Genomic DNA, 57,671 nt, shown 5'->3' on the forward strand with positions numbered 1-57,671 from the left:
CTCACCGCCGAGGTGACACCCGAGCTGGTCAGCTGGCATCCGCCACCGCCACCGCCACCGCCACCGCCACCCCCGGCGCCGGCCCGCGTCCCCGCACGCGTCCCCGCCGAGGCCGACCCCGACCCGCCAGCACACCTGGCGCAACCGTTCCGACCGAGCACAGGTCGACAACGCTCACCCCGCCCGCACGTCTAGGCCGGCCACCCAGCCCCAACGTGATCGAGCGGTCCTTCGACGACCACGAGCAAGGGCGCGGCATCGCCACCAGGTACGACCAGCTCGCCTCGGCCTACCGAGGAGCCGTCGTCCGGCGCGAACACAAATGGGCTGACCACTGAGGGACACGCCCGAGATGGGCGGCACCGCCAGTCCCGGACAATGCGGATTTCGACTGTGCGGGACGATTCCCGTAAGATCGACCAGTTGCCTCGGCGAGGGACGATGCACGGCTGTTCGGCAGCGCGTGACAGGGTCCGTGATCGACGCGGCGGCCTGACCGACTCGGCATGTCTACGGTCAGGTCCGCCTCTGCGTGCGGACCCCCGAATCTCCCGCCCGACACCGCGCGCCGTCCCGCGTCGAGGCCGACCAGCAGATCGCCTCTACCGAGAACCAGGAGACCCCGTGTCTGACATCAACAAGCTCGTTGCCGAGAAGCGCACCGAATTCGGCAAGGGCGCAGCCCGCAAGCTCCGTCGCGCCGGCAACATCCCGGCCGTCATGTACGGCCACGGCTCCGAGCCGGTCCATATCTCGCTTCCCGGTCACGACACGATGATGGCGCTCAAGCACGTCAACGCGCTGCTGACGATCGTCGTCGACGGCGACGAGCAGCTCGCGCTCGCCAAGGACGTGCAGCGCGACCCGATCAAGCCGGTCATCGAGCACGTCGACCTCGTCGTGGTCCGCCGCGGCGAGAAGGTCACCGTCGACGTCCCCGTCCACATCGAGGGCGAGGCCGCCGCCGAGACGGTCGTCACGCTCGACCACAACTCGGTGCAGCTGCTCGTCGAGGCAACGAACATCCCGGAGAACGTCGTCGTCTCCGTCGAGGGCGTCCAGGCCGGCACGCAGATCCTCGCCTCCGAGATCGCGCTGCCCTCCGGCGCCGAGCTTGTCACCGATGGCGATGCGCTCGTCGTCAACGTCACCCAGGCCATCTCCGCCGAGGCGCTCGAGGCGGAGCTCGCCGAGGCCGAGGCTGAGGCCGGCATCGAGCACGAGGCTCCCGAGGCCGAGGCCGCGGAGGGCCAGGCCCCCGAGGGCGAGGCTGCCGAGGGCGCTGCTGCCGAGGGCGAGGCCAAGGCCGAGGAGGCCTGAGCCTCACGCACATTCGCGTAGCCCGCTGCCCACGGCACTCGGGAGACGCGACAGCCGCACTACCCATCGAGGAAGGTCATGGACACCTGGCTCGTCATCGGACTGGGCAACCCCGGTCCGGAGTATGCCGGTAACCGACACAACGTCGGCGCCATGGCCGTCGAGGAGCTCGCTGCCCGCGACGCCACCGGCGTCGCGGGCAGCCGCGCCTCGTTCAAGGCGCACAAGGCCCGCGCCCGGGTGGCCGAGGTACGCCTCCGCGTGCCCGGCCCCAAGGTCGTGCTCGCGATCCCGTCGACCTACATGAACCTCTCGGGAGGTCCGGTCGCCGGCCTGATGAAGTACTTCGACGTGCCCGTCGACCGCCTCGTCGTCGTCCACGACGAGCTCGACATCGAGGCCGGTGCCGTCCGGCTCAAGAAGGGCGGCGGCGAGGGCGGCCACAACGGCCTCCGCTCCGTGTCGCAGTCGATCGGCACCAAGGACTACCTGCGCGTCCGGGTCGGCATCGGCCGCCCGCCGGGCCGGCAGGACCCGGCCGACTTCGTCCTCAAGGACTTCGGCAAGACCGAGCGCGAAAACCTCCCGTTCCTGCTCGACGACGCCGCGGACGCCGTCGAGGCGCTCATCGAGGTCGGCCTGCTCGACGCCCAGCAGCGGTTCCACGCACCGCGCTGACGCCGCGGCGCGCCGGGCACACCGGGGAGCGCCAGGCACACCGGGGAGCGCCGGGCACGCCGGGGAGCTCCGGGCCCATCGGCGCCGAACTTCGCGCTCGGTGCTGAGCTCGGCGTCCTCACCTCTTGTAACCGACGCCGAACTTCGCGCTCGGTGCTGAGCTCGGCGTCCTCACCTCTTGTAACCGACGCCGAACGCCGCGCTCGGTGCTGAGCTCGGCGTCCTCAGCCCCTGGTTCGCCCCCGAACGCCGCGTTCGGTGCGTCCTGGCGGGTGTCCGGCAGCGTCACCGGGCCGACCTAGACTGGGGACCCTGATGTCGCACCCACTCCTGCGCGCCTTCCGAGCGCTTCCCGATGTCCGCCACGTTCTCGATCAGGTCGGTCGCGCACGCCTCGTCGACGTCTCCGCCAGCGACGGCACACGTCCGTTCCTCGTCGCCGCCCTGGCCCAGCGGGCCGACGGGAGCTCGTCCACAGATACGTCCACTGACACGTCCACTGACACTTCCACGGACTCGTCCGCCAACGCCTCGCCGATCGTCGTCGTCACGGCCACGACCCGTGAGGCAGAAGACCTCGCGACCGCCCTGGCCGTGTTCCTGCCGCCACAGCGGATCGCCGTCTTCCCGTCGTGGGAGACCCTGCCGCACGAGCGGCTGTCCCCGCGGAGCGACACGGTCGGCCGTCGTCTGGCCGTGCTGCGAAGGGTCGCGCACCCCGACCCGGACGACCCGGCATACGGCCCGCTCTCGGTGGTCGTGGCGCCGGTGCGCGCGGTGCTTCAGCCCCTGACCAAGGGACTCGGCGAGCTCGTGCCGGTGGCGCTGCGCAGCGGCGACGAGCGGCCGCTCGAGGACGTCGTCGACGCCCTCGCGGCAGCGGCATACACCCGCACCGACCTCGTCGAGCGACGCGGCGAGTTCGCCGTGCGCGGCGGCATCCTCGACGTCTTCCCGCCCACCGAGGAGCACCCGGTCCGCGTCGAGTTCTGGGGTGACACCGTCGAGGAGGTGCGCTGGTTCAAGGTCGCCGACCAGCGGTCCCTCGAGGTGGCCGAGCACGGACTGTGGGCCCCGCCGTGCCGCGAGCTGCTGCTCACCGCCGACGTGCGCGCCCGCGCCCGGGCGCTGGCCGACCAGCTGCCCGGCGTCTCCGAGATGCTCTCGAAGATCGCCGAAGGCATTGCCGTCGAAGGGATGGAGTCCCTCGCGCCCGCGCTCGTCGACGGCATGGAGTCGGTGCTCGACGTCCTGCCGCCGACGTCGCTCATCGTGCTTGCCGACCCCGAGCGCATCCGGCGCCGCGCCCACGACCTCGTGGCCACGAGCCAGGAGTTCCTCGAGGCGAGCTGGGCCAACGCCGCCGCCGGCAACCAGGTCCCGGTCGACCTCCAGTCGCTGCTCGGCAGCGCCTCGTACTGGACCCTCGCGCAGGTCCGGGCGCATGCGGTCGCCCAGGACCGCCCGTGGTGGACTCTGACCCCGTTCGCGGCCGACGAGGACCTCGTCATCGAGGAGGACGACGTCGACGAGCGCATCGCCGTGCGCAGCGTCGACAGCGAGGCCTACCGTGGCGACACCGACCGGGCCGTGGACCACCTGCGCGAGCGGACACGCGAGGGCTGGCGGGTCGCCGTCGTCACCGAAGGCCCGGGTCTGGCCAAGCGCGTCGAGGAGGTGCTGCGCGAGCGCGAGGTCGCGGTGCGCCCCCTTGACCTCGCCGACGCCGACGGGCTCGCGGAGGGCTTCGTCAGCGTCACCACCGCACCTTTCGGCCGCGGCTTCGTCCACGAGGCGGGACGCCTCGAGGTGCTCACCGAGACCGACCTCACCGGCCAGGCCGGCTCCACCTCCACCAAGGACATGCGGCGTATGCCGTCGCGCCGCCGCAACCAGGTCGACCCGCTCCAGCTGCGCCCCGGCGACCACGTCGTCCACGAGCAGCACGGCGTGGGGCGCTTCGTCGAGATGATGCAGCGCACCGTCGGTGGGGCGACCCGCGAGTATCTCGTCATCGAGTACGCCCCGAGCAAGCGCGGGCAGCCCGGTGACCGGCTGTACGTGCCGACCGACCAGCTCGACCAGGTCACCAAGTACGTCGGCGGCGAGCAGCCCACCCTCAACAAGATGGGCGGCTCCGACTGGAGCAAGACGAAGTCACGGGCGAAGCGGTACGTCAAGCAGATCGCCGCCGACCTCATCCGGCTCTACAGCGCCAGGCAGGCCACCAAGGGCTATGCGTTCGGCCCCGACACCCCGTGGCAGCGCGAGCTCGAGGAGGCGTTCGCCTACGTCGAGACGCCCGACCAGCTGTCGAGCATCGACGAGGTCAAGGCGGACATGGAGAAGCAGATCCCGATGGACCGCCTCATCTGCGGCGACGTCGGCTACGGCAAGACCGAGATCGCCGTGCGTGCGGCGTTCAAGGCGATCCAGGACGGCAAACAGGCCGCCGTGCTCGTGCCGACCACCCTGCTGGTCAGCCAGCACCAGCAGACCTTCTCCGAGCGGTACGCGCAGTTCCCGGTGACCGTGAAGGCGCTGTCGCGCTTCCAGACCGACAAGGAGGCACGCGAGGTCATCGAGGGGCTCGCGTCCGGCAGCGTCGACCTCGTCATCGGCACGCATCGCCTGCTGGCCAACGAGATCCGTTTCAAGGACCTCGGGCTGGTCATCGTCGACGAGGAGCAGCGGTTCGGGGTCGAGCACAAGGAGCTGCTCAAGACGATGCGCACGGCGGTCGACGTGCTTTCGATGTCGGCCACCCCGATCCCGCGCACGCTCGAGATGGCCGTGACCGGCATACGCGAGATGTCCACTCTCGCAACGCCGCCCGAGGAGCGCCACCCCGTGCTGACCTTCGTCGGTGCCTACGACGAGAAGCAGATCACGGCCGCGATCCGTCGCGAGCTGCTCCGCGAGGGGCAGGTCTTCTTCGTGCACAACAAGGTCAGCAGCATCGAGAAGGCCGCATCCCGGCTGCGCGAGCTCGTTCCCGAGGCGCGGATCGCGACCGCCCACGGACAGATGGGGGAGCACCGGCTCGAGCAGGTCGTGGAGGACTTCTGGCAGAAGCGGTTCGACGTCCTCGTCTGCACGACCATCGTCGAGACCGGCCTCGACATCTCCAACGCGAACACCCTGATCGTGGAGCGGTCGGACGTGCTGGGGCTCTCGCAGCTGCACCAGCTCCGTGGCCGGGTCGGGCGCGGGCGGGAGCGGGCCTACGCCTACTTCCTCTACCCACCCGAGAAGCCGCTCACCGAGACCGCACACGACCGACTCCGCACCATCGCGAGCCACACCGACCTCGGGGCCGGCATGCAGGTGGCGATGAAGGACCTCGAGATCCGTGGCGCCGGCAACCTGCTCGGCGGCGAGCAGTCGGGTCACATCGAGGGCGTCGGCTTCGACCTCTACGTCCGGCTCATCGGCGAGGCCGTGGCCGACTTCAAGGGCGAGACCACCGACGTCCCGGCCGAGATCAAGATCGAGCTGCCCGTCGACGCGCACCTGCCGCACGACTACGTGCCGGGGGAGCGGCTGCGTCTCGAGGCGTACAAGAAGCTCGCGACCGTCGAGACCTTCGAGGCCGTCGACGAGATCGAGGCCGAGCTGCGAGACCGCTACGGCGCACCGCCCGCCCCGGTCGAGAACCTCCTCGAGGTCGCCCGGCTGCGCGTGGTCGCGCGGCAGGCGAAGATCGGCGACATCGGCGTGCAGGGCAAGGTCGTGCGTTTCGGTCCCCTCCCGGAGCTCCGGGAGAGCCAGCAGCTGCGGCTCAACCGCCTCTACCCCGGGACCATCCTCAAGCCGGCGCTCGGCACCATGCTCGTGCCGGTCCCGATGACGGCCCGTGTCGGGGGCAAACCACTGCGCGACGTCGAGATCCTGACCTGGGCGCGACAGCTCATGACGGCGGTCCTTCTCGACGACATCGCGGCCGGTCAAGCCGTCACGCGCGCTGGTGTCGGGGCCGGGGCCGGGGCCCCGTAAGATGACTGACGCATCCGCCAGAGGAGGAATTCAGTGAAGGCCCTGTCAGCTCGCGTGTCTGCACGGTCCGGCTCGTCGGCCAGGCGACTCGTCACCGTCACCATCGCCGCCGTGACCGCCATCGCACTCCTTGGCGGATGCGGGTTCGCGACCCGGCAGCAGGCCGCAGCCGTCGTCAACGGCCAGATGATCAGCCAGACGGACGTGCAGAAGACCTACGAGCAGCTTCAGGCCGCCAAGCTCGACTTCTCGGAGACCATCGTGGTCACCGCCCTCATCGCGGCGCCGCTGCTGAAGGATGTCGTCGCCAAGTCCGGCAGCTGGAAGCCCGACGAGACCTACGCATCGGTCATCGCGACGATCCCCGACGCGACCGACACGACCAAGCAGTTCGTCGAGGCGGTTGCCCTGATCCAGTCCCAGAAGATGACCGAGGCCGACGTCGCCGCCTACCGCGAGAGCCTCGCCAAGGCTGACATCTCGGTCAACCCGCGCTTCGGCGAGGTCAAGAAGTCCAACGAGGGCCCGGTCTACTTCACCCTGGGGCAGCAGACTCCGAACTGGATCGTCGCCTCGACCCAGCCGGCCCCGGCGGCGACGACACAGCCGGCCCCCGCCCAGTAGGCCCGCCCCCACCCCGCCGACCTCCTCGTGTCCGCTCGCCTCGTCCTGCTCGTCTCCACCCCGCGCATCGCGCCGGGCCTGCTGACGCGTGAGGCTTGGTCGACCCTCGAGCAGGCGTATGCCGTCTGGGGCGTTCCCGACGAGCCGCAGTCCGCCGCCGTGGCCGAGACGGGCATCGTCGTGCAGGCGCACGACCCAGCCGACCCGGCAGCGCTGGCGCGCGACCTCGTCAGCGAGACGGCATACGGCGACGTCGTCTGGGTCGGCTCGGCCGACGGCGACCCAGGGCTGAGCGAGGCTGTGGCAGTTGAGGTCTCACGGCTCCAGGAGCCACCCGACGTCGAGCTGCTCATCGGCTCGTTCGACGTGCCCGGCGCGCGGCTGCTGGACGTCGTGGCCGTCATGGACCGGCTGCGGTCGCCCGGTGGGTGCCCGTGGGATGCCGACCAGACCCCGGAAAGCCTCGTGCCCTACCTCCTCGAGGAGGCACACGAGGCGATCGAGGCGATCGAGAGCGGCGACCGGGCGCACATGCAGGAGGAGCTCGGCGACCTGCTGCTGCAGATCGCCTTCCAGTCGCGGGTGGCGCAGGAGCATCCGACCCAGCCGTTCGGGATCGACGACGTCGCAGGGGAGCTCGTCGACAAGCTCGTCCGGCGGCACCCGCATGTCTTCGCCGATGTCGAGGCCGACACTCCCGACGCGGTGGCTGCGAACTGGGAGACGATCAAGGCCGGCGAGAAGCAGCACCGCACCCACCCGGTCGAGGGAGTGCCCACGTCGCTGCCGGCGCTGGCGCGGGCGGAGAAGTACGTCGGCCGGCTGGAGAAGGCCGGCCGCGGTGATCTCGTCGACGCGGCGGTGGCCGAGGGCGACCTCGGGGCGCGCCTGCTCGACCTCGTCCGGAGAGCCCGGGCGCAGGGTATCGACGCGGAGGCGGCCTTGCGCGAGACGCTGCGCCGGCTGGCCGCGGTCAGCGAGGGCGGCCGGCCCAGCCGCAGCTGACAGCCCCACCCGCCGCCGCTCACTCGACGGGGCTGGGTCGAGTGGGCGCGTCGCCCCACCAGCCACACGCGTTGCGTGACGGTTGTGTGACGGATGAGACGGAGCGCCCACTCGACGAGGAAGGGAGCCGCCGACGGGAACCCGCCGCCGGCCCACTCTGGTCGAGTGGGCGCGCAGTCCCACCAGCCACACGCGTTGCGTGATGGTCGTGTGACGGATGAGACGGAGCGCCCACTCGACGAGGAAGGGAGCCGCCGACGGGAGCCCGCCGCCGGCCCACTCTGGTCGAGTGGGCGCGCAGTCCCACCAGCCCACGTGTTGTGTGACGGGTGGTACGGAGCGCTCACTCGTCGGGGCTGGGTCGAGTGAGCGGGTGGCCACATGAGTCCCGCTCGTCTCCTCGTGCTCACTGAACTCATCCGCCTCGCGAGTGTTCCCGTCTTTTCAATCGTTATCGAGAACGTTATCGAGAACGATTGACACACCTGCGTGACGGCTGCCAGCGTGTGCCTCGCACTCGCAACAACTCGCTCAAGGACGAGGAGCTCCAAAGGATGAAGAGGACACCGATCTACCGGGCGCTGGCCCTCGGTGTGGTGGTCGCAACGGGTCTCGGTGCATGCGGTTCCGCAGGCAGCGGCAGCGGCGACAGCTCGACCGGCACGGCCGGCAGCAAGGTCACCGTGACCTGGTGGCACAACTCGAACACCGACCCCGGCAAGGCGTACTACGACCAGGTCGCGAAGGACTTCGAGGCCAAGCACCCCAACGTGCACATCGACGTCAACGCAATGCAGCACGAGGACATGCTGACCAAGCTCGACGCGGCGTTCCAGAGCGGCGACGCTCCGGACGTCTACATGGAGCGTGGTGGCGGCGAGCTCGCCGACCACGTCCAGGCGGGCCTGACCAAGGACCTGTCCGACGCCTCCGCCGACGCGATCAGCAAGCTCGGCGGCTCCGTGGCGGGCTGGCAGGTCGACGGCAAGACGTACGCGCTGCCCTTCTCGATGGGCGTCGTCGGCTTCTGGTACAACAAGTCGCTGTTCAACAAGGCCGGCATCACCGCCGCCCCGGCGACGTGGGACGAGCTCAACGCCGACGTCGACAAGCTGAAGGCCGCCGGCATCGAGCCGATCTCGGTGGGCGCCGGCGACAAGTGGCCCGCGGCCCACTACTGGTACTACTTCGCGCTGCGCGACTGCTCCAAGGACGTGCTCACCGGCGCGGTGAAGACCCTGAAGTTCTCGGACCAGTGCTTCGTCAAGGCCGGCGAGGACCTCCAGAAGGTCATCGCGACCAAGCCGTTCAACAAGGGCTTCCTGTCGACGCCGGCGCAGACCGGTCCGACGAGCGCCTCCGGCCTGCTGGCCACCGGCAAGGTCGCCATGGAGATGCAGGGCCACTGGGAGCCCGGTGTCATGCAGGGCCTCACCGCGGACCACAAGGGCCTTGGCGACGACCTCGGCTGGTTCCCGTTCCCGTCGGTGGCCGGCGGCGCCGGTGACCCGGCCGCGACCCTCGGCGGCGGCGACGCCTGGGCTGTCTCGCAGGACGCACCCAAGGAGGCCGTCGACTTCGTGAACTACCTGCTCAGCGATGACGTGCAGAAGGGCTTCGCGGAGCGCGACATGGGCCTGCCGACCAACTCGGCCGCGACCGGCTCGGTCAAGGACCCGGCCCTCGGCGCACTGCTCCAGGTGCGCGACAAGTCGCCGTACGTCCAGCTGTACTTCGACACCGCCTTCGGGCAGGCCGTCGGCGGCGCGATGAACGACGAGATCGCCCTGATGTTCGCCGGCAAGGCGAGCCCGCAGGACATCGTCAACGCCACCCAGACCGCGGCAGACGCATCGAAGTGATCGACATGGCCGACGACGCGACCGCCCTCGACCGGACCACCGCGGTCGCGTCGTCACCCTCCCCGGCCCCCGGCCTCGCCCTCCCGCGGTCCGGGGGAGGGGAGGGCCTCGGGCCCTCTGGTTCCCACGCCTCTGAGCGCCAGGCGGCCGGACGCCGGCGGCGCAACCGCCTGCGCACCGGCCTCGAGATCCTGTTCTTCGTCGGCCCCGGGCTCGCGCTGTTCCTCACCTTCGTGGTGTGGCCGATCCTCAAGGCCGTGCAGTTCTCGGTCTACAAGTGGAAGGGCTTCGGGCCGCTCGTCGACTTCGTCGGCTTCAAGAACTACGCGTCGGTGCTGCAGAACGAGGTGTTCACCGACGCGCTGCGGCACAACCTGGTCATCGTCGTGCTGTCGGTCGCGATCCAGCTGCCGCTCGGCCTCGGGATCGCGCTGCTGCTCAACCGGAACATCCGGGGCCGAGGGCTCCTGCGGACGATCATCTTCGTGCCGTACGTGCTGGCCGAGGTCGTCGCGGGCGTCGTGTGGTTCCAGCTGCTCCAGCCGCAGTACGGCGTCGTCGACACGATCATGCGCGCCATCGGCCTGGAGGGGCCCGAGGAGGGCTGGCTGGGCACGCCCGACTTCGCACTCTGGACCGTCATGGCCGTCCTGACGTGGAAGTACCTCGGCCTCGCCGTGATCCTCTTCCTCGCGGGACTGCAGAGCGTGCCCGAGGAGCTGTTCGAAGCGGCTGAGATCGACGGGGCGAGCTGGTGGCAGGTCCAGACCCGGATCACGATCCCGCTGCTCGGCTCCACGATCCGGACCTGGATCTTCCTGTCCATGATCGGCTCGCTCCAGCTCTTCGACATGGTGTGGATCCTCACCGGCGGCGGTCCCGCGAACTCCACCACGACGATGGCCACGTTCCTCATCACCGAGGGCACCAAGCGGCAGAACTACGGCATCGCCGCGGCCGCGTCCGTGGTCCTGTTCGTCGTGGCGCTCGTGATGGCCGTCCTCTACCAGTTCTTCGTCCTGCGCCGTGACAGTGGGACCGACCGACCCGCGAAGGGGCAGCGATGAGCACCGCGAGCGGCACCGTGAACCGACCTCTGGACACCGCGGCCCCGGCCGGCCGCCGGTCCGCAGATCCCGCGCGCGGGCCGCGCGGGACCAGGAAGGCCCGGCGTGGCGCCGGCCCGCTGGTGTATGCCGTGGCGCTCGTCGTCGTGGCCCTGACCCTGGGCCCCGTCCTGTATGCCGTCCTGGGTGGCTTCCGGACGAACGCGCAGCTGGCCGACTCACCCGCCGGCCTGCCCAGCCCGTGGGTGCTCGACAACTACAGGTCCGTCCTGGCCAGCTCCAGCTTCTGGACGTACGCCCTGAACTCCGCAGTCATCGCCACCATGACGACGACGATCGTCGTCGTCCTCGGGCTCATGGCGGCATACCCGCTGGCGCGCTACCGCTTCCGCTGGCGTGAGCCGCTCTACATGGTGTTCGTCGTCGGGCTGCTCTTCCCGGCCACCGTGGCGATCATCCCGTTGTTCATCCTCGTGACCCGCGACCTGCACCTGGGCAACACGTGGTGGGGGGTCGCGCTGCCACAAGCGGCGTTCGCCCTGCCGATGACCGTGGTGATCCTGCGCCCGTTCCTCATGGCGCTGCCGGACGAGCTGGAGGAGGCCGCCCAGATCGACGGGGCAACGCGGATCCAGTTCTTCTGGAAGGTCGTGGTGCCGCTGTCGGGCCCGGGCATGGTGACTGTGGGGGTGCTGGCGTTCGTCGGGTCGTGGAACGCGTACCTGCTTCCCCTGCTCCTGCTCCAGGGGGACATGAAGACCCTGCCGCTCGGCGTCGCGGACTTCTCGTCGCAGTACTCCTCCGACACGGCAGGCGTGTTCGCCTTCACGACCCTTGCGATGATCCCCGCGCTGGTCTTCTTCCTCGCCGCACAGAGGAGAATCGTCAGCGGCCTCCAGGGCGCCGTGAAGGGCTGAGCCCCAGGCGGCTTCCCGCCACGCTCGGCGTGCCGACGCTTCCCCTCCACTCGCACCGCGCCCAGCACCTACCCGCTCCTCACCCTGCTAAGGAAGGTTCCGTGACGCAGCTCCAGACAACTCCCGACGTGCCTGCACCGGCCTCCGCACCGGCTCCGGGGCCGGCATCCGCGCCGGCATCCGCGCCGGCCTCCGTGCCCGCCTCCGTGCCGGCAGCGGGATCGGTCGCCGACCGGGTTTCCGAGCTGGTCGCGCGAATGACCTTGGAGGAGAAGCTCGCCCAGATCGTCGGATTCTGGGAGAAGGGCGAGGGTGAGGCGGTCGCCCCGCTGCAGGGCGAGTTCGCCGAGGCGTACGGCCTGGCCGAGGCAACCCGTCACGGCCTCGGCCACCTCACCCGCGTCTACGGCACCCGGCCGGTCGACGTGGCCGAGCGGGCTCGCTGGCTCTGGGACCAGCAGCGGCGGCTCGTTCGCGAGACGCGGCTCGGCATCCCGGCCCTGGTGCACGAGGAGTCGCTGACCGGGCTGTCCGCCTGGCGCGCGGCGACGTTCCCGACACCGCTGGCCTGGGGTGCGTCCTTCGACCCGGACCTGGTCGAGGAGATGGCCGCGCTCATCGGCGGCACGATGCGCCAGCTCGGCATCCACCAGGGTCTGGCCCCCGTGCTCGACGTCGTCCGCGACCCCCGCTGGGGGCGGGTCGAGGAGTGCATCGCCGAGGATCCCTACCTCGTGGGGACCGTCGGGACGGCATACGTCCGGGGGCTCCAGTCCACGGGAGTCCACGCGACGGTCAAGCACTTCGTCGGCTACTCGGCCTCACAGGCCGGGCGCAACTTCGCGCCCGTCCACGCCGGTCCCCGGGAGGTCGAGGACGTGCTCCTCGTCCCGTTCGAGATGGCCGTGCTCGACGGCAACGTCCGGTCGGTCATGCACTCGTACGCCGAGATCGACGGGGTCCCCGTGGCCGCCGACGAGCGACTGCTGACCGGGGTGCTTCGGGACCGCTGGGGCTTCGACGGCACCGTCGTCGCGGACTACTACGGCGTCGCCTTCCTACATCTGCTTCATGGCGTCGCGGCTGACCTCGGCGCTGCGGCCGGGCAGGCGCTCGCCGCCGGCGTCGACATCGAGCTGCCCACGGGCGATGCCTACCTCAGGCCGCTGGCCGATGCGGTTCGCGCCGGCGCGGTCGACGAGTCGCTCGTCGACCGGGCCGTATGCCGTGCGCTGGCCCAGAAGGCCGAGCTCGGTCTGCTGGACGCGACCTTCGACGACGAGCCGCCGACCGAGGTCGAGCTCGACGGGCCGGAGCACCGCCGCCTCGCGGCCCGGCTCGCGAGCGAGTCGGTCGTCCTGCTCGCCAACGACGGGACGCTTCCGCTCTCGGCCCCGGCCCGGATCGCCGTCATCGGCCCGAACGCGGACCGTGCCGAGGCGCACTTCGGCTGCTACTCCTTCCTCAACCATGTCCTCGCGCATCACCCGGAGGCGGAGGTCGGGATCGACGTCCCGACCGTGCGATCGGCACTGGCCGCCGAGTGGCCCGACAGCGTGCACACCCACGCCGTGGGGTGCGCCGTCGACGACCTCGACACGTCCGGGTTCGCAGCTGCGGTCGATGCCGCAGCCGGTGCGGACGTCGCCGTGGTCGTCGTCGGCGACCACGCCGGCCTCTTCGGCCGCGGCACCGTGGGCGAGGGATGCGACCGTGACGACCTCGAGCTGCCGGGAGTGCAGCGCGCCCTCGTGGAAGCGGTGGTCGACACGGGCACGCCAGTCGTCCTCGTGCTGCTCACCGGGCGTCCATATGCCGTCGACTGGGCGCTGTCGACGTGCGCCGCGGTCGTCCAGGCCTTCTTCCCCGGTGAGGAGGGCGGCGGCGCCATCGCGGGCGTGCTCTCGGGGCGGGTCAACCCGTCCGGGCGTCTGCCCGTCAGCCTGCCGCGCTCTGCCGGCCAGCAGCCGTACTCCTACCTTCACCCGAGGCTGGGCGGCGACTCCGACGTCACCAACCTGGTGAGCGCCCCGGCCCTGCCCTTCGGACATGGCCTCTCGTACACGACGTTCGCCCACACGGACCTCGTCGTGCAGCCCGGGGCCACCACGGCCGGACCCGTCCAGGCCAGGGTGCGGGTCACGAACACCGGCGAGCGCGCCGGAGACGACGTGGTCCAGCTCTACGGCCGTGATCTCGTGGCCAGCGTGACCCGCCCTGTTGCGCAGCTGCTGGGCTATCGCCGGGTCTCCCTCGAGCCCGGCGAGAGCGTCGACATCGACTTCGCGGTGCCACGCGCCCGACTGGCCTTCACCAACCGCGAGGGCGTGCGCGTGGTCGAGCCCGGAGACCTCCACCTCTGGGTCGGCCGCTCGTGCGAGGACGTCGAGACCGAGGCGACGGTGCCCCTCCTCGGCGACGTCCACGTCGTAGACGTCAGTGGCAGCCGCTGGACGACCACGCGGCTGCGCGCCTGACGGCATACGGCATGGTGTGTGGTGCCGGCCGGTCATCCCACTGACCGGCTGGCACCACACCGGACCAGAACCGGCTCACAACGGGCGGCAGGACTCGCGCTCGACCATCGACGTGGGCAGCCGCACGTGCATCGGCGTGTCCTGCCCGTCGAGCAGGCCGACGAGCATCTCGAGCGCGGTCGCGCCGATCTCGCGCAGCGGCTGGCTGATCGTCGTCAGCGGCGGGCGCGTCAGGGCGGACTCGGGCACGTTGTCGAAGCCGATGACCGACACGTCGTCGGGCACTCGCAGGCCGAGCTCGTGGGCGACCTCGATGGTGCGGATCGCGGACAGGTCGTTGGCCGCGAAGATCGCGGTGGGCCGCTGCGGCAGGGTGAGCAGGTCGCGGGCGGGGGCCTCGGCCGTCTCGGGGCGGTAGCCGCCGACCCGCACGAGGCCCTCGTCGACGGGGATCCCGGCAGCGGCCATCGCCTGGCGGAACCCTTCCTCGCGCAGCCGCGCGGACTCCAGGTCCGAACGTCCGCCGAGGAATGCGATGCGCCGGTGCCCCAGGCGCAGGAGGTACTCCGTGGCCATGACCGCTCCGGCGACGTTGTCGGCCTCGATCGTGGGGACGTCGGACGGGCCGGTGTGCGGGTCGACCGCCACGACCGGGATGCCGGTCTGGGCGTCGACGACGGTGGGGGTCACGATGATCGCGCCGTCGATGAGGGTGCCGCCGAGGCGGCTCAGCGATCGGCGCTCCCAGCCGACGGCGCCTCCGCGGTGGCCGCCCGAGTAGGCGAGGAGCTCGTAGCCGGTCGCGTCGATCGCGTCGGAGACGCCCTTGAGCAGCTCGGTGCTGAAGGGCTCGAACTCGGCCACGAGGACGCCGATGATGTTGGTCTGGTGGCTGCGCAGGCTACGGGCGCCGAGACTGATCTCGTAGCCGAGGTCGTCGATGACGTTCGAGACCTTCTCGAAGGTTGCGCGGGAGACGCCGTAGCGGCCGTTGACGACCTTGCTCACCGTCGCGACGGACACGCCCGCCGCGCGGGCCACGTCCTCCATCTTCACGCGTCCGACTGGGCTCACATCCGGAGCCTACCGGCCCGCAGGGTCGGCCATGCGCAGGCTCGATAACGTTATCGAGCCGCGTGTCCTCGCCGACGTCCGTCAGTACGCGCCGCGCGAGCGGACCACGGCGTCCAGCGTCTTGGCCATGATCGACAGGTCCTGGACGATCGACCAGTTGTCGACGTAGTAGAGGTCGAGGCGCACCGTGTCGTCCCACGACAGGTCGCTACGGCCGGACACCTGCCACAGCCCCGTCATGCCCGGGCGGACGTGCAGGCGCCGCTGCACGTCGGGTGCGTAGCGGCGCACCTCGGACGGTAGCGCCGGGCGCGGCCCGACCAGGCTCATCTCGCCGTTGATGACGTTGATCAGCTGCGGCAGCTCGTCGATGGAGAAGCGGCGGATGAGGTGGCCCACCTTGGTGATCCGCGGGTCCCGCTGGGCCTTGAACAGCACGCCGTCCGACTCGTTGAGATGAGTGACCCCGGAGAGGCGCGCCTCGGCGTCGACCACCATGCTGCGGAACTTGAGGCACTCGAACAGCTGGCCGTCGCGCCCCACCCGGGTCTGCTTGAACAGCACCGGGCCGCCGTCCTGGACCTTGATCGCGACGGCGAAGACGAGCATGAGAGGCGAGGCGAGCACCAGCAGGATGCTGGCCCCGACGAGGTCGAACGCGCGCTTGAAGCCGCGCGAGGCGCCGAGGCTCTGCGGCTGCTCGACGTGCACGAGGGGCAGACCGCCGACCGGGCGCATGGCGATCCGGCCCGACGAGATGTCCGAGAGGCTCGGCACGACCGCCATCTGGACGTGGTGACCCTCGAGGTCCCAGGCGATGCGCCGGAAGTCGACCGCAGACGGGAACGCGCCTTCGGTGAAGACGACGAGGTCGGCCTTCTCAGCAAGCACCGACTCGGCGGTCTGTGAGGTGTTCCCGACCACCGGCACGCCGCGCGGGGTGCTCTTGGTGGACTCGTCGGCGGGGGTGAGGGCACCGACGATGTGGTAGCCGAGCCACGACTCGCGCTCCAGCACCGCGACGACGTCGTCGACCCGCTCCTGCGACCCGGAGATGAGGACCCGCGTGAGCAGGTGCCCCCGAGCGTGGGCGTGATGCACGAGTCGCCGGGCGTACCAGCGCCAGAGCAGCAGCAACGGCAGGCCGATGCCGAAGAGCAGCACGAAGAAACCGCGCGACAGGTTGAACTTGGTCAGGTAGCTCATGATGCCGATCGCACCCGCCGTGAGCCCGGCGGCGCTGCAGACCCGGGCGTACTCGACGGTGCCGACCCCGAGGAAGGTGCTGGTGTAGGTGCCGGTGCAGAGGTTGGCGAGCATCCAGCCGGCGATGATCCAGACCCCGACCGACTGGGCCACCGCGTTGACGTCGGCCGCGGCCGAGAACAGGTTCAGGCTCGTCCGCCCGATCGCCGCCAGCACCATGGCGAGCGTGATGACGACAAGGTCGCCGCCCGCGATCGCCAGCTGAAGCAGCCGGATGCTCCGGGATCGTTCACTGAGCGGCTGCGTCACGGGACGAGCACTCACGTCAAGCAGAAATACCCCTGCATCACGCATGGGCTGCCCCATGTCCACACTCCACCCCCGGGACACCGCACGGGCGCCCCTCGACTCGACCAGCTCCCACCCCCCCGGATGGCTAAGTGCGAGTATGCCCGCTTCGCGCGTCCTCGGGTGACGAAGAAGGGAAAAAGTGCTCCGAAATACGCGCCTTCTGAGCAGGATGGTGCGGCGACTGCCCTGCCCCGCCCCCGCGAGCCGGCGTGCCCGCCCGAATGCCGGGTCGCTCCGTCGGGCGCCGCGGCATACGGGCTAGGCTCGGTGCAGCACCCGGTGCCGTCACCGCACGGCAACCAACGCGAAACACCAGCACCACACCGGACACGCATCCAACACATCGAGACCGCCCGCCCCGGCCGCCGACGTCCGGGGCTGTGCGCGGCACATGCCCTGCCAGCTTGAGGAGAGTCAGTGGCCAGCATTGAGGAGATCGGCGCTCGCGAGATCCTGGACTCGCGAGGTAACCCCACGGTCGAGGTCGAGATCCGTCTCGACGACGGCACGTTCGCGCGCGCGGCGGTGCCTTCGGGCGCCTCGACCGGCGCCTTCGAGGCGTCGGAGCGACGCGACGGCGACAAGGGCCGTTACCTGGGCAAGGGCGTGGAGCAGGCCGTCGACGCGGTCATCGAGGAGATCAACCCGCGCCTGGTCGGGTTCGACGCGAGCGAGCAGCGGCTCATCGACGCCGAGATGCTCTCCCTCGACGGCTCCGCGAACAAGGAGAACCTCGGTGCCAACGCGATCCTCGGCGTCTCCCTGGCCGTCGCGCACGCCGCGGCCGAGTCGGCCGGTCTGCCGCTGTTCCGCTACGTCGGCGGCCCCAACGCCCACGTGCTGCCCGTCCCGATGATGAACATCCTCAACGGCGGTTCGCACGCGGACTCCAACGTCGACATCCAGGAGTTCATGGTCGCCCCGATCGGCGCGCCGAGCTTCCGTGAGGCTGTGCGCTGGGGCGCCGAGGTGTACCACTCGCTCAAGAAGGTGCTGCACGACCGCGGCCTGGCCACCGGGCTCGGTGACGAGGGCGGGTTCGCTCCGAACCTCGAGTCCAACCGGGCCGCGCTCGACATCATCGTGGAGGCCATCAAGGCTGCCGGCTACGTGCCCGGCACGGACGTCGCTCTGGCGCTCGACGTCGCGGCATCGGAGTTCCACAAGGACGGGTCGTACGAGTTCGAGGGCGCGTCGAAGTCGTCGGCCGAGATGATCGACTACTACGCCGAGCTCGTCGACGCCTACCCCCTCGTGTCCATCGAGGACCCGCTCGACGAGGAGGACTGGGACGGCTGGAAGGCCATCACCGACCGCCTTGGCACGCGCGTCCAGATCGTCGGCGACGACCTGTTCGTGACCAACCCCGAGCGGCTGGGCCGCGGTATCGCCACCAGCACTGCCAACGCGCTGCTGGTCAAGGTCAACCAGATCGGCACGCTCACCGAGACGCTCGACGCGGTCACGCTCGCTCAGAGCAACGGGTACCGCTGCATGATGAGCCACCGCTCGGGTGAGACCGAGGACGTGACGATTGCCGATCTCGCCGTCGCGACGAACTGCGGCCAGATCAAGACCGGCGCACCCGCCCGTTCCGAGCGCGTCGCCAAGTACAACCAGCTGCTTCGCATCGAGGAGGAGCTCGACGACGCCGGTGTGTATGCCGGGGCCGGCGCCTTCCCGCGCTTCGACGCCGCGCGCTTCGGCGGCGAGGGCTGAGCTCGATGGCCGACCGCACGCCGTCCCGGCCGGGCCGCTCCCAGAGCCGCCCGTCGGGCGGTGGGCGGCCGGCCGCACCGCGTCCCGGCCGGGCCGGATCCGGCGGGTCGTCCAGCCGGTCGTCCAGCCGGTCGTCCGGCGGGTCGTCCGGCGGGTCGTCCGGCGGGTCGTCCGGCTCGACCCGTTCGTCCCGCTCGACTGCAGGGTCCGGAGGGTCGAGCACGTCCGGCACCCGGCCGGGCACGTCCCGCGGGGCGGCGCGACCCAGCCGTCCCGGACAGGGCAAGGAGCGCCCCGCGCTCGCGGCCCGCACCCGCACGCCTCAGCCGGAGCCGCCGTCGGCGTCGACCGCCTGGGTTCGCGGAGCGATCATGCTCGGCATCCTCGTCATGCTCGCCGTGACCCTGCTGCCGACGCTCCGGTCGCTGATCCAGCAGCGCAGCGACACTTCGGCGATGCAGGACAAGGTCGCGCAACAGCGCCAGTCGGTGCAGGACCTCCAACGGCAGGCGGCGCTCTGGAGGGACCCGGCATACATCGAGGTCCAGGCGCGCGAGCGCCTCAAGTTCGTCCGCGTGGGTGACCGCGCCTACACCGTCATCAACCCCACGACCGACGACGCGAACGCTGCCGCCGCGTCGCGTCCGGTCGTCGCGGCACCCTTGGCCAACGCGTCGTCGCCGTGGTACGGCAAGGTGTGGCAGTCGATCCAGATCGCCGACCGCCCGGCCGCCGGCGTTTCGTCGGCGCCGTGACGGCGGCGCCCGGACGTCGGCGCCTGACCAAGCCGCCCTGACCTCGCGACCTGCGGCCACCTGTGCCAGCGGTTCGCACCGACCCTTGAGGAGGGACCCCCGCGTGAGCGACCCCCGGACGCCCGTCGAGCAGGCAGACCTCGACGCCGTGGAGCGCCAGCTGGGCCGGCGTCCCCGCGGCGTCGCCGCCGTCGCCCATCGCTGCCCGTGCGGTGAGCCGGATGTGCTGCACACCGAGCCCCGGCTGCCCGATGGCACCCCGTTCCCGACGACCTACTATGCGACCTGCCCTCGGCTCACCGGCGCCATCAGCACGCTCGAGACGGCGGGTGTCATGAAGGAGATGACCGCGCGGCTCGCCGACGAGCCGGCCCTCGCCGCCGCCTATCGGCAGGCCCACGAGCACTACCTCGCCCGGCGGGCCGAGCTGGGCGAGGTGCCCGAGATCGCCGGCATCTCGGCCGGTGGCATGCCCACGCGGGTCAAGTGCCTGCATGTCCTCGTGGCGCACTCGCTGGCAGCCGGACCCGGCGTCAACCCGCTCGGCGACGAGGCCCTCGCCATGCTCGACGACTGGTGGGAGCCCACCTCGTGCGCCGCGATCCACGCCGCCGAGGACGCAGAGACCGGGCCCGAGGGTGGGTGAGGGCAGCGTGCGGGTCGGCGCGGTCGACTGCGGCACCAACTCGATCCGGCTCCTCGTCGCCGATATCGATCCCGCCACCGGCTCGCTGCGCGACGTGGTGCGCCGGATGGAGATCGTCCGGCTCGGCCTCGGCGTCGACCGCACCGGGGTCATCGCACCCAAGTCGATGGATCGCACGTTGCGGATGACGCGCGAGTATGCCGCGCAGTGCCGTGAGCTCGGGGCCGCGCGGGCTCGCTTCGTGGCGACGTCGGCCTCGCGCGACGCCCGGAACGCCGGGGAGTTCATCGACGGCGTCCGCGCCGCGTTCGGTGAGCACTTCGGCGCCGAGGTCTCGCCTGAGGTGGTCTCGGGGGACGAGGAGGCCGAGCTGTCCTTCACGGGTGCAACGGGCGGGCTGGGAGCGGTCGGGGTCCCAGGCCCGTATCTGGTGGTAGACCTCGGCGGCGGCTCGACCGAGTTCGTCCGGGGGACGCTCCACGCCGAGGCGGCGCGCTCCGTCGACATCGGGTGCGTTCGCATGACCGAGCGCCACCTGGCCGGCGACCCGCCCACAGCCGAGGAGATCTCGGCCGCGACCCGCGACATCGACGCGGCGATCGACGCCGCCGAGGCGCAGGTGCCCTTCGCCGGGGTCAAGGCCCTCGTGGGCCTCGCCGGCAGCGTCACGACGATCACGGCGCACCTGCTGCGCCTGCCGGCATACGACGCGGAGCGAATCCACCTGTCCCGCAACGCAGTCGGCGACGTGCTCGCGGCCGCTGACGACCTGCTCGCGATGACGCATGCCCAGCGGGCGGCGCTGCCCTACATGCATCCGGGGCGCGTCGACGTCATCGGCGCCGGAGCGCTCGTGTGGCGGCGGGTCGTGCAGCGCGTGGCAGACCGGGCCGGCATCACCGAGGTGGTCACCTCCGAGCACGACATCCTCGACGGCATCGCCCTCAGCCAGGTCCGCTGACCATTCAGGCCCGGGTGGCGGGCAGGGGCGCCCGCCGGAGCACGTCCTCCTCGTTCACGCGGCGCCGGTGCGAGCGCAGCCTGGCGATCATCCAGATCGCCGCTGAGACACCGAGTGCCCACGTGCCGTTGGAGACCGTCGCGTCCACGACGCTGTAGGTGACGAAGAACATGGTGACCACGACCATGGTCCGGATGTAGCGCTCCGGCAGTCGCGTTGCGGCGAGCAGCAGGCCGCCCCAGAGCAGGTACCACGGGTGGATGACCGGGCCGGACGCGCAGAGCACGAGCAGGGCCCCGGCGGTCGCGAGCACGGGGTTGCGCGGCGCGACCCGCCACGCGATCCAGCCGATGCCGACGATCCCGGCCACGAGGCCGATGGTCTGCGCGATCGGCACGGGCGCGGCCGTCCAGCTCTGCGGCATACCCCCGATGGTCATGACCCACTCGACCGCGCTGCCGACGAAGGTCGGCGGCGAGAGCAGCGAGCGCAGCGTCACGGGGACGGACAGGTTCGGGACCCAGCCGTAGCCCAGCCCGGAGACGGTGGTGATAGCCACGAAGGCGGCCAGCACCACCGATCCGTAGACGGCCGTATGCCGCAGCATCGCCCTCAGCCGGGCACGGGCCCCGGGCGCCAGGTCGCCCTGGGCCTGCAGAGCCATCCCGACGATCCCGATCAGGGCCAGCACGGCTGTCTGCTTGTATGCGGCCGCTGCCGCGAGCGTGATCGATGCGATGACGAACTGCCCGCGGCTGGCGAGCAGCAGCGCGAGCGTCACGAGCGCGACCATCCCGGCGTCGTTGTGTGCGCCACCGACGAAGTGCATGATCACCAGCGGGTTGAGCACACCGAGCCACAGGGCATGCCGCCCGCTCACGCCGTAGCGCTCGGCGAGCCGCGGCAGTGCATAGGCGAGGATGCCGACGGCGAGCAGCGCGGGGATCCGCATCGCGATGGCCGCGGCATAGGCGTTCTCGGGGAAGAGGCTGACGACGGCGTGCTGCACCTGCAGCGCCAGCGGACCGTAGGGCGCCGGCGTCTGGACCCACATCGGGTCGACTTGGTCGGCGAACGGTCCCGCCACCCAGAACGGACCGACGGCATACGGGTCCATGTTGCGCAGGATGATCTGGCCCTGCGCGGCATAGCTGTAGGCGTCGCGGCTGAACAACGGGGGCGCGAACAGGATCGGCACGCTCCACAACAGCCAGGCCAGCGACGGCGCCTTGCGGCCGCTCACCGGCCGCAGCCGAAGCCACGCGTCGACGAGCAGCGCCATGCCGACCGCGAGCAGCGCCGTCGTGACGACCCGCCCGACGGGGCCGCCGAGCCACTCGAGGTTCAGGCGGTCGATCAGCGATGACGACGGTGGCTCGAAGGCGTCAGAGGGCAGGAAGGCCGGGCTGATCGAACCGGCAGCGACGAGCGTCATGCCGAGCATGCCGCGACGCACGAGCGGGTCGGCCCAGCTGCGGCGCAGCGCGGCGGCGAACTTCACCGAGAACTCGACGAGCCGGGGCTCGCTGCCCCACGCCGGGCGCGGCGGAGCGGCCGTCGTCGCACCGGCGACACGATGCTCCAGCACGCCTTGGCTCCTTCGTACTCCCTGGGTGATCACGCGCCTGCGGGCGCGGCGCGGCCGCGAAGGAGCACGTCGACAGCAGCCCCCTGGACCTCGTTCTCGCAGGTCAGTGTAGGTGCACAAGATGGGTGCCCGCCCAACGACGCCCACCGGTTGGGCCAGGCCGTTACCGAACCGTGCCCTGCGCGCCCTGGTCCGTGTCCTGATGGTCACCGGAATGTCGCCCGATGGCACCCCTGGGCACCCCGGCGTACCCCCGGAGGGACTCGAACCCTCACCGTTGGCGATTTTAAGTCGCCTGCCTCTGCCAGTTGGGCCACGGGGGCGCGGTGATCAGTATGACCGGCAAGTATGACCGGCGTGCCCGGGAACTGGTGCCAGTGGGTCAAACGCTTACAGTTGAGACAGTCGCCACGAACGGTGGCCCGGTGCCTCAAGGAGCACACTCACATGGCAGGTGGAAACCCGGTCTTCGACCGGCTGAACAAGCAGATTGAGAAGGAGCGGTATGCCGGTTTCGGCACGCCGCAGGGCAACCCCCAGCAGGCCACGCAGGCCGCGACGTCGTCCTACGCCGCGCAGGACACCATGACGGCGCAGCAGCTGAACGAGATGTACGCCAGGCAGAGCGCCGGGCCCGTCGACACCGGCCGGGTCACGCTCGATGACGTCATCATGAAGAGCCTGGGTCTGTTCGTGGTCACGGTCGGAGTCGCCGCCGCATCGTGGATCGCCGTGGACAACAGCCCGTCCCTGTCGGTGCCGCTCTGGATGGGCGGCATGGTCTGCACGCTGATCCTCGGCTTCGTCATCGCGTTCCGCAAGACGGTCTCGGTGCCGCTGCTCGTCCTCTACGCCGCGCTCCAGGGGGCCTTCCTCGGCGCCCTCAGCCAGGCGATCAACTCGATGGCCCAGTATCAGGGCGTCGTCCTCATGGCCGTCCTCGCGACCTTCTGCACGTTCGTCGCGATGTACGTCGGCTACGCAACCGGGTTCGTCAAGGTCAACGACCGCACCCGTCGCATGTTCTTCTTCGCGATCGTCGGGTACGGCCTGTTCTCGCTGCTGCAGGTCGTCCTGCTGTGGACCGGCGTCCTGTCCGGCTGGGGCTTCGGTGGCAGCGGTGGCCTCGGCATCATCCTGTCGCTCGTCGGGGTCGGCCTCGCGGCATACTCCCTGGCGATCGACTTCGACTCGATCGACCGCGCCGTCAAGCTCGGCGCGCCGCAGAAGTACTCCTGGCTGCTCGCCCACGGCCTCGTCGTGTCGGTCGTGTGGCTGTACGTGGAGTTCCTCCGTCTCTTCGCGCGTCTGCGCGACTGAGCCACCCGATGAGATCCCCTGTTCCGCAGGAGGTCTTGGAGGAGCTCTCACGCGTGGTCGGGCGGTGGCATCAGCTGCCGCTCGGCCACGCTTTGTCGTGTATGCCGTCCGTCCGGGTCGTCGTGCAGCAGCTCGCTGACCTCGGGGCCCAGCGGCGCGGCCGGGCCGCCGTGCCCGTTCCCGAGCTGGGGCCCGAAGCAGTCATGGACCAGCTGACCGTCATGGTCTTCGACGTCTTCGCGGCCGGACCCGCCGAGTCGGCAGAGGCGGCGATGGCGGCGCAGTCGACCCAGGCGGCGCGCCTGCTCACCGACCTCCGCCGCTCCCTCTAGGTCGAGTGGCCCCGTCGTCACGCCCGGATACGTCGAGTGGCCCCGTCGTCACGCCCGGATACGTCGAGTGGCCCCGTCGTCACGCGCTCGGGGCGTGACCAGGGGGCCACTCGACGGTGACCGCGGGGCCACTCGACGTTGGGCCTGCGGCGGATGGGTCAGCTGAGGCGCTCGAAGATGACTGCCATGCCCTGGCCGCCGCCGACGCACATCGTCTCGAGGCCGAACTGCTGGTCCCGCTCACGCAGCGCGTTGATGATCGTGCCGGTGATCCGTGCGCCCGTCGCGCCGAACGGGTGACCGATGGCGATCGCGCCGCCGTTGACGTTGAGCTTGTCGTAGTCCATGCCGATCTGGTCGGCCGAGCCGATGACCTGCGCCGCGAAGGCCTCGTTGATCTCATAGAGGTCCATGTCACCGATGGACATGCCCGCCCGCTTCAGCGCGAGGCTCGTCGCCTCGACCGGGCCGAGGCCCATGATCTCGGGAGACAGGCCGGTCGCGGCGGTCGACACCACGCGCGCGAGGGGCGTCAGGCCCAGCTCCTTGGCCTTGGTGTCGCTCATGACCACGAGGGCCGCGGCGCCGTCGTTGAGGGGACAGCAGTTGCCGGCCGTGACCGTGCCCTGCTCACGGAAGACGGGGTTGAGCGCCTGGACCGCCTCGAGGGTGACGCCGGCACGGGGTCCGTCGTCCTTGCTGACGACCGTGCCGTCCGGCGTGGTGATGGGCGTGATCTCCCAGTCGAAGAAGCCGCGCTGGATCGCCGCCTCGGCGCGGTTCTGCGAGGTCACGCCCCACTCGTCCTGCCGCTCGCGTGAGATGCCGTAGGCCGTGGCGACGTTCTCGGCGGTCTGACCCATCGCGATGTAGATGTCGGGCAGGTTGCCCTCGGCGCGCGGGTCCGTCCACGTCTCGTTGGTCTCGGCGATGCGCTTGGTGCGGGCCATAGCGTCGGCGAACCGTGGGTTCTGCGAGTCGGCCTTCGCCCCGCCGGCACCGGCCCAGTCGATGTACTGCGACACGCACTCGACGCCCGCGGAGACGAAGATGTCGCCCTCGCCCGCCCTGATGGCGTGGAAGGCCATTCGGGTGGTCTGGGCTGAGGACGCGCAGAAGCGGTTGATGGTCGCACCGGGCGTGTCGTCGAGGTCGAGCAGGGTGGCCACGACCTTGGCCATGTTGGCGCCATGCTTGCCGGACGGCTCGGCGCAGCCGAGGTAGATGTCCTCCACGAGGGTCTTGTCCAGCGCCGGGATCTTGTCGAGCGCAGCCTGGATCACCGTGGCAGCAAGGTCGTCGGGGCGGACCTCCTTGAGCGATCCCTTGAACGCTCGCCCGAAGGGGGAACGGGCGGTCGAGACGATGACAGCTTCGGTCACGGGGTATCTCCTGGGGCAACGTCGGCAGCCACGCACGTCGGCGCGCAGCAACTAAGCGCTTGCTCAGTCAACCTCGATGGTAGGTCCTCCTCGCGCCGAGCGACACTCCCCGGCGTATGGCCTACGCCACCCTGCCGCACCACCGCACCCTGCGGCATACGGCGCTCCCTTCGGTATGCCGGCCGGCTGAGCAGGGGACCGTCCTGGGCGCCAGCGCCGTCTCCGCGGAGCCGGTTAGGGTGTACGGGTTGCCGGCGCGGCCCAGCGCCGCCCGCCCGAACCACCCGGGCGCCATCCGAACAGGGAACTCCACACACATGAAGACCATGACGACGCGCATCGTCGCGCTGACGGGCGCGCTCGCGATCAGCCTCGGCGCAGCCGCGTGCTCCAAGTCCGACACGCCCTCGACCGCTTCCACGTCGACGCCTGCCGCGTCGACCTCCACGGCATCGACCCCGACCTCCACCGAGGCACCCGAGGCGTCCGACATCCTCCAGAAGGCCAAGGACAACGCGCTCGCCGCGACGTCCGGCGCCTTCGTCGGCGACATCGACCAGGACGGCAAGTCGATCAAGATCGACTTCAAGGGCACGAGCGACGGCAAGACCGCCGACATCTCCATCGAGCTCGAGGGTGAGGGCAAGGCCCGCCTCATCTCGCTGCCCGACGCCGTCTACATCCAGGGCGACCAGACGTTCTGGAAGAAGCAGGGCGCCCCGGCCAACGTCCAGAAGGCGGGGGACAAGTTCATCAAGGCTCCGACGTCGGCCTCCTCGATGGCCGAGAGCCTCAGCCTCAAGGCGTTCCTGGAGAAGGCGTTCGGTGCGGTGACCCCGGACCAGCTGGCCACCGATGTCGCATCGGAAACCGTCAACGGCGTCGACTGCTGGGTGCTCTATGACAAGAAGGGCAAGACCGAGGGCGCGCTCTACGTCTCCAAGGACAAGGGTGAGGTCGTCCGCTTCACCGGCTCGACCAGCAGCCCCGGCCAGCTCGACTTCTCGAAGTGGAACGAGGACCTCGGCATCAAGGCGCCGCCGGCCGACCAGGTGATGCAGGTCAGCTGATCCCAGTGGAGCTCGTCGAGCCGGTGGCGCTCGACGAGCTCGCCGGCGCCGCGGGGTAGCCGATCGGCGGAAGCCGCGGCGTCGGCTCACTCGGCGTCGGCTCACTCGAAGGCTCACTCGGCGTCGGCTCACTCGGCGTCGGCTCACTCGGCGTCGGCTCACTCGAAGGCTCACTTGTCGACGCCTCCCTCGGCGTCGGCTGACTTGGAGTCGGCTGGCTCGGCGTCGGCTCCGCTGTCTGGCGCTCAGGAGCCTCCCGGCCGGCGAGGCCCCATGGCGCTGCCGGGATGCGGTGCAGCAGCACCGCCCAGCGGCCCTGGGCGCCGCGCGAGAGGCCTGCGACCTCGGCCGGCGCCACCTCCGTGCCGGGTTGGGCCACGGCCCGGGTCGCGGCCTCGGCGACCGGGCCGACACTCTCGCCGCGGCGCAGGCTCGGCCCGGTCGGGTGGCTCCGCTCGCCGAAGAGGTCGAGCGCGGCGCTGACACTCGGCAGCATCGCCGCGGCCACGCGGGCGTATCCGGCCGGGCTCGGGTGGAAGCGGTCCTCGCTGAACATCACGGACGGGTTGGCCGAGAACGCCTCGCTGAGCAGGTCGCCGACCGAGACGGCTCGTCCGCCCGCCTCGACGACGGCGACGGTCTGGGCGGCAGCCAGGTCTCGCGACCAGCGGCGCGCCAGGTAGCGCAGGGGCTGGGGCACCGGCTGGATCGCGCCCAGATCGGGGCAGGTGCCGACGACGACCTCGGCGCCGGCCTCACGCAGGGTGCGCACGGCCATCTCGAGGTGGCGCACGGCGATCGACTTGTCGATCCGATGGGTGACGTCGTTGGCGCCGATCGAGATGACCGCGACATCGGGTGCGGGGACGAGGTCGAGTGCGCGGTCGACCTGGGAGTCCAGGTCGGGCGACTCGGCACCGATGACCGCAACGTTGGTCAGCTCGACCGTGCGACCGCTGAAGGCTGCGACCCCGCTCGCGATGATCGCCCCGATGGTCTGGTGAGCATGCTCCGCACCCATGCCGCGTGCGGTCGAGTCGCCGAGCATGACGAACCGGACCGGCTCACCCGGCCCGGAGCCGTATGTGCCGCTGTCGACCGGGGCGCCGTCGAACTGCTGGCCGACGATCCGCCGGGCGAGCACGGCCTCGGCCCGGATCAGGCCGTACCCGAGCAGGCTCAGCACACCCAGGCCGGCAACGCCCATACCTCCGCCGTATGCCGCTGACTGGGCGATCTTGCGTGCACGCCGCGCGCGGCCCATGCAGGGGTCCCCCTCCCGGTCGGATCGGTCGAGCCACCACGGTAACGCTCGGGTCCGACGTGACGTGCCCGGTCTGCACAGCCCCGACGCCAGCCCTGCGAACGACACATCCACCGGGCCGATGGACCGCCACGAGCCCTGCAGTCACGCGGCCGTATGCCGTGTCGCAGGGTTCGTTGAGGTCGGTCGGGTCCGGCGTCACTGAGGTGGCCCGTCACTGGAAGTTGCGTGGGTGATGCCGGGCAGCGAGGGCCTGTTCGGCGGTGGGGCTGATCGCGGCCAGCGAGGTGATCTGGTCGGCGTAGAGGTTGGTGACACCGTCGCTTCGCTCGACCAGGCCGCGGACCACGAGGCACGCCGCCGTGCGGGCCACCTTGCGATAGCGGGCCCAGACTCCCTCGGTGCAGATGACGTTGAGCATCCCCGTCTCGTCCTCGAGGTTGAGGAACGTCACGCCACCGGCGGTGCCGGGTCGCTGCCGATGGGTCACGAGGCCGCACACGTGCACGCGCCGCTCGGACTCGCCCGAGAAGACGTCGGCGACGCTGCGGATCCCGGCGCCGCGCAGCGTGGGGCGAAGGTGCAGCAGCGGGTGGCTGTCGGGGGAGATCATCGTCGCCCAGAGGTCGGCCAGGGTGGCCCCGACGTCGCCCAGCTCGGGCAGCATCGGCGCCGGGACGGCGACGCTGGTGCCGGCCAGCTGGTCCGGTCGTTCAGTGAACCCGGCCGCCCACAGCGCCTCCCGGCGCGAGAGCTCCCAGACCTCGAACGCTCCCGCCGTGGCCAGCGCCTCCAGCTGGCGGGAGTCGAGCCGGGCCCGCCGGGACAGGTCAACGATGTCGGTGAACGGCCGCTCGTCGCGCGCGGCGACGATCCGCTCAGCCACGTCCTTGCCGATCCCACGCACCTCGTCGAGTCCGAGCCGGACGGCGAAGGCCCCGTCGCGGCGGTGGGTCAGCGTCGGGTCGGCAGCGGCGTCGTCGTAGGCCGTGGGGCGGTGGTCCTGCTCGATGCACTCGTCCAGCCCGGTGGGCGAGCAGACTGCCGGGTCCAGTCGCTCCAGACCGGCCTGGGCGCCCGAGTGCACGATGCAGGGGCGGCGGACCTGGACCCCATGTCGGCGAGCGTCCTGGACCAGGGACTGCGGCGAGTAGAAGCCCATCGGCTGGGCACGCAGCAGCCCGGCGAGGAACGCAGCGGGGTAGTGCAGCTTGAACCACGAGCTGGCATAGACGAGCAGCGCAAAGCTGAGGGCGTGGCTCTCGGCGAAGCCGAAGTTGGCGAAGGACAGGATCTGCACGTAGATCCGCTCGGCGGACGCACCGACCAGGCCGCGCCTCGCCATGCCCTCGAAGAGCTTCTCCTTGATGGTCTCGATGCGCTCGATGCCGCGCTTGGAACCCATCGCCCGTCGGAGCAGGTCGGCATCGTCGCGGCTGCAGTCCCCGATCGCGACCGCCATCTCCATGAGCTGCTCCTGGAACAGCGGCACGCCGCGGGTGCGCTCCAGGACCGGGATCAGGTCGGGGTGCGCGTAGGTGGTCTCCTCGCGGCCGGTGGCCCTCCGGATGTACGGGTGGACCGCGCCCCCTTGGATCGGGCCGGGGCGGATCAGCGCGATCTCGATGGCCAGGTCGTAGAACTCTCGCGGGCGCAGTCGCGGAAGGGTCCCGATCTGGGCCCGGCTCTCCACCTGGAACACTCCGACCGAGTCGGCCCGGCAGAGCATGTCGTAGACACCAGGCTCCTCCTTGGGCAGTGACTGGAGCGTCCAGTGCTCGTCGAGTTCCTCGCCGACCAGCACGGTCATGTGGTTGAGCGCGCCGAGCATGCCCAGCCCGAGGAGGTCGAACTTGACCAGGCCCATCCATTCGCAGGCGTCCTTGTCCCACTGCAGGACCGTGCGCTTGTCCATTCGGGCGCGCTCGATCGGGCAGACCTCGCCGATCGGCCGCTCGGTGAGGATCATGCCGCCGGAGTGGATGCCCAGATGCCGCGGTGCTCGCATGAGCTGGTTGGCAAGCCCGACCACGGGCTCGGGGATCGCGCCCGGGTCGCCGTCGCTGCCCTCAGCCACCACCGCGGTCCAGCTGTCGATCGACTTGGACCAGGCATCCTGCTGGCCGGGGGAGTATCCCAGCGCCTTGGCCGCGTCGCGCACGGCCATCTTCGGCCGGTAGGTGATGACGTTGGCGACCTGGGCGGCGTTGTGACGGCCGTAGCGGTCGTAGACCCACTGGATCACCTCCTCGCGACGGTCGGAGTCGAAGTCGACGTCGATGTCCGGCTCCTCGTCGCGATGCTGGGAGATGAACCGCTCGAACGGCAGGTTGTAGAAGACCGAGTCGATCGCGGTCACGCCGAGCGCGTAGCAGACCGCCGAGCTCGCTGCGGATCCGCGACCCTGACAGAGGATCCCCTGCCCACGCGCGAACTCGACGATGTCGTGGACGATCGTGAAGTAACCGCAGAAGTCCTTCTCCTCGATGATCCGCAGCTCGTGCTCGATCCGCTCCCGGGCGCGCTGCTCGTGCGGCCGCCCGGCGTAGTAGACCTCGAAACCACGGTCGACCAGGACCCGCAGCCAGGTCGCGGGCGTGTGCCCCGGCGGGATGCCGAGCTTGGGCAGGCGCGGAGTCGCCTTCTGCAGGTCGAAGGCAAGGGCGTCTGCGATCTCGACAGACCTCGCGACGGCACCGGGATACCTGCCGAACCGGTCGGCCATCTCCTGCCCGGTGCGCAGGCAGGCGGCACCCCAGGGCGGGAGCCAGCCGTCCATCTCGGCCAGGCTGCGCCGGGCCCGGACGGCGGCCATCGCCGCGGCCAGCCTGTGACTGTCCGGCGTGGCGTAGTGGACGTTGTTGGTGGCGACGACCGGGAGCCCGTGGACGTCGGCCAGGGCGGCCAGCAGGTCGTTGTCCTCGTGGTCGCGCGGGCCGCCGTGGTCGATGAGCTCGACCACGACCCGGTCGTGGCCGAAGAGCGAAGTCAACCGGTCCAGCTCGTCAGCGGCGTCCCCCGGTGAGCGGCGCAGAGCCGACCTGACCGCTCCCTTGCGGCAGCCGGTGAGCACCACCCAATGACCCCGGCCGCGCTCGGCCAGCTCGTCGAGGTCGTACACGGGGCGGCCCTTCTCGTCCCCGCGCAGCTGCGCGTCGGTGATCGCCGCAGCCAGCCGGTGGTAGCCCTCGACCCCGTCGGCGAGCACGAGCAGGTGGCTGCCCTCGGGATCGGGGACGCCGTTCTGCGGCGACGTCAGCCCCAAGGACAGCTCGGCGCCGAACACGGTCCTGATCCCGACGTACTTCTGGGCGATCTCGGCGAACAACGGAGCACCGGCGAACCCGTCGTGGTCGGTGAGCGCGATTCCCTCGAGCCCGAGCCGGACCGCCTCCTCGACGAGGGCATCCGGCCCGCTGGCGCCGTCGAGGAAGGAGAAGCTGCTGTGGCAGTGCAGCTCGGCATACGGCGTCAGCGGACCATCCGGACGGCATAGCTCGTCCTTGGGGCGGTACGGCTTGCGCTTGCGCGAGCCGGGCCACTCGTCGGGCGGGCCGTAGCGGCGCGGGTCGGCCGACAGCCTGCGCTCCAGCTGCGACCACGGGATCGCGGGGTTGCTCCAGCCCATCAGTCGTATGCCGCCTCGGTCCACCACTGCCCGCCTGAGCAGCGCATGAGCCAGGCCCGGCCGTCAACCCCCACCATCTGGAAGCGCGCTGTCCGGGTGGCGCCCTCCTGGGTCCACCACTGCTCGTCCACCGGCCACGGGCCTGCCCAGGAGTGCACCCGCTGCCACCCCGGCGCGTCACCGGTCTGGAAGCGCGACGGCTCCCCGGTGACCATCCCGCGGTCAGTCACCGACACCGGCCGGCGCAACTCGTCGACGACGGCGCTCGCCCAGGGCTCGCTGAAGACCCGGCTCGGTGCGGGCGGCGGGATCTGTCCGGGCCAGGGCTGGTCGACGGGGCGCAACGCGGTCGGTCGCTCGCCCCACGGCACCAGCCGCTGGCGGTCCGCGGGAGCCCGGCCGCCCTGCCGCACGGGGGTCACCACGGCGTCGTAGCCGAGCAGCGCCTGGACACGGGCCACACCACGGTCGACCCGCTCGTCGGTGCCTCCCCAGAGGCCCTCCGCGTGCGCGGCGACCGGCTCGACGGTCTCGGGGATGAACCGGACGAGGCCCACCGGCGCCCCGACCAGCAGACCGTCGGGCTGAGCCTGGAGCTGCCAGTGGACCCGGTCGACCAGGTCGGCGGCGCTGAACCAGCGTGAGTGCACCCAGGTGCGGGCGCTCAGGAGCGTGCCGTGGGTGTCGTCGCCTGCCGCCTCGATGCGGACGGCAGTGCACACCAGCCCGCGGGACAGCAGGTCGGTCACCAGCTGCTCGGCCCTGCGGCGGACGCTGAAGCAGACAGCCTCCACGGACGCCAGCGGTGGCTCGAAGCTGACGGTCGCCACGAGATCGGGGGGCGGCACTCGAGCGGCAGGCTCGACCCGGTCGGCCCCGCGGGCGAGCCGGTGCACCTTCGCGCCGTAGGCCCCGAACCGGGCGACCACGTCGCCGGCGGGCAGCTGCGCGAAGCTGCCGAGCGTGCGGATGCCGAGGCGTTGCAGCAGCCCGACGAGATCGGCGTCGTCGATCACGCTCACCGGCACGTCGCGCAGGAACGCGGCCGAGGCGCCTTCCGGCACCACCCGCCAGCCCTGGACCTCCGCGTGCCGGGCGGCCTGCTCCGCAGTGAACAGGTCGTCGGCGACCCCGATGCGCACATCCCAGACGCCCAGCTCGACGATGCGCTCTGCGATCACCGCGGCGGCGTTCTCCTCGCCGCCGTAGAACCGGCCCGGCGCGCGGATCGCGAGCAGCCCGGGCCGCAGCGGGGCGACCCCGGGCCGGAGCTCCTCGACCGCGGCCAGGACCGGCTCGAACGCGCGCGCGTCGCGGTCGGGGTTGTCCGGCAGGAGCACGAGCTCGGGGCACCGGGCCTGGGCGTCCCTACGCCGCATGCCCCGTCGTATGCCGTTCTGCCGGGCCTCCTCGTTGCAGGCCACGACGACGTTGTGGGCCATCACAGCGACCGGCCTGGACATGGGGGAGGCGTCGCCGGCGAGGGCCCCGTCGGCCACACTGGCGACCACCGCCCAGTCGGGACACCACACCACGAGCACTCGCATGTCAGCCCACCTCGCGGACCATGGCGAGCGCCGGCTGCGGCTCGACCCGCGAAAGCCCGGTGCTCGGGCCGAGCTCCAGCTCCACCCGCTGCGCCGGCGCGGAGCCACGGCTCACCGCCACCACCATCCGACGGCGGTCCAGGCGGCCGTGACCCTGGTCCAGCCCGGTCCACGCCGATGTCTCCACGGACAGCCGTGCCTCGCTGCCCGGCCAGCTGCCCCAGGTCACCAGCACCGCGGACCGCTTGCGCAGCCGGGCGGCGACCCGGCTCGCGATGCGTGCGCTCACCCCGGCCGGCGGACGCAGCAGGACCATCGTGACGACGTCGACGAGCGCGGCTGTCGCCTCGAGCCACAGGTCGCCCGGGTCGGGCACGAGCACGGTCCTGCTCAGGTCGATGCCGAGCTCCGCGGCGGCCTCGACGCCGAAGTCACGAACGCCGACGACGGCCACCCAGGAGCCCTCGCGCGACGGCTGCGCGAGGAGCGCCAGCGCCAGGCCTGCACTGTCCACCTCGTACGCGCCGCCGGTGCGCAGGTCGACGAGCCCGGTCAGCGCCGGATGCGTCGCGACCGGGTGTCGGGGCAGCCCTTCCTGCATCCCGTGGATGCGGTCCTGCAGCTGCCTCACCGTATGCTCGCGCCCGTCGCCCCGCGCCGTCAGGCGGCGGGTCGAGGTCGGGATGCGGGTTGCGGGCACCCCTCCATGTTCGAACACATGTTCGATCCAGTCAAGGCGCTCGACGAGCGTGGGGACTCGCCCGGCCCACCCGGCACACGGCCCGCCGGGACCCGCGGCATACGGCCCGTCGGGACCCGCGGCACACGGCCGGAGCCACCCGGCATACGGCTCGCGGGCTCATCGGGCCGGTCTCACGGGCTGGGACGGCCCTCCTAGGATGGAGCGGTGAAGTACGCAGAGAACGTCGTGGACCTCGTAGGAAACACCCCCCTGGTCAAGCTCGGCCCGGTCGTCACCGACGCCGGGGTGAGATGCACCGTGCTGGCCAAGATCGAGTACTTCAACCCAGGTGGGTCGGTCAAGGACCGGATCGCCCTGCGTATGGTCGAGGCGGCCGAGCGCGACGGCCTGCTCGAGCCGGGTGGCACCATCGTCGAGCCGACGAGCGGCAACACCGGCGTGGGCCTGGCGCTGGTTGCCCAGCGCCGCGGGTACAAGTGCGTGTTCGTGTGCCCCGACAAGGTGAGCCAGGACAAGCGTGACGTGCTGCGCGCCTATGGCGCGGAGGTCGTGGTCTGCCCGACCGCGGTCGCGCCCGACCACCCAGACTCCTACTACTCCGTGTCGGACCGGCTGGTCAGCGAGATCGACGGAGCCTGGAAGCCCAACCAGTACTACAACCCGGAGGGCCCCAACAGCCATTACCTCACGACCGGGCCCGAGATCTGGCGCGACACCGACGGCAAGGTGACCCACTTCGTCGCGGGCGCCGGCACCGGCGGCACCATCAGCGGGACGGGCAAGTACCTCAAGGAGGTCTCCGGCGGCGCCGTGCGCAACATCGCGGCCGACCCCGAAGGCTCGGTGTACTCCGGCGGCACCGGTCGCCCCTACCTCGTCGAAGGCGTCGGCGAGGACTTCTGGCCGGGCGCCTACGACCCGTCGGTCGTCGACGACGTGATCGCGGTCTCCGACGCCGACTCCTTCTCGATGACCCGCCGGCTCGCGCGCGAGGAGGGCCTGCTCGTCGGCGGCTCCTGCGGCATGGCGGTCGTCGCGGCGATCCGCGCGGCCAAGGACCTCCCCGAGGACGCCGTCGTCGTCGTGCTCCTGCCCGACTCGGGTCGCGGCTACATGTCGAAGATCTTCAACGACGACTGGATGCACTCGTACGGCTTCCTGTCCGACCACACCGAGCAGACCGTCGGGGACGTGCTGCGCACCAAGTCCGGCGATATGCCGGCGCTCGTGCACACCCACCCGAACGAGACGATCCGCGACGCGGTCCACATCCTGCAGGAGTACGGCGTCTCACAGATGCCCGTCGTCAAGGCCGAGCCGCCCGTCATGACCGGCGAGGTGGCCGGGTCGGTCAGCGAGCGAGTCCTGCTCGACGCGCTCTTCACCGGCCGCGCGCACCTCGCCGACTCCGTCGAGAAGCACATGGAGCCGGGGCTCCCACTCGTCGGCGCCGGGTCGCCGGTCTCGGCCGCGCGCAAGGAGCTCCAGGCCAGCGACGCAATTCTGGTGATCGACGACGGCAAGCCCGTCGGCATCCTGACCCGGGCCGACCTGCTCGCCTTCCTCGCCGACTGATCGGCGAATGTGCCTGCGGCTCAGGCGTTCTGCTTGGCCTCTGCCTTCTTGGCCTTCTTGTACTCGCGGACCTTGAGACGTGAATCCGTGTCGACGACGTCGGCGATCGAGCGGTGCCCGGGCTGGCCGTAGTCACCGGTCGCCTCCTGCCACCCTTCCGGGGCGACGCCGAAGCGCTTGGCGAGCAGCGCGGCGAAGATCTTTGCCTTCTGGTCGCCGAAACCGGGCAGGCTGCCGATCCGCCGCACGAGCTCGTCGCCCGTGGTCACGCCGGCCCAGACATTGGCAGCGTCACCACCCCACTCGTCGACCAGCGCCTGGCAGAGCTGCTGGGTGCGGGTCGCCATCGAGCCGGGGAACCGGTGCAGTGCGGGCGGCGTCTTGAAGTACTCGAGCAGGGTCTCCGGCGGCAGGGCGGCGATCGTCGCCGCGTCGAGACGGCCGCCCCCGGGAACGCCCATGCGCTCGGCGAGCACGCTCGGAGAGGTGAAGGCCTTCTCCATCGGGATCTGCTGGTCGAGCTGCATGCCGAGCAGGAGGGCGAGCGGGTCGCGTTCGAGCAGCTCGTTGGCGGCGTCGGTCGAGGCGAGGTGCAGGGCCATGGCACCCATCTTGACGTATGCCGCGCCCACCCACGCGCCTGGCGTCCCGTCCGACATATGAAGCTCCCCGGGATGCTGCCGGATGTGCGGGCGGACCGCCTCGGTGCAGGACTTGGTGTGTCCGGCGGGACGTTTGGCTTCAGGTCGAGCCGGGGAGGTCGACCCAGCTCGGCTCTCCTTTGGAGATCCGCCCCCGTCCGGACGTCAGGGCCGCCACCGCGCCGGTCACCGCACCCGCCGCGTCGGGCGCCGCCGCCAGCTCGAGCCGGACGCCGTCGGCGAGGTAGTCGACCGTGCGCACGTCCACGTCCGGCAGCCCTCGCAGCGCATGTTCGACGCGGGGAGCCGCCGCGTGGTCGACCTCGACGACGAGCCCGTCGCGCAGGGTGCGGGTCAGTGGTGTGGACCGGTCGAGGGCGGCGGTGACCGAGTCGCCGTAGGCGCGGATCAGCCCACCGGTGCCGAGCAGGGTCCCGCCGAACCAGCGCGTGACCACGGCGACGACGTCGGTGAGAGCGCGCCCCCGCAGCACCTCGAGCATCGGCGCACCCGCCGTGCCGGATGGCTCACCGTCGTCGTTGCTGCGCTGCGTCGCACCATCTGGCCCGAGCACGAATGCCGTGCAGTGATGCCGGGCGTCGCGGCTCGCCGCCCGCACCGACTCGATGAGCGCACGAGCCTCGTCCTCGGACGTCGCCGGCGAGACGTCGCAGACGAACCGCGACCGCCGGACCTCGACCTCCGCCCGCGCAGGACCCGCAAGGGTCACGTACGTGCGCGCGGGGCCGGGCGGCATACATCCTCGGTTCGATGGTGGACGGAAGCTCACCCGAGTATGCCGTCCCACCCGTCCGCGCCCGCCTGCCCACCCACCCCGCCACGCCCGTTCGAGGTATTCGGGTCGAGGTGATGCGTCGCCTTATGGCACGAACTAACACCGCGACCGAAATACCTCGAACCGGAAAGAGCGGCGACAGGCCGGGTCACGCGAGGTAGCGCTCGATGACGATGTCCACGAGCTCGGGCGCGGGCGGCTCGTCGGGCATGAGCAGGGGCGCCGTGACGACGTCGGCACCGGATGCGGCAGCCTGGTCGGCGAAGTAGCCCGGCGCCAGGAGGTAGGTTGCCACGACGACTCTGCGACCCGGAACGCGTTGTGCTGCAACGGCGTCCGCAAGCCTCGGCTGAGCGGCGGACAAGAAGCCGACGGTCACCGCGCGCTCGACCAGGCGGCCGAGGGTGACCGCGATGACCCGGCAGTCCTCGACGGCTGACAGCTCGGACGACCCGGCCGCACCGAGCACGACGATGTCGTCGTCCCGCAGCCCGGACGCCTCCAGCCGAGCACGGAGCAGCTCCGCCAGCCGGTCGTCCGGGCCCAGGGCCGGTGCCACCGACGCGTCCGGGGCAGCAGCGGCGGCCTCGGTGAGGTCGACGAAGACGTGGTAGCCGGCGGACAGCAGCAACGGCACCAGCCGCGCGGCCCGCCCGGCCGGCAGCGCGCGCAGCACCGCCGCGGGGTCGGGCTGCTGGACGTCGACGAAGGCCGCCACCACGTCCAGGTCTGGTCGCCGGGAGGCCACGGCACGCACCAGCGCGTCGACGGCGGCCTGCCCGTCGGGGGATGCCGTCCCGTGCGAGGACGCGACGAGGACGGGAGGTAGCGGTGGTGACGCGTCCGGCACGCTGGTCATGGCAGCACTGTGACAGGTGAGGCCGCCGCACGCCTTTGCCCGTCGACGGTGAGGACGCCGTTACCACCCCATCGCCTGGCCGAAACGCCGCGGAAACACACCCTGCCTACTGTGGAACGACGAGCTGGACGCTCGACGCCGTGCGTTGCCACGTGCCGACGACGGAAGGAGGCCGTGCATGAGCTCCGGGCCCCACCGGGACCACCCGACGACCGCCTGGTCGGCGCAGCTGAGCGGCCCCGATCCCGATGGGTCGAAGGTCGAGACGACGGGTCCCGTGCTCGAGGGATTCCGGATCGCGGTGACCTCGGACCGCCGGTCGGGCGACCTCATCGACGCATTCGTGCGCCGGGGCGCGGAGGTGATCCACGCTCCGGCCGTGCGGATCGCCCCTATCGACGAGGACGAGGTGCTCATCGGCGACACGCGAGCCATCATCGAGAGCCGGCCCGACGTCGTCATCGTCACGACGGCATACGGCTTCCGGCGCTGGGTGGAGTGCGCTGACGCTGCCGGCCTCGGGGAGGACCTGTCTCGCACGCTCGAACGGGCGCGCATCATCGTGCGTGGTCCGAAGGCGCGCGGCGCCGTCCGAGCCGCAGGGCACGACGACGACGGCATCGCCGACGACGAGCGGACGGCCTCGACGGTGAGCCTCGCCCTGGATTCGGGTGTCGTGGGCAAGCGGGTTGCCGTCCAGCTGCACGGGTTCGAGGACGTCGAGCAGCTCGAGCGGCTGCGCTCGGCCGGGGCGCAGGTGCTGACGGTGGCGCCCTACCGGTGGGTCCGGCCCACCGACGAGAGCCGTCTGGGACGGCTCGTGGCGGCGGTCGCCGCCAGGGAGGTCGATGTCGTCACGTTCACGTCAGCGCCCGCGGTCGACGGGCTCGTCTCGGCGGCGGCACAGCTGGGCATGGACGGCGTGCTCGTCGACGCCCTGCGCTGCGGGGTGACTGCGGCCGCGGTCGGCCCGGTGACGGCGGCCCCACTGCTCGATCTGGGCGTGAGTCCGATTGTGCCGGAACGGTTTCGGATGGGCGCGCTGATTCGCACCGTGGTCGAGCACCTGACTCTGAACGGCGTCGAGGATGTCCAGACGGCGCTCGGGCCGCTGCGCGTGCACGGTCGCGTCGTCACGTTCGGCGGCGAGACCGTGACGCTCGCCAGAGGCCCGCGCGCGATGCTCGCGGCCCTGATGGCGGACCCCGGAGCGGTGTGCACCCGCGAGCGTCTGCTCGACGAGCTGCCCGAGGCCGAGAACGAGCACGCCCTCGACATGGCCGTGAGCCGGCTGCGCGCCGCCCTGCCCGACCGCGACCTCGTGCAGACGGTCGTGCGCCGCGGCTATCGCCTCAACGTGTGAGCGGCCGCCCGCGGTCGGCGCCCCGAAGGCCCCGCCGGCCCCGGTCAGCGGGGTGCCCTTGCCTGGGCGTCGTCGAGGATCGCGGGCGCATGCTCGGCGATCCAGTCCATCAGTGGGACAAGGCGGTCCGCGAGCTCCTGGCCCCGCGGAGTCAGGGAGTACTCGACATGTGGCGGGACGACGGGCCGGGCGTCGCGGTCGACCAGGCCGTCGGCCTCGAGGGTTCGTAGCGTCTGAGCGAGCATCTTCTCGCTGACGCCCTCGGCGCGCCGGCGCAGCTCGCTCCACCGGAGCGAGTCGCCCTCCGCGAGGGCGAGGAGCACCAGCGTGCCCCACTTGCTCGACACGTGGTCGAGCACGACCCGGCTGGGGCAACCGGCAGCGAAGACGCCGTCAGGAAAGTGGCGTCGCAGGCTCTGACTAACTGTCACGTCAGTACCTTACTTCAAAGTGGGTACTAACTCATGGGAAGTATGCCCTCGCACCCGTCGTTGCTGGGGAGGTCAGTCCCTTCCATCACACTCCCACGGAGGACCTCATGACCCTGCTCGTCACCGCCGCAAGCGGACACCTCGGCCGACTGGTCGTCGAGGCGCTGCTCGATGCCGGCACCCCCGCCACCGAGATCGTCGCCACGTCCCGTCGCCCGGAGTCTCTCGCCGAGCTGGCCGAGCGCGGTGTGGACGTGCGGCGAGCCGACTACGACGACGCGGACTCTCTGGACGCTGCCCTGGCCGGCGTCGACCGCCTGCTGCTCGTGTCCGGCACTGACACCGGGCGCCGCGTCGCCCAGCACCGGAACGTCGTCGCGGCTGCCAGGCGCGCGGGGGTCCGACTCCTGGCCTACACGAGCATCGTGCATGCCCCGACCTCGGATCTCGTTCTGGCCCAGGAACATCGGGAGACCGAGGAGGTCATCGCCGCCTCGGGCATCCCCTTCGTTTTCCTTCGCAACTCGTGGTACCTGGAGAACTACACCGGCCAGGTGCCTGGACTGGTCGAACGCGGTGTGCTGCTCGGGGCAGCGGGTGAGGGCCGGGTCAGCGCAGCCACGCGAGCCGACTTCGCCGCGGCTGCGGCGGCCGTGCTCACCGGCGACGGGCACGAGGGAGCGGCATACGAGCTCGGTGGCGACGAGTCGTTCACGATGGCTGAGCTTGCTTCTGCCGTGAGCAGGGCAGGCGCGCGAGAGGTCGTCTACCAGGACCTGTCGGAGGCAGAGCTCACGGACGCTCTGGTCGCAGCGGGTCTGCCGGGGCCGTATGCCGCCGCGCTGGCCGACGGTGACCGCGGCATCCGCGCGGGTGCCCTGTTCACCGACTCCGGTGACCTGAGCCGACTTCTCGGTCGGCCCACCACGTCGGTGGACGAGGCGGTTCGCGCCGCCTTGTAGGCCTCGCGGCGAGTGACGGCTGAGACGGAGCGGCCACTCGACGGGGAGGGGGAGGGGGCCGGGGGCATCCGGACGATCGGGGTGTGGGACCGGGTCCCCGAACCCCTTCGTCGAGTGGCCGCGCGGTCTCATGCGGCTCAGGACTCACGGGGCAGCAGTGGCGGGGAGGCCACTCGACGGGGCGGGGAGGGGGACGCCGACCCGCACGACACCGCTCTGGACGCGGACGGCATACGTCGTCACGGCGACCGAGGGGTCGTCGAGCGCCACCCCGGTGCGGATCGAGAACACCTGCTTGAGCAGGGGCGAGGCCACCGTGGGCTCGCCGGCGCGGTCGCCGGTGAGCCCACGCGACAGGACGGCGGCGCCGGCATACGGGTCGATGTTGTCGACCGCGTAGATCATCCCGTTCGGCAGGAGGAACACGGCTGCCTGGGCACCGCCGGACAGCAGCACGGCGACGCCGCGTCCCGGCACGAGTGTGTGCACCGGACAGGCGTCGACCCAGCGTCGGGCCCCGGGAGCAGGAAGCACACCCGGACGGACAACGGCCCGCGGCTGCACTGGTGAAGTGAGAGTAGTCATGGTGAGTTCCCTTCTGCCAGAGCTCGGCTCGGGACCTTAGTGGTCGGCATGCCGAGCATGACGGGCACGGTGCGCGGGCCGGACGTGTCGAAGGCGATCGTCGGGTCGGGCTCGTCGGGTGCGTTGACGAAGGACACGAACCGCGCGAGCTTCTCCGGGTCGTCGAGCACCGACTTCCACTCGTCCAGGTAGCCGGCCACGTGACGGGCCATCGCCGCCTCCAGGTCAGCGGCGATCCCGAGCGAGTCGTCGCAGACGACGGCCCGCAGGTGGTCCAGACCGCCCTCCAGCGACTCCAGCCACGGCGCCGTCCGCTGCAGCCGGTCGGCCGTCCGGACGTAGAACATGAGGAACCGGTCGATGTAGCGCACGAGCGTGTCCGCGTCCAGGTCGCTCGCGAGCAGCACGGCGTGCGTGGGCGTCTGGCCGCCGTTCCCGCAGACGTAGAGGTTCCAGCCCTTGTCCGTCGCGATCACCCCGACGTCCTTGCCCCGGGCCTCGGCACACTCGCGGGCGCAGCCGGACACCCCGAGTTTCAGCTTGTGCGGTGACCGGAGACCTCGGTAGCGACGCTCGAGGTCTACGGCCATCCCGACCGAGTCCTGGACGCCGTAGCGGCACCAGCTCGACCCGACGCACGACTTCACCGTCCGCAGGGACTTGCCGTACGCGTGCCCCGACTCCATGCCGACGTCGACCAGGCGCCGCCAGATCGCCGGCAGCTGCTCGACGCGGGCGCCGAACATGTCGATCCGCTGCCCCCCGGTCACCTTGAGATAGAGGCCGAAATCCCTTGCGATCTGGCCGATCTCGATGAGCTGCTCGGCCGTCACCTCGCCACCCGGCATACGGGGCACGACCGAGTAGGTGCCGTTCCGCTGGATGTTCGCGAGGAAGTGGTCGTTGCTGTCCTGCAGTGCCGCCTGCTCGCCGTCGAGGATGTGGTCGCTGCTCGTCGACGCGAGGATCGAGGCGATGGTGGGCTTGCAGATCTCGCACCCGGTGCCGGTGCCGTAGCGGCTGACCAGCTCGGAGAAGGCCCGGATCCCGGTCGATGCGACGATCTCGAAGAGCTCGGCGCGACTCTGCTCGAAGTGCTCGCAGAGGGCCTTCGACAGCTCGACACCCGAGTCGACGAGGAGCTTCTTGACTGTGGGGAGACAGCCTCCGCAGGTCGTGCCGGCGTTCGTGCACCCCTTGATAGCCGCCAGGTCGCACGCGCCCTCGCCGATGGCGCCGCAGATCGAGCCCTTCGTGACGTTGTTGCACGAGCAGATGACCGCATCGTCCGGCAGCGCGTCAGCACCGAGGTCGGAGCCCGCGGGAGAGATCAGCGTGGCTGGGTCGCCGGGCACCTCACGCCCCACATACGCCTTGAGCGTCGTGTATGCCGTCGCGTCGCCGACCAGGATGGCGCCGAGCAGGGTCCTCGCGTCGTCGCTCAGCACGAGCTTGGCGTAGGTGCCCTTCGTCGCGTCGGTGTGGACGATCTCGAGCGCGCCCGGGGTCGTGCCCGTCGCGTCGCCGAAGGACGCGACGTCGACGCCGAGCAGCTTGAGCTTCGTCGACAGGTCCGCGCCGGGGAAGGTGGCCTCGCCGCCGAGCAGCCGGTCGGCTACGACCTCGGCCATCGTGTAGCCGGGTGCGACGAGCCCGTAGCAGTGGCCCTCGACCGCGGCGACTTCGCCGACGGCCCAGACGGACTCGTCGCTCGTGCGGCAGGCCGTGTCGGTGACGACGCCTCCGCGGGCGCCGACCTCGAGACCAGCCGCACGTGCAACTGCGTCGGCGGGACGGACTCCTGCGGAGAAGACGACGAGGTCGGTGAGCAGCGCTGTGCCGTCGGACAGCTCGACGGCCAGGCGACCGTCGTCCTGTGGCGCGATCGAGCTGGTCCCGGTGCCGATGTGGACCTGCACGCCGAGAGCACCGATGAGGCGCGCCAGGACTGCGCCACCACCCTCGTCCACCTGGAGCGGCATGAGCCGCGGTGCGAACTCGACCACGTGCGGCGTGAGACCCAGCGCCCGCAGCGCGTTGGCTGCCTCGAGGCCGAGCAGCCCTCCGCCGACAACGAGGCCGTTCGCTTCGCGTCCCTCCGCTCGTGCCCGGGCGATGGCCTCCTCGGCGCGGGTCCGGATGCCGTCCAGGTCGTCGAGGGTCCGGTAGACGAAGCAGCCTTCGGCGTCGTGCCCCGGCACAGGCGGCACGAACGGGTACGACCCTGTGGCCAGCACGAGCGCGTCGTAGCCGACCTTCTCGCCGGTGCTCGTCGTCACGGTCCGAGTCGCGCGGTCGACCTGCTCCGCTCGCGTGCCGAGCCGCAGGTCGACGAGGTCGTCGCCGGCATACGTGTTGTTCGCCAGTGCCAGCGCCGCGCGGTCCCACGAGCCGACGTAGGACGAGAGCCCAACCCGGTCGTATGCCGCTTCCGCCTCCTCCGCGAGCACGACGACCTTCCACGTGCTGTCCGCGTCGCGCGAGCGCAGGGCCTCGACGAACCGGTGGCCGACCATGCCGTGGCCGACGACGACCGCGGTGCGGGTGGCGGTTCGACCGGTGCTGGTGTCGGCGGTGGGTGCAGTCATCAGGCTGCTCCTTCGATCGGGGCGCCCACCGGCGGGGCGAGTGCGGCGGGGGCAGACAGCGGTGTCCTGGAGGGCAGGGCGGGCGAGTTCGCCTGGGGGACAGTGCCATCGGGTGCGCGACTGTCCGGATCGGATGAACGCAGCCAGGAGCAGATCCCCTCGACGGCGTTCGTGCACGAGCCGCACCCCGTCGTGGCGCGGGTCGCGTCGGCGACGGCGCTGACCGTCTCGGCCCCGGCTCGGTAGGCTCCGACGATCGCCGACTTGGTGACCGTGTTGCACCGGCAGATGACCACGCTGCCGGGCATCTCGGCGAGGTTGGCCGTGTCGGATGCTCCGGCGCGGGCCACGGCTCGGCCGAGCAGCAGAGCCAGACGGTCGCGCGGGACGACCGATCCCGTGTCGTAGAGCTGAGTCAGGGGGCCGGCTGCGTCGCCGACCCCGAGCAGGATCGCTCCCACGACCCGGTCGGAGCGCAGGACGAGCTTGGCGTAGCGGCCCCGGCTGGGATCGGTGAATGCCAGCACCTCGTGCTCCGGATCGTGCACGTCCACGGCGACCGACCCCATGCTCGCCAGGTCGATGTCGTGGGCCTTGAGCCGGGTCAGGACGCTCGTGCCCCCGTAGGTGGCGTCGAGATCGCCGGCGAGCACGTCGGCCAGCACCCGTGCCTGGTCCCATCCGGGCTGGACCAGGCCAGGCACCTCTCCACGGTGCTGGGCGCACTCGCCGATGGCGTGGACGTGCGGTACCGACGTCGCCAGGCGGTCGTCGACCACGATGGCCCGGTCGACCACGACGCCCGCCGCACGCGCCAGGTCGACGCGAGGACGCACCCCGGCCGACAACACGACGAGATCCGCGGGCAGCGACGTGCCGTCGTCGAGGACCACAGCGGGGGACCCGTCCGTGGCGCGGCGACGCTCGCTGACGAACCGGCCGAGGACCAGGCGTGCTCCGAGCTCTCTGACCACCCGTGCGAGCACCGCTCCACCGTCGGCGTCGAGCTGGCGCTCCATGGGGAAGTCCGCCGGGTGCACCACCGTCACCGCCAGTCCCTTGGCGAGCAGACCTCGGGCGGCCTCCAGCCCGAGGAGGCCGCCGCCGATGACCACAGCGGTCGTGGCCGACTCGGCGACCTCGAGGATGCGACGGCAGTCATCGACCGTGCGGAACGCGACGACCCCGTCCGACCCGGCCTGCTCGTCCGTGCCGGCGATCGGCGGGACGAACGGCGTCGACCCGGTGGCGAAGACCAGCTCGTCCCACGTGACGACCGCGCTACCCGGCATACCTCCGGGCTCCTCGGCGGGGAACGCCGCGTCCGCCCCGGGGGCGGAGCCGGAGGGGGAGGGGGAGGGTGCCAGCGTGGCGGTGCGGCGGTCGGGGTCCACGGCGGTGACCCTGGTGCCGGTGACGACGTCGATGCGCCGCGTGGCCCACCACCCGTCGGGCCGCAGGCGCGTCTCGCGCGGGGCGATGGCGCCGGCAATGACGTTCGAGAGCAGGACCCGGTTGTATGCCGGGTGGGGCTCCTCGCCGACGACGGTCACGGCGAAACGCCGTGCCTCCGGGTCGCGCTGGCGCAGCTCCTCCGCAAGCCGGGCACCGGCCATGCCGTTGCCGACGACGAGGACGCGCCGCACGCGGGGCGCCCCCGGCGGGGACTGGATGTCGGTCACGGTGCGGCCTCCAGGCGGACGGCGCATGCCTTGAACTCCGGCATACGGCTGGTGGGGTCGAGCGCGGCGTGGGTCACGGAGTTGGCGCGGGCGTCCCCGGACCAGTGGAACGGCAGGAAGACGACATCGGGACGCATGTCCTCGTCGAGGCGGACGGCCGCGCGGGTGCAGCCGCGGCGGCTGACCACGTCGGCGAGCTGGCCTTCGCGAAGACCGTGGCGGGCCGCGGTGTCGGGATGGACCTGGACGAACATGTCGCCCGCGGACCTGATGAGCTCGTCGACGAGGCGCGTCTGAGCCCCGGACTGGTAGTGCTGCAGCACCCGGCCGGTCGTGGCCACCAGGGGAAAGTCGGCATCATCGGTCTCAGCCGGACCCACGTGGTCCACCGGGACGAACCGGGCACGTCCGTCGGGAGTGGCGAACCGGTCGAGGAAGAGTCGCGGGCTGCCCTCGGGCCGGGCCGGGGTGCACGGCCAGTGCAGCGCCTCGCCGGCATCGAGCCGGTCCCACGTGATCGCCGAGTAGTCGGCCGGACCGCCGGCGGAGGCGCGCCGCAGCTCGTCGAAGACCTCGCGCGGGTTCGTCGACAGCGAGACGGAGGAGCCGACGCGGCGCGCGAGCTCGGCCCAGATCTCCAGCTCCCCGCGGCACCCGGCCGGCGGGGCAAGGGCCCGGCGGCGCCGCAGCACGCGTCCTTCGAGGTTGGTCAGCGTGCCCTCCTCCTCGGCCCACTGCAGGACCGGGAGCACGACATCGGCGACCGCGGCCGTCTCCGACATCACGAAGTCGGAGACGACCAGCAGGTCGAGGCCGGCCAGGCGCTCGGAGACGACTGCGGCGTCCGGCGCCGACACGACCGGGTTGGAGCCGTGCACGAGCAGCACCCGTGGCCCTGCGTCGGTCCCGAGCGACGTGAGCAGCTCGAAGGCGCTGCGGCCGGGGCCGGGCAGGTCGTCGGCCTCGACCCCCCAGACCGCCGCGACGTGCTCCCGCGCGGCGGGGTCGTCGATCGGGCGGTAGCCGGGCAGCTGGTCGGCTTTCTGCCCGTGCTCGCGGCCGCCCTGCCCGTTGCCTTGTCCCGTGATGGTGCCGAAGCCCGTGCCGGGGTTGCCTGGCAGGCCGAGCGCGAGGGCCAGGGCGATGAAGGCAGTGACCATGTCCGTGCCACTCGCGTGCTGCTCGCTGCCGCGGGCGCTGAGGACGTACGCGCCCCGCTCGGTGTCGCGGGCCCGCGCGAGGGAGCGGACGGCGGCGCGCAGCGTTGTCGCGGCGACGCCGGTGACGCGCTCGACCCGCTCGGGCAGCCACTGCGCAGCGACGGGCCAGAATTCGTCGAACCCGCTGGTACGAGAGGCGATGAAGGCCCGGTCGGCATATCCCTCCGTTACTGCGAGGTGCACCATGCCGAGGGCCAGGGCCGCGTCGGTCCCCGGTCGGAGCTGCAGGTGCAGGCCCCCACCGTCGACCGCCTTCGCGGCCGTCGGCGTGAGCCGCGGGTCGGCGACCATCAGGCCCCCGCCGTCAGCGGCGCGCAGCAGGTGGGTGAGGAACGGCGGCATCGTCTCGGCGGGGTTTGCGCCGAGCAGCAGGACCGCGTGAGCCGAGCCGATGTCCGTCACCGGGAACGGAAGCCCGCGGTCGAGCCCGAAGCACCTGATCCCGGCCGCGGCAGCCGAGCTCATGCACCAACGGCCGTTGTAGTCGATCTGTGACGTGCGGAGCACGGCACGCGCGAACTTGCCCAGCTGGTAAGCCTTTTCGTTCGTGAGACCACCCCCGCCGAAGACGGCGACGGCATCCCGCCCGTATGCCGCCTGCGTGCGGACGATCGCGTCAGCCACCACGTCGAGGGTCTCGTCCCACGACGCCGGGTGCAGCTCGCCGTCGCGCCGGACCAGCGGGGTGGTCAACCGCCGCGGTGTGCGCAGCAGCTCGGCGCTGGTCCAGCCCTTCTGGCACAGCCCGCCCCGGTTCGTCGGGAATCGCCGTGGGCTCACCGTCAGCGTCTCGGCGCTGGTGCCCGAAAGGGTCATCGCGCACTGGAGGCCGCAGTAGGCACAGTGGGTTTCGACGCCCTCAGGGCCGGCCTCCCTTCGGCCGGCCTCCCTTCGGCCGGCGCGTTCGGCGGGGGCCCTCAGGTCGGGGGTGGTCACCGTCATCGGAACCGGATCCGGGTCAGAGCCGCCGCGCCGACGTAGAAGAGCGTGAAGACGACGAAGGCGGCCGTCGCCGAGTGGCTCTCACCCTGGTAGGAGGCGCGCAGCCCGAGGTTGATGAGGACGCCGCCCAGTGCACCGATCGCCCCGGCGATCCCGATGAGCGCGCCGGACATCGAGCGGGACCACGCTGTCCGCTCGATGTCCGGGCCGGGGATCGTGGCGGACTTCGCCTCGAAGAGCACCGGGATCAGCTTGTAGACCGAGCCGTTGCCGACGCCGGACAGGACGAACAGCAGGACGAACCCGCCGATAAGACCGGTCAGCTGAAGGCCGGTCGCGGCTCCGGGCGTGACCTCGTCCGAGCGCGCGGCCAGCGTCACGAGAACGCCTGCGACAGCCAGGCCCACGAAGGTCCAGAGCGTCACCCGCGCCCCCCCGCGCCGGTCGGCCAGCCGCCCACCCCACACCCGGCTCACCGAGCCGAGCAGGGGCCCGATGAAGGCGATCTGGGCAGCGTGCAGCGCCGCAGCGGAGGTCTGCGCGGCCGTCGGGGTCGCGCCACCGGTCATACCGGCGAGGAAGGTCTGGTTCAGCACCTGGCCGAAGGCGAAACCGAAGCCGATGAACGACCCGAACGTGCCGATGTAGAGCAGCGAGATCGCCCAGGAGTCCCCGTGGCGCAGCACCTCGAGCATCGCCTTCGGGTTCGCCGTCTGGTGGTCGAGGTTATCCATGAAGATCGCGGCGCCGATGCTCGCCACGACGAGCAGGACGAGGTAGACGGCGCAGACGACCTCGGGTCGCCGGTTGCCGAGCGTCGCGATGACGAGAAGGCCGACCAGCTGGATGACGGGCACTCCGATGTTGCCACCGCCGGCGTTGAGCCCGAGGGCCCAGCCCTTCATCCGCTGGGGATAGAAGGCGTTGATGTTCGTCATCGACGAGGCGAAGTTGCCGCCGCCGAGCCCGGCCAGGGCCGCGACGACGAGGAACGTCGTCAGAGAGTGGCCCGGGTTGACCATGAGCCACCAGGTCAGCAGCGTCGGCACGAGGAGCGCGACTCCGCTGACGATCGCCCAGTTGCGGCCGCCGAAGAACGCCGTGGCCATCGTGTACGGCACCCGCAGCACCGCGCCGACGAGCGTCGGGACGGCGACGAGGACGAACTTGTCGGCGGCCGTGAACCCGTACACGGCCTGGGGCATGAACAGGACCATGACCGACCAGATGGACCAGATCGAGAAGCCGATGTGCTCGGTCGCGACGGACCAGACCAGGTTGCGGCGCGCGACCTGCTTGTTGCCCGCCTCCCAGGCGGCCGTGTCCTCGGGGTCCCAGTCGCGAACCACCTTGGTGCGTGGAGCGGTGAGCTCGCGGAACCGGTTCGGCCGTGGCGGGGCGAGTGTCGCGCTGGACGGGGCCGTGGGGTTGGTCGGGGGTTCGGTCGCGAGGTCGGTCGCGGCGGTCGCGGCGGTCGCGGCGGTCGTGGCGGCGGAACTGCCGGTGGAGCTTCCGGTGGTCGTGCTCACGGGGGTGTCCTCCTCGGGGCGGTGGGGCTCGGGGATCGCTCTCGGGAGCGTGGCGACCACGCTAGGTATGCCGTGTTGCACCCCTTGCGGACCGCCGTAAAGCCGCCGTTACATCCCCCTCACGACCGCGACGAGCCTCGGTGAGGTCCCACGAGGTCACCCACGACCGGCCGGCAGGCAACCCCTCACGGCGGTCGCGAACGCTGGTGAGGAGGCCGACGGCATACGCGTAGGCTCGTCGGCATGAGCTCGCCCGCCTCTGCGAACACCCTGCTCAACACGCTGTCGGTGGGCACCGCGGGGCCCCGGATCGCTTTCCTGCACGGCCTTTTCGGGCAGGGCCGCAACTGGAACCAGATCGCCAAGGCCGTGAGCGGCCCGGACGGGTCGCGCGCCCGCTGCCTGCTCGTCGACCTGCCCGACCACGGCCGCTCGCCGTGGTCGCAGTCCTTCTCCCTCGACGGGTACGCCGACGCGGTCGCGGCCACCCTGCGCGCCGCCGCTCCCGGCGAACGCTGGATGGTCGTCGGCCATTCGCTCGGCGGCAAGGTGGCGATGTTCCTCGCGCTGCGCCATCCCGACCTCGTCGACCGGCTCGTCGTCGTCGACATCGCACCCAAGGGATACGGGTCGCTCGACCGGTTCCAGGGCTACATCGACGAGATGAAAAGCCTGCCGCTCGACGAGCTGACGAGCCGCGCCGACGCGGAGGCGCGGTTCGAGGAGAGCGACCCCGGGGTCAAGGCGTTCCTGCTGCAGAACCTGCGCCGCGAAGGGTCTGGTGAGCACGCTCGGTGGTACTGGCAGGCGAACCTCGACCTCATCGCGCGCGACGCCGAGATGGGCCGCGAGTCCCGCATCGCTGACTGGCCCGCCGATGCCGAGGACCTGCCGGCGTTCGCGGGTCCGGTGCTCTGGATCGCCGGTGGCGACTCGGCATACATCAAGAGGGCCGACTCCGAACGGATGCGGCAGCATTTCCCGCGGACTCGCCAGTTCACGATCAAGGGCGCCGGGCACTGGGTGCACACCGACGCCCCGGAGATCATCGTCACCGCGCTGCGGCGGTTCTCCCGCGGCAGCGGCGACTGACGTCGACAAGCGTCAGCGACGTCGGAGCGCTGAGACGCCGGTGATCCTCAGCGACGTCGCTGAACCGGAGCACGCCTAGAGCAGACGGCGGCCCATCGCCCAGGCCGTCAGCTCGTGGCGCGAGCTGAGCTGCAGTTTGCGCAGCACCGAGCTCACATGTGTCTCAACGGTTTTCACCGAGATGAAGAGCTCTTTCGCGACTTCCTTGTACTGGTAGCCGCGGGCGATGAGGCGCATCACCTCGCGCTCGCGGGCCGACAGCCGGTCGAGCTCCTCGTCGATCTCGGCCACCTCTCCCGCCGCCGCGCCGAACGCGTCGAGGACGAAGCCGGCCAGGCGCGGGCTGAACACGGCGTCGCCATCGGCCACGCGACCGATGGCCGTGAGCAGCTCCTCGGCACTGATGGTCTTCGTCACATAGCCCCGGGCTCCGGCGCGGATCACGGCGATGACGTCCTCGGCCGCGTCCGACACGGACAGGGCCAGGAAGCGGACCGGCGTGCCCGCGGGGTTCTGCACTGCTGCGCAGGCGCGGATCACGTCGGCGCCGCCATGTCCGTCGCCGCCTGGGAGGTGCACGTCGAGGAGCACGACGTCAGGCTGCTCCTGGGTGATGACCTGCGTCGCGGACTCGACGGCGCCGGCCTCGCCGACGATCTCCAGGCGGTATGCCGCCGAGCTCGCCAGTGCGGTCAGCTCGGCGCGGACGCCGGTGCGGAACATGTGGTGGTCGTCGACGATGACGATGCGGATGGTCCGCCGCTCGGTCATGTGGGCTGCTCCTCGTTCTGCTTCGCCGGTGTCGTGGCGTGGCCGTTCGTCCCGCCCATTGTGGTGCCACCGGCACCATCGATGGGCTCCGGGCTCGGGTCGTGGCCGTTGCTCATGACGTCGGAGTGCCCTTCGGCCGTGGCGTGCGCCGGGTCGCCGCTCTGGTCGCCGCTCTGGTCGCCGCTCTGGTCGCTGCTCTGGTCGCTGCTCTGGTCGCTGCTCTGGTCGCCCGGCCGGTCCTCGGCCCCGCCCTCGGTCTTGCTGGCGGACGCGTCGTGGGTCCTGCCGGTGGACTTCCCGTTCGCCCGGACGTGCCCCTTGCCCTCGCCGTTGGCCTTGCCAGCGTCCTTGGCGTCCTTGCCGTTCGAGGCAGGAGACGGCTCGGACACGGGCAGCCGCAGCTCGATCTCGGTGCCGTCGGGACGCCGCCGGATCCGGGCGGACCCGCCGTGTCGCTCCATCCGCCCGATGATCGACTCACGGACGCCCGCCCGGTCGTCCGGCACATCCGTGAGGTCGAAACCCGAGCCGTGGTCGCGGACGAACGCTTCCACGACGTCCGGGCCCACCTCGACGTAGGCGCTCACGGGTGGTTCGCCGTGGCGCACGGCGTTCCAAGCCGCCTCGCGCACCGCCTTGACGAGCGCGTCGAGGTGCTCGTCCATCGGGCGGTCGCCGGTGACGACGAGCTGGACGGGCACGCCGTGGAGGTCCTCGACCTCACCGAGCGCGGCGGTCAGGGCGGCTCCGAGGGTGCCCGCGCGGGCGTCCTCGTCATAGAGGTAGGTGCGCAGCTGGCGCTCCTGAGCCCGGGCCAGCCGGGCCACCGTCGCGGCGTCTCCGCTCTGGCGCTGGATGAGCGCGAGCGTCTGGAGCACCGAGTCGTGCAGGTGAGCGGCGATGTCCGCGCGCTCGGTGGCCCGGATGCGGGCGGCCTGCTCGACGCGCAGGTTGCTCCACAGCCGCAGGATCCACGGTGCGGAGAGCACGGTGACGCCGACGAGCGCGGCGAGCACGGCGCCGGCCACCTGCCCGAGCTCGGCGAGGTTCGTGCCGCGCACCAGCAGCCCGACGAGGCCGAGGATGGTCAGGCTCAGCCCGACCAGGAGCCAGATCCAGCGCACCGGCCGCCTGGAGCCGAGGGCGTCGGTCTCGTCCAGCTGCGACCAGAAGAAGATCGCCCCGATGGCGATGGCGACGATCGGCAGGATCACCTCGGCGTGGACGTCGAAGCCCACGCTTCCGAGCCAGAGCGCGCCGGCGACGGCGAGGGCCGCGACTCCGAGGAGGGTGATGACGACCGCCTGGTTGCCGCTGCGCAGCCACGTGCGCAGCGCCGCGAGGTCGAGCCGGTGCCGGGGTGCGGAGGTGGTGGACGTGTAGGCGCCAGGTGCCGTCGCCGCCGAGCCTGCCGAGCTAGCCGCGACGGCCGGGTCGACGTCCAGCGCCTCGCGCATCGTGGCCCAGAGGAAGACGTAGACGACGAGGCCCGCACCGAACGGGATGCTCGTCAGCACGAACCCGATCCGCACCCAGCCGACCGGCAGGCCGAGGTGCCCCGCCACTCCCGCAGCGACGCCGGCGATGACGCGGCCGTCCCGTGGACGCGCGAGGGGAGGCCGGGGCGTCGTCCGCCACGTCGGGTCGACCGGCGCGCTCCCGCCTCCACCCTGCTCGTATGCCGTCTGCACCCTTCCATCCTCGCCCACCTCAGGGGGTGGCGGCGACCCTCGGGGCCGGGTTTGGGGGTTGCGTCAGGGTCCGTTCAGGGTCGACCCTCATGGTTGCCGCCGGACCGAACGGACACTCTGGTGACATGACGAAAAGCAACGGCACCCCTCCGCAGCAGGGGCACGGTCTGGACGGTTTCTACGAGGCACTCCGTCGTCCGGGGATCGTGCGGAGCTCCGACGGCAAGTGGTTCGCCGGAGTGTCGACGGGCCTGGCCCGTTGGCTGGGTGTCGACCCGCTCATCGTCCGTGCGGGCTTCATCCTCTTCTCGATCTTCTTCGGGATGGGTGTGGCGCTCTACCTGACGCTCTGGCTGCTCATGCCGGACGAGCGCGGCGAGATCCACATCGAGCGCGCGCTCAAGCACGGCGAGGGGAGCTCGATCTTCCTGCTCATCGTCACGGCGATCTCGGTCCTCGGCGGCGGCCCCTGGTGGGGTGGTGACACGCAGGGCCTACGGTTCGGGGGCTTCATCCTCGTCGCCGTGCTCGCGTGGTACTTCCTCACCCGCACCGACCGTGGTCGCGACCTCATCGGCTGGCCATGGAGCGAGGGTGCTCAGGGCCGGAGCGGATCGACCAGCTCGACCGGCTCGACCGGATCGACCGTGGGTTCGAGTGACGCCGGCAGCGCCGGGTCGTCCGCGGGCACGGGATCGACGGGCAACGCCGCCGCCAACGCCGGCGCGGCGATGACCGGGCAGCGCACGGCCACCCCTCAGACCGGGCCGGCCTGGACGAAGCCGGCCCCCGTTCGCGCCCCCCGCGAGCACGTCCGCTCCATCGGCTTCGCGGCCGGAATGCTCGTTCTCGGTGCCGCAGTCCTCACCGGCGCCCTGTTCACGCAGCTCGCCAAGGCCGGGGACTGGCTCGGCAACCCGATCGCGATCGGCATCGCCGCAGGGCTCGGCGTCCTCGGGCTCGGCATCCTCGTGGCCGGCATGGCCGGCCGGCGGTCCGGCGGCCTGGCCCTGTTCGCCTGGCTCGGCATCTTCGGCGCGGTCTTCGCGTCCGCGGCGCCGGTGGGTCTGACCCAGCCGTGGCAGATCGGTGAGCGCGACTTCGCCCCGACATCCGCCTCGCAGCTGACCGACTACCAGGTCACCATGGGCAACCTCCAGCTCGACCTGAGCAAGCTGACCAAGGCCGAGCTGGCCACCACCCCTGAGCCCGACACCGTCAAGGCCACCGTCGGCCTGGGCGAGCTCGACATCGTCGTCCCGAAGGACATGCACGTCGTCGTCAACTCCAAGGGACGCGCGGGTGAGGTCGTCGCGACCGACGCCAACACCCCGAGCATCGAGACCGGGATGCGGAAGACCGGCACCAACGAGTACACGACAGACGGCGTGCACTGGCAGCAGACCGTCAGCTACGGCGCCGAGAACCAGCCCACCGACCTCGTGGTCGACGCTGAGGTCGGCCTCGGCTCGATCCAGATCAGCACGGCGAGTGCGTCATGAGCAGGCCGGGGACCGATCCCGAGAGCGCACGCGAACGCCAGGACACCACAGACACCAACGACGTCGAGTCGACCTCCGAAGCCTCGACTCCAGCACTGGAGACAACTGACATGAGTGACAACGAGATCCGCCCTGGCGACCACACGCAGGAGTTCAGCGACCCGACGGCCGAGCCGACGCCGGAGCCAGCTGCATCGGCGGGCACGACAAGCCTCTCCTCGCAGCTCGGCTGGCCCGAGATGCCGGCTTCGACGTCGCCCGCGAGCCCGGCCTCGAGCGCGGTGCCGTCGGGGGTCGGAGCCGGGTCGACGTCGCCTATCCCCACAACCGCGACGCGCGAGGTGCCTGCCGCCCGGCCGTTCCGGGTCGAGCCCGCCACGCCGGTGCCGGACGATGTCGTCACCGAGCCAGACCCGCTGCCCGGCAGCGGTCTCCCGCACCTGCCCCCGCCCACCGCTCCGGCGCCCGTGGCGGGACCGCAGGAGCCGACCCGTCCCGCCCTCGTCGTCGTGCGGCGCGGTCCGCGCCCCGGCGCGATCATGCTCGGCCTGCTGAGCATGATCGTCGCCGCCTACGTCCTGGTGGCCAACCTCACCGACACCGACGTCAACCTGCGCCTGGTCGGCCCGCCGATGATCGGGGCCTTCGGCGGGATGCTGCTCATCGTGGGGCTGGTCGGCGTCATCACCGGTCGTATGCGCCGCTGAACCATGGAGCCGGCGCCCGCGCCGGGATGCCGCTGGGTCGGGAAGACGGGACCCGACCCAGCGGCATTCGCCTGCCCAGCCTGCGACCTGCGACCTGCGGCCTGCAGCCTGGGCCGGGCCCTAGCGCGCGTGCCCTCCGGGCGCTGCCCCTCAGAATCCGCCTGACCTGTCTGGTCGAGTGGGCGCCCCGTCCCACCAGTCCCAGCCGTGGGCCGGGTTCGGGTGTGACGGGTGGGACGGGGCCGCCCACTCGACGACCAGGGGGGCCTCGCGTCGCCCCTTCGAACCCGCCTGACCTGTCTGGTCGAGTGGGCGCCCCGTCCCACGAGGCCCAGCCGTGGGCCGGGTTCGGGTGTGACGGGTGGGACGGGCCGCCCACTCGACGAAGAACGGGAGGAGGGAAGGCCGGACGGCAGACGCCGGGGCCGTTCTGGGGTCCCAAGACATCGCCCCACTCTCGACGCCAAGGAGCCGGGACGGCATACGGCGCGGTTAGGCTCCTCGTGGGCCCGACATGCGGGCGGTCTGAGAGAAGGGGAGTCACCGTGGTCCTGAAGTCCGGAATCAACCTCGAGGCGTTCGACCGGTCGACGCGTCCCCAGGACGACCTCTTCCGGTTCGTCAACGGGACGTGGCTCGACACGACGGAGATCCCGGATGACCGCGCCCGGTTCGGCACCTTCGACATCCTGCGTGAGCAGTCGACGTCGCGTGTTCGCGACCTCATCGAGGACGCCGCGGCCGCCCACGACTGGCCAGACGGCTCACCGGCCCGGCAGGTCGGCGACCTCTACGCGAGCTTCATGGACACCGCCCGGATCGAGGACCTCGGCCTCACCCCGCTCGAGCCCCTGCTGTCCGAGGTCGCAACCGTCACCAGTGCGGAGGCGCTCGGCGGCGCCCTCGGGCGGCTGGCCCGCGCCGGGGTCAGCGGGGTGCTGCATCACTGGGTCAGCCCCGACGAGCGGTCTCCCGAGGACTACGTCGTCTATCTCGAGCAGGGCGGGCTCGGGCTGCCGGACGAGTCGTTCTACCGCGAGGAGAAGTACGCCGACATCCGGACTGCGTATGTGGCGCACGTCGGCCGGCTGCTGGCGCTCGCCGGGATTCCGGACGCCGAGGGCAAGGCCGACCGGGTCATGGCACTGGAGACGCGCCTCGCGTCGTCGCACTGGGACAACGTGACCAACCGCGACGCGATCAAGACCTACAACGCGCACACCTACGACGAGGCAAAGGCGCTTGCGCCCCAGTTTCCTTGGGACGCTTGGCTTTCCGGGATGAGCTCCCCGGATGGCACGTTCGCCAAGGTGGTCGTGAGGCAGCCGAGCTTCGTCACGGCGCTCGGCGAGGCCGTCGAGTCGGCCGACATCGCCGACTGGCAGGCCTGGCTGACCTGGCACGTCCTGTCCGAGTTCGCCTCGCTGCTGCCCCAGGCCTTCGTCGACGAGGACTTCGACTTCTTCGGCCGGACTCTGTCGGGCCAGCCGGAGAACAAGGAGCGGTGGAAGCGCGGCGTCGCCGTCGTCGAGGGCTGCATCGGCGAGGCGGTCGGGCAGCTCTATGCCGAGCGGTGGTTCCCGCCGGCCGCCAAGGAGCGGATGCAGGAGCTCGTGGCGAACCTCGTCGAGGCCTTCCGACGGTCGTTCGGCTCGCTCGCCTGGATGGGACCCGAGACGCGCGACCAGGCCATCGACAAGCTCGACGCGTTCACCCCCAAGATCGGCTACCCCGATCGCTGGCGAGACTACTCGTCGATCGAGATCAGCCCCGAAGATCTCGTCGGAAACGTCTGTCGTGCAACGGCTTTCGAGGTCGACCGCAACTTCGGCAAGATCGGGCAGCCGATCGACCGCACGGAATGGTTCATGCTGCCGCAGACGGTCAACGCGTACTACATGCCGTCGATGAACGAGATCGTCTTCCCGGCCGCGATCCTGCAGCCACCGTTCTTCGACGTCGAGGCCGACGACGCCGTCAACTATGGCGGCATCGGCGCCGTGATCGGGCACGAGCTCGGTCATGGCTTCGACGACCAGGGCTCGCGCTACGACGGCACCGGAACGCTGCGCGACTGGTGGACCGAGGCCGACCGGGAGCGCTTCGACGGTCTGTCGCAGCGCCTCATCGAGCAGTTCAGTACGTACACCCCTGCCGGTCTCGACGCCTCGCACAAGGTGAACGGCGGGCTCACGGTCGGGGAGAACATCGGCGACCTCGGAGGTCTGCAGATCGGCTACTCGGCGTACCGCATCGCGAGCGAGCAGGACGGCATGGCCGAGATCGACGGGTTCAGCGGCCCGCAGCGGTTCTTCATCGGCTGGGCTCAGGTGTGGAGGGGCAAGTCCCGTGAGGCAGAGGCGATTCGGCTGCTCGCGATCGACCCGCACTCACCGCAGGACATCCGGGGGAATGCCGTCCGCAACGTGAGTCAGTTCCATGACGCTTTCGGCACGACCGCGGACGACGGCATGTGGCTCCCCGAGCCCGAACGGGTTCAGATCTTCTAGCCGGGCGAGCACCCCGGTCGGACCGGCCGAGGTCCGCCGGGGTCCGCCCGGGTCGGCGGCCGAGGCCGACGCGCCGCGGGCTCAAGGGGTCTCGGCGGCGCTCTTGAGCCGGGCCAGGCCCTTCTCGAAGTCGGGGCCGATCAGCTTCTCCATCGACCAGAACTTGCTCATCATCCGCATGACGACGTTCTGCGGCCCGGTCATCGCCCACTCGACACGGGTGCCGTCGCCGGTCGGTGTCAGCGTGAAGTCGACCTGGTTGTGTGCCTTCATCGGCGAGGCGAAGAGCAGGTCGACGCCGACGTGCTGGGGCTCCGACGCGGTGATCTCCATCCGCCCCTCGCCGGCCTGACGGTTCCCCTTCCAGGCGTAGGTCGCCCCGACGCCGGCGGCCGGCCCGGCATACGCGCGGTCCATGGCGGGGTCGAGACCCTCCCACGGCGACCATTTCTGCCACTCGTGCAGGTCGTTGATCAGGGCGTGCACCCGCTCCGGGGATGCCGCGACGGTCGTCTCGCGGCTGATGTGGAATGTCTTCGCCATGCAGGGAATCCTGCCAGCCGGGGCGTCAGAAGCAACACACCGAGCAGTCGGCAGCTCCGACGGTTATAACCGCCAGGAGAGTGCGGCTGCTCGGTGTGTTGCGCGCGGCGACGTAGGTGCGGCGCGCCGAGGCAGACGTATGCCGCCCGGCCGGCCGGGCGGCATACGTCCCAGGTGTGGGCGGCGGGCG

Annotated in this window: 43 protein-coding genes and 1 tRNA gene; 23 read left to right on the plus strand and 21 right to left on the minus strand. The window is 71.2% G+C overall.

Going from position 1 to position 57,671, the window contains the following annotated elements:
• Positions 1-624: 624 nt before the first annotated feature.
• The 9 genes from ACWEOW_RS22995 to ACWEOW_RS23035 all read left to right on the plus strand — a co-directional run bounded on the left by ACWEOW_RS22995 (position 625) and on the right by ACWEOW_RS23035 (position 13,946).
• On the plus strand, positions 625-1,320 hold the full coding sequence (locus tag ACWEOW_RS22995) for a 50S ribosomal protein L25/general stress protein Ctc (RefSeq protein WP_452271578.1): 696 nt from the start codon (positions 625-627) through the stop codon (positions 1,318-1,320).
• A 78-nt stretch (positions 1,321-1,398) separates the two neighbouring features.
• Positions 1,399-1,998: an aminoacyl-tRNA hydrolase gene (gene pth, locus ACWEOW_RS23000; protein WP_452271579.1), complete on the plus strand. Its 600-nt coding sequence runs from the start codon at positions 1,399-1,401 to the stop codon at positions 1,996-1,998.
• Between the two features lie 315 nt (positions 1,999-2,313).
• Positions 2,314-5,994 (plus strand): transcription-repair coupling factor, encoded by a 3,681-nt coding sequence (gene mfd / locus ACWEOW_RS23005; RefSeq protein WP_452271580.1) that lies wholly within the window; start codon positions 2,314-2,316, stop codon positions 5,992-5,994.
• A 33-nt stretch (positions 5,995-6,027) separates the two neighbouring features.
• On the plus strand, positions 6,028-6,618 hold the full coding sequence (locus ACWEOW_RS23010) for a hypothetical protein (RefSeq protein WP_452271581.1): 591 nt from the start codon (positions 6,028-6,030) through the stop codon (positions 6,616-6,618).
• 27 nt (positions 6,619-6,645) lie between these two features.
• Positions 6,646-7,623: a MazG family protein gene (locus tag ACWEOW_RS23015; RefSeq protein WP_452271582.1), complete on the plus strand. Its 978-nt coding sequence runs from the start codon at positions 6,646-6,648 to the stop codon at positions 7,621-7,623.
• A gap of 554 nt (positions 7,624-8,177) precedes the next feature.
• Positions 8,178-9,485: an ABC transporter substrate-binding protein gene (locus ACWEOW_RS23020; protein ID WP_452271583.1), complete on the plus strand. Its 1,308-nt coding sequence runs from the start codon at positions 8,178-8,180 to the stop codon at positions 9,483-9,485.
• Between the two features lie 5 nt (positions 9,486-9,490).
• Positions 9,491-10,552 (plus strand): carbohydrate ABC transporter permease, encoded by a 1,062-nt coding sequence (locus ACWEOW_RS23025; protein WP_452271584.1) that lies wholly within the window; start codon positions 9,491-9,493, stop codon positions 10,550-10,552.
• Positions 10,549-11,469, plus strand: a complete 921-nt coding sequence (locus ACWEOW_RS23030; RefSeq protein WP_452271585.1) for a carbohydrate ABC transporter permease — start codon at positions 10,549-10,551, stop codon at positions 11,467-11,469. The genes ACWEOW_RS23025 and ACWEOW_RS23030 overlap by 4 nt, the downstream gene beginning before the upstream one ends.
• Positions 11,470-11,663: 194 nt before the next feature.
• Entirely contained in the window at positions 11,664-13,946 is a 2,283-nt protein-coding gene (locus ACWEOW_RS23035; RefSeq protein WP_452271629.1) for a beta-xylosidase/alpha-l-arabinosidase, read from the plus strand.
• A 75-nt stretch (positions 13,947-14,021) separates the two neighbouring features.
• Here the strand turns inward: ACWEOW_RS23035 and ACWEOW_RS23040 are convergent, their stop codons facing one another.
• Together ACWEOW_RS23040 and ACWEOW_RS23045 are read right to left on the minus strand one after the other, a co-directional pair.
• Positions 14,022-15,020, minus strand: a complete 999-nt coding sequence (locus ACWEOW_RS23040) for a LacI family DNA-binding transcriptional regulator (RefSeq protein ID WP_452271586.1) — start codon at positions 15,018-15,020, stop codon at positions 14,022-14,024.
• Between the two features lie 81 nt (positions 15,021-15,101).
• The gene (locus ACWEOW_RS23045) at positions 15,102-16,550 is read right to left on the minus strand and encodes a sugar transferase (RefSeq protein WP_452271587.1); all 1,449 of its coding nucleotides are present in this window, start codon (positions 16,548-16,550) and stop codon (positions 15,102-15,104) included.
• Positions 16,551-16,994: 444 nt separating this feature from the next.
• Here ACWEOW_RS23045 and eno point away from each other — a divergent pair, with 444 nt between their 5' ends.
• From eno to ACWEOW_RS23065, 4 genes are all read left to right on the plus strand, one after another.
• Complete coding sequence (gene eno, locus ACWEOW_RS23050) at positions 16,995-18,296, plus strand: phosphopyruvate hydratase (protein ID WP_452271588.1); 1,302 nt, start codon at positions 16,995-16,997, stop codon at positions 18,294-18,296.
• 5 nt (positions 18,297-18,301) lie between these two features.
• On the plus strand, positions 18,302-19,051 hold the full coding sequence (locus ACWEOW_RS23055) for an FtsB family cell division protein (protein ID WP_452271589.1): 750 nt from the start codon (positions 18,302-18,304) through the stop codon (positions 19,049-19,051).
• 103 nt (positions 19,052-19,154) lie between these two features.
• Positions 19,155-19,697 carry a DUF501 domain-containing protein gene (locus ACWEOW_RS23060; RefSeq protein WP_452271590.1) on the plus strand — a complete coding sequence of 181 codons (543 nt, stop codon included), beginning with the start codon at positions 19,155-19,157 and terminating at the stop codon, positions 19,695-19,697.
• Positions 19,690-20,658, plus strand: coding sequence for a Ppx/GppA phosphatase family protein (locus ACWEOW_RS23065; RefSeq protein ID WP_452271591.1), 969 nt, complete (start codon positions 19,690-19,692; stop codon positions 20,656-20,658). Before ACWEOW_RS23060 ends, ACWEOW_RS23065 begins: the two co-directional genes overlap by 8 nt.
• A 4-nt stretch (positions 20,659-20,662) precedes the next feature.
• On the opposite strand, the gene mptB is transcribed toward ACWEOW_RS23065, so the two are convergent.
• Complete coding sequence (gene mptB, locus ACWEOW_RS23070; protein ID WP_452271592.1) at positions 20,663-22,246, minus strand: polyprenol phosphomannose-dependent alpha 1,6 mannosyltransferase MptB; 1,584 nt, start codon at positions 22,244-22,246, stop codon at positions 20,663-20,665.
• 248 nt (positions 22,247-22,494) lie between these two features.
• Positions 22,495-22,569, minus strand: a tRNA-Leu gene (locus ACWEOW_RS23075).
• Between the two features lie 124 nt (positions 22,570-22,693).
• On the opposite strand from ACWEOW_RS23075, the gene ACWEOW_RS23080 reads away from it, so the two are divergent.
• Together ACWEOW_RS23080 and ACWEOW_RS23085 are read left to right on the plus strand one after the other, a co-directional pair.
• The gene (locus ACWEOW_RS23080; protein ID WP_452271593.1) at positions 22,694-23,566 is read left to right on the plus strand and encodes a Bax inhibitor-1/YccA family protein; all 873 of its coding nucleotides are present in this window, start codon (positions 22,694-22,696) and stop codon (positions 23,564-23,566) included.
• Positions 23,567-23,667: 101 nt separating this feature from the next.
• Positions 23,668-23,898 (plus strand): hypothetical protein, encoded by a 231-nt coding sequence (locus ACWEOW_RS23085; RefSeq protein WP_452271594.1) that lies wholly within the window; start codon positions 23,668-23,670, stop codon positions 23,896-23,898.
• 158 nt (positions 23,899-24,056) lie between these two features.
• On the opposite strand, the gene ACWEOW_RS23090 is transcribed toward ACWEOW_RS23085, so the two are convergent.
• Positions 24,057-25,280, minus strand: a complete 1,224-nt coding sequence (locus ACWEOW_RS23090; protein WP_452271595.1) for an acetyl-CoA C-acetyltransferase — start codon at positions 25,278-25,280, stop codon at positions 24,057-24,059.
• A 317-nt stretch (positions 25,281-25,597) separates the two neighbouring features.
• Between ACWEOW_RS23090 and ACWEOW_RS23095 the strand changes: the two genes are divergently transcribed.
• Positions 25,598-26,350: a hypothetical protein gene (locus ACWEOW_RS23095; protein ID WP_452271596.1), complete on the plus strand. Its 753-nt coding sequence runs from the start codon at positions 25,598-25,600 to the stop codon at positions 26,348-26,350.
• On the opposite strand, the gene ACWEOW_RS23100 is transcribed toward ACWEOW_RS23095, so the two are convergent.
• The 4 genes from ACWEOW_RS23100 to ACWEOW_RS23115 form a co-directional block, all read right to left on the minus strand.
• Entirely contained in the window at positions 26,343-27,614 is a 1,272-nt protein-coding gene (locus ACWEOW_RS23100; RefSeq protein ID WP_452271597.1) for a GDSL-type esterase/lipase family protein, read from the minus strand. The genes ACWEOW_RS23095 and ACWEOW_RS23100 overlap by 8 nt on opposite strands.
• A gap of 214 nt (positions 27,615-27,828) precedes the next feature.
• Positions 27,829-31,242 carry an error-prone DNA polymerase gene (locus ACWEOW_RS23105; RefSeq protein WP_452271598.1) on the minus strand — a complete coding sequence of 1,138 codons (3,414 nt, stop codon included), beginning with the start codon at positions 31,240-31,242 and terminating at the stop codon, positions 27,829-27,831.
• The gene (locus ACWEOW_RS23110) at positions 31,242-32,789 is read right to left on the minus strand and encodes a DNA polymerase Y family protein (protein WP_452271599.1); all 1,548 of its coding nucleotides are present in this window, start codon (positions 32,787-32,789) and stop codon (positions 31,242-31,244) included. The genes ACWEOW_RS23105 and ACWEOW_RS23110 overlap by 1 nt, the downstream gene beginning before the upstream one ends.
• A 1-nt stretch (position 32,790) precedes the next feature.
• The gene (locus ACWEOW_RS23115; protein ID WP_452271600.1) at positions 32,791-33,489 is read right to left on the minus strand and encodes a hypothetical protein; all 699 of its coding nucleotides are present in this window, start codon (positions 33,487-33,489) and stop codon (positions 32,791-32,793) included.
• Between the two features lie 207 nt (positions 33,490-33,696).
• Between ACWEOW_RS23115 and ACWEOW_RS23120 the strand changes: the two genes are divergently transcribed.
• The gene (locus ACWEOW_RS23120; RefSeq protein WP_452271601.1) at positions 33,697-35,067 is read left to right on the plus strand and encodes a cystathionine beta-synthase; all 1,371 of its coding nucleotides are present in this window, start codon (positions 33,697-33,699) and stop codon (positions 35,065-35,067) included.
• Positions 35,068-35,087: 20 nt separating this feature from the next.
• On the opposite strand, the gene ACWEOW_RS23125 is transcribed toward ACWEOW_RS23120, so the two are convergent.
• The 3 genes from ACWEOW_RS23125 to ACWEOW_RS23135 all read right to left on the minus strand — a co-directional run bounded on the left by ACWEOW_RS23125 (position 35,088) and on the right by ACWEOW_RS23135 (position 37,363).
• The gene (locus ACWEOW_RS23125; RefSeq protein WP_452271630.1) at positions 35,088-35,669 is read right to left on the minus strand and encodes an HhH-GPD-type base excision DNA repair protein; all 582 of its coding nucleotides are present in this window, start codon (positions 35,667-35,669) and stop codon (positions 35,088-35,090) included.
• Between the two features lie 139 nt (positions 35,670-35,808).
• Positions 35,809-36,465 (minus strand): IMPACT family protein, encoded by a 657-nt coding sequence (locus ACWEOW_RS23130; protein WP_452271602.1) that lies wholly within the window; start codon positions 36,463-36,465, stop codon positions 35,809-35,811.
• A 187-nt stretch (positions 36,466-36,652) separates the two neighbouring features.
• Positions 36,653-37,363, minus strand: a complete 711-nt coding sequence (locus ACWEOW_RS23135) for a sirohydrochlorin chelatase (RefSeq protein ID WP_452271603.1) — start codon at positions 37,361-37,363, stop codon at positions 36,653-36,655.
• 178 nt (positions 37,364-37,541) lie between these two features.
• Here ACWEOW_RS23135 and ACWEOW_RS23140 point away from each other — a divergent pair, with 178 nt between their 5' ends.
• The gene (locus ACWEOW_RS23140) at positions 37,542-38,726 is read left to right on the plus strand and encodes a uroporphyrinogen-III synthase (protein WP_452271604.1); all 1,185 of its coding nucleotides are present in this window, start codon (positions 37,542-37,544) and stop codon (positions 38,724-38,726) included.
• 44 nt (positions 38,727-38,770) lie between these two features.
• Here the strand turns inward: ACWEOW_RS23140 and ACWEOW_RS23145 are convergent, their stop codons facing one another.
• Positions 38,771-39,157 (minus strand): winged helix-turn-helix transcriptional regulator, encoded by a 387-nt coding sequence (locus ACWEOW_RS23145; protein ID WP_452271605.1) that lies wholly within the window; start codon positions 39,155-39,157, stop codon positions 38,771-38,773.
• Between the two features lie 107 nt (positions 39,158-39,264).
• On the opposite strand from ACWEOW_RS23145, the gene ACWEOW_RS23150 reads away from it, so the two are divergent.
• Positions 39,265-40,119, plus strand: coding sequence for an SDR family oxidoreductase (locus tag ACWEOW_RS23150; RefSeq protein WP_452271606.1), 855 nt, complete (start codon positions 39,265-39,267; stop codon positions 40,117-40,119).
• Positions 40,120-40,263: 144 nt separating this feature from the next.
• Here ACWEOW_RS23150 and nirD read toward each other — a convergent pair whose 3' ends face one another.
• From nirD to ACWEOW_RS23175, 5 genes are read right to left on the minus strand one after another with little or no spacing between them, the layout of a single operon-like run.
• Positions 40,264-40,704, minus strand: a complete 441-nt coding sequence (nirD, locus tag ACWEOW_RS23155) for a nitrite reductase small subunit NirD (RefSeq protein WP_452271607.1) — start codon at positions 40,702-40,704, stop codon at positions 40,264-40,266.
• Positions 40,701-43,292, minus strand: a complete 2,592-nt coding sequence (nirB, locus tag ACWEOW_RS23160) for a nitrite reductase large subunit NirB (protein ID WP_452271608.1) — start codon at positions 43,290-43,292, stop codon at positions 40,701-40,703. The genes nirD and nirB overlap by 4 nt, the downstream gene beginning before the upstream one ends.
• The gene (locus tag ACWEOW_RS23165) at positions 43,292-44,974 is read right to left on the minus strand and encodes an FAD-dependent oxidoreductase (protein WP_452271609.1); all 1,683 of its coding nucleotides are present in this window, start codon (positions 44,972-44,974) and stop codon (positions 43,292-43,294) included. Before ACWEOW_RS23165 ends, nirB begins: the two co-directional genes overlap by 1 nt.
• Positions 44,971-47,136, minus strand: coding sequence for a molybdopterin oxidoreductase family protein (locus tag ACWEOW_RS23170; RefSeq protein WP_452271610.1), 2,166 nt, complete (start codon positions 47,134-47,136; stop codon positions 44,971-44,973). Before ACWEOW_RS23170 ends, ACWEOW_RS23165 begins: the two co-directional genes overlap by 4 nt.
• On the minus strand, positions 47,133-48,665 hold the full coding sequence (locus ACWEOW_RS23175) for a nitrate/nitrite transporter (protein WP_452271611.1): 1,533 nt from the start codon (positions 48,663-48,665) through the stop codon (positions 47,133-47,135). Before ACWEOW_RS23175 ends, ACWEOW_RS23170 begins: the two co-directional genes overlap by 4 nt.
• Before the next feature lie 243 nt (positions 48,666-48,908).
• Between ACWEOW_RS23175 and ACWEOW_RS23180 the strand changes: the two genes are divergently transcribed.
• Positions 48,909-49,757 carry an alpha/beta fold hydrolase gene (locus ACWEOW_RS23180; protein WP_452271612.1) on the plus strand — a complete coding sequence of 283 codons (849 nt, stop codon included), beginning with the start codon at positions 48,909-48,911 and terminating at the stop codon, positions 49,755-49,757.
• A gap of 75 nt (positions 49,758-49,832) precedes the next feature.
• On the opposite strand, the gene ACWEOW_RS23185 is transcribed toward ACWEOW_RS23180, so the two are convergent.
• Both ACWEOW_RS23185 and ACWEOW_RS23190 read right to left on the minus strand, forming a co-directional pair.
• Positions 49,833-50,528, minus strand: coding sequence for a LuxR C-terminal-related transcriptional regulator (locus ACWEOW_RS23185; RefSeq protein ID WP_452271613.1), 696 nt, complete (start codon positions 50,526-50,528; stop codon positions 49,833-49,835).
• Positions 50,525-52,219 (minus strand): ATP-binding protein, encoded by a 1,695-nt coding sequence (locus tag ACWEOW_RS23190; protein WP_452271614.1) that lies wholly within the window; start codon positions 52,217-52,219, stop codon positions 50,525-50,527. Before ACWEOW_RS23190 ends, ACWEOW_RS23185 begins: the two co-directional genes overlap by 4 nt.
• A gap of 125 nt (positions 52,220-52,344) precedes the next feature.
• Between ACWEOW_RS23190 and ACWEOW_RS23195 the strand changes: the two genes are divergently transcribed.
• From ACWEOW_RS23195 to ACWEOW_RS23205, 3 genes are all read left to right on the plus strand, one after another.
• Positions 52,345-53,721 (plus strand): PspC domain-containing protein, encoded by a 1,377-nt coding sequence (locus tag ACWEOW_RS23195; protein ID WP_452271615.1) that lies wholly within the window; start codon positions 52,345-52,347, stop codon positions 53,719-53,721.
• Between the two features lie 110 nt (positions 53,722-53,831).
• Positions 53,832-54,428: a hypothetical protein gene (locus ACWEOW_RS23200; RefSeq protein ID WP_452271616.1), complete on the plus strand. Its 597-nt coding sequence runs from the start codon at positions 53,832-53,834 to the stop codon at positions 54,426-54,428.
• 545 nt (positions 54,429-54,973) lie between these two features.
• Positions 54,974-56,938, plus strand: coding sequence for a M13 family metallopeptidase (locus ACWEOW_RS23205; RefSeq protein ID WP_452271617.1), 1,965 nt, complete (start codon positions 54,974-54,976; stop codon positions 56,936-56,938).
• Between the two features lie 81 nt (positions 56,939-57,019).
• On the opposite strand, the gene ACWEOW_RS23210 is transcribed toward ACWEOW_RS23205, so the two are convergent.
• Positions 57,020-57,481, minus strand: a complete 462-nt coding sequence (locus ACWEOW_RS23210; RefSeq protein ID WP_452271618.1) for an SRPBCC family protein — start codon at positions 57,479-57,481, stop codon at positions 57,020-57,022.
• Between the last annotated feature and the right edge of the window lie 190 nt (positions 57,482-57,671).

Source organism: Monashia sp. NPDC004114 (assembly GCF_053603855.1).

Excerpts from the sequence above, each read along its gene's own strand:
- pth (WP_452271579.1), top strand. The coding sequence starts at position 1,399 with ATGGACACCTGGCTCGTCATCGGACTGGGCAACCCCGGTCCGGAGTAT.
- mfd (WP_452271580.1), top strand. The coding sequence starts at position 2,314 with ATGTCGCACCCACTCCTGCGCGCCTTCCGAGCGCTTCCCGATGTCCGC.
- ACWEOW_RS23020 (WP_452271583.1), top strand. The coding sequence starts at position 8,178 with ATGAAGAGGACACCGATCTACCGGGCGCTGGCCCTCGGTGTGGTGGTC.
- ACWEOW_RS23025 (WP_452271584.1), top strand. The coding sequence starts at position 9,491 with ATGGCCGACGACGCGACCGCCCTCGACCGGACCACCGCGGTCGCGTCG.
- ACWEOW_RS23030 (WP_452271585.1), top strand. The coding sequence starts at position 10,549 with ATGAGCACCGCGAGCGGCACCGTGAACCGACCTCTGGACACCGCGGCC.
- ACWEOW_RS23055 (WP_452271589.1), top strand. The coding sequence starts at position 18,302 with ATGGCCGACCGCACGCCGTCCCGGCCGGGCCGCTCCCAGAGCCGCCCG.
- ACWEOW_RS23080 (WP_452271593.1), top strand. The coding sequence starts at position 22,694 with ATGGCAGGTGGAAACCCGGTCTTCGACCGGCTGAACAAGCAGATTGAG.
- ACWEOW_RS23085 (WP_452271594.1), top strand. The coding sequence starts at position 23,668 with ATGCCGTCCGTCCGGGTCGTCGTGCAGCAGCTCGCTGACCTCGGGGCC.
- ACWEOW_RS23095 (WP_452271596.1), top strand. The coding sequence starts at position 25,598 with ATGAAGACCATGACGACGCGCATCGTCGCGCTGACGGGCGCGCTCGCG.
- ACWEOW_RS23100 (WP_452271597.1), bottom strand. The coding sequence starts at position 27,614 with ATGGGCCGCGCGCGGCGTGCACGCAAGATCGCCCAGTCAGCGGCATAC.
- ACWEOW_RS23105 (WP_452271598.1), bottom strand. The coding sequence starts at position 31,242 with ATGGGCTGGAGCAACCCCGCGATCCCGTGGTCGCAGCTGGAGCGCAGG.
- ACWEOW_RS23110 (WP_452271599.1), bottom strand. The coding sequence starts at position 32,789 with ATGCGAGTGCTCGTGGTGTGGTGTCCCGACTGGGCGGTGGTCGCCAGT.
- ACWEOW_RS23125 (WP_452271630.1), bottom strand. The coding sequence starts at position 35,669 with ATGGCCCTGCACCTCGCCTCGACCGACGCCGCCAACGAGCTGCTCGAA.
- ACWEOW_RS23130 (WP_452271602.1), bottom strand. The coding sequence starts at position 36,465 with ATGCCGCCCGGCCCCGCGCGCACGTACGTGACCCTTGCGGGTCCTGCG.
- ACWEOW_RS23135 (WP_452271603.1), bottom strand. The coding sequence starts at position 37,363 with ATGACCAGCGTGCCGGACGCGTCACCACCGCTACCTCCCGTCCTCGTC.
- ACWEOW_RS23140 (WP_452271604.1), top strand. The coding sequence starts at position 37,542 with ATGAGCTCCGGGCCCCACCGGGACCACCCGACGACCGCCTGGTCGGCG.
- ACWEOW_RS23150 (WP_452271606.1), top strand. The coding sequence starts at position 39,265 with ATGACCCTGCTCGTCACCGCCGCAAGCGGACACCTCGGCCGACTGGTC.
- nirD (WP_452271607.1), bottom strand. The coding sequence starts at position 40,704 with ATGACTACTCTCACTTCACCAGTGCAGCCGCGGGCCGTTGTCCGTCCG.
- nirB (WP_452271608.1), bottom strand. The coding sequence starts at position 43,292 with ATGACTGCACCCACCGCCGACACCAGCACCGGTCGAACCGCCACCCGC.
- ACWEOW_RS23170 (WP_452271610.1), bottom strand. The coding sequence starts at position 47,136 with ATGACGGTGACCACCCCCGACCTGAGGGCCCCCGCCGAACGCGCCGGC.
- ACWEOW_RS23180 (WP_452271612.1), top strand. The coding sequence starts at position 48,909 with ATGAGCTCGCCCGCCTCTGCGAACACCCTGCTCAACACGCTGTCGGTG.
- ACWEOW_RS23185 (WP_452271613.1), bottom strand. The coding sequence starts at position 50,528 with ATGACCGAGCGGCGGACCATCCGCATCGTCATCGTCGACGACCACCAC.
- ACWEOW_RS23195 (WP_452271615.1), top strand. The coding sequence starts at position 52,345 with ATGACGAAAAGCAACGGCACCCCTCCGCAGCAGGGGCACGGTCTGGAC.
- ACWEOW_RS23200 (WP_452271616.1), top strand. The coding sequence starts at position 53,832 with ATGAGTGACAACGAGATCCGCCCTGGCGACCACACGCAGGAGTTCAGC.
- ACWEOW_RS23210 (WP_452271618.1), bottom strand. The coding sequence starts at position 57,481 with ATGGCGAAGACATTCCACATCAGCCGCGAGACGACCGTCGCGGCATCC.